The sequence below is a fragment of the Pseudundibacterium arcticum genome, assembly GCF_042646465.1.
In the GTDB taxonomy this organism is placed as follows: Bacteria; Pseudomonadota; Gammaproteobacteria; order Burkholderiales; family Burkholderiaceae_D; genus Undibacterium_A; species Undibacterium_A arcticum.
The window spans coordinates 1-57,671 of record NZ_JBHRTP010000003.1 but is presented as its reverse complement, the minus strand read 5'-3'; the positions used below and the strand labels follow the sequence as shown (position 1 = coordinate 57,671).

Genomic DNA, 57,671 nt, shown 5'->3' with positions numbered 1-57,671 from the left:
CACCTGTGGATAAAAACTGCCGACCAGCACCGCCCTGCGCACGCCCGCGTCGCGGGCCAGGGCGAAGAAGCGCGGCACGGCCTCGACATTGGCGCGCTCCCAATGGGCCGCCTCGTCGGTGCCGGGCGGGAGATGGCGAATATCGTTGCCCGCCGCGAAGACGATGGCGTCGAAACGGGCAAGGTCGGCCTTGGTGAAGTCTCCCGCGACATAGTCGCCCTGCAACAGATCGAGCTTCGACAGTGGCGTGGTCGACGCCGGTGGTTTGCGTGCCGCGATGCTGACTTGATTGCCCTGGCCCTGGAGGAAGAGGGCCGCATGCCCACCAATCAGTCCGGTACCGCCAATAACTAGTATTTTCATTGTGTCTCCTATTGATGAGCAGTTCGTGGGGCCGTCGTCGAGGGGCGGGAATGCCCGCCCAGGCCCCGTTCAGGATCAGGCCGCAGGCGTCTTGATGATGTATTGGCTGCTTGGCATCACGTCGATCTTGTCGAAGTCGATGAAGCGCTGGCAACTCTCCATCATCGCCCCAACATGGCGCTGAAATTTGTCTTCGTCGCCGACTGCGTTAAAGAACGCATGGGGATCGGTCATCGCCGCGGCCGGGAAGCATTCCTCGACGATCGCATCGTAGATCGGTGCCGCATAAGTCAGCGGACGCACCACCACGTTTTGCACATAGAGGAAGTTGTCCTGGGTATCGATCGCCACCGGCGTATGCTGGTTGTGCCAGATGTCCAGCCAGGCCTCGGGTGTGAGCCGCGGCGGCCGCTTCAGGAACGCTAGCTGCGAGAAGCCCGCAGTGCGCTCGCCCGGCAGTGCCGGGAAGCGTGTATTGCGAATGGGCTGCGACTCAGTGACCAAATAGCCTGCCACCCTGGTCGCCGCCGCCTCGATCACCGCGTCGAACGGCCGGCGAAATCTTTCAATTGCGCTGTCCACCCACAGCGACAGGAAGCCGTCGATCTGCGGTCGGGTATTCATTTGGCGCAGTCCGGCGGCTGGCTGGACGGCCTGGTCCGGCACGTTTACCTGCAATCCACGCGCACCGAGCGCGAGCAGCCTATCGGCCACCTCGGTGCGCAGCTTGCGGCCAAATTCCTCGGCGTTGGTTTGGGCATCGCGCCAGACAATGTAGACGACTTTTTCCATAGCAAGAATTCCTTTCGATTAAGTTCACTGAAACAAATGAATGCAAAGCGCAGTCCGCCACGGACGTCCTGCCTGACGTGGGAATCGATTCCAGCGCTTTTGCGGCGCTGTCGCTGGATGCTGCACCCAGTGCATCACTGCGCCGGGCGTTCATCCGGGATCACCCCGCTCCTCCGGCAAGCTGCTCATTACACAGTCGCCGGCACACCGCCCATGGCCGCGTAGATCTCCTGAATCGAAGGATTGCGGCGCAAAGTCTGCCCGCCGTTCACTTGCAGATTTTGGCCTGTGACGAAGGAAGATTCATCGCTAGCGAGCCACAAGGCGGCATTCGCGATGTCTTCGGCAATGCCAGGGCGCTGCAGTGGAATCTCTCTTTTGTACAGGTTCGCGATGGGCTCGAAATTCAGGCCGCCGTGAGACATCGGTGTATCCGCCGTACCTCCCGGCGAAATGGAGTTAGCTCGAATACCCTGCGCACCGAATTCGTGCGCGACGCAACGGATAACGTGGTCCATCCCCGCCTTCGTCCCCATGTACGCGGCATGGTTGTCCATCATGATCGTTGCCGTCACGGAAGAAATCTCGATGATCGACCCACCATGGACCATTGCCTTAACCATGGCCTGCAGGAACTGGAACGGGCCAATGAATTGTATGGCAGCCATTTGCTCAAGCTCTTCGCGCGTGGTCGCTGTGAAGGGCTTCAGTAACCCCCAACCAGTGGCGTTTACGCCGACATCGATCCGGCCAAACCGGTCCAGTGCGGTCTGAATCAGCTGCTCGATGTCGTCCTGGCGCGTGATATCGCAGACGGCCCACGCCACGCCGATCTCATTTGCGGCCTCTTCCAGTGCCTCCTGTCGGCGCCCCGCGATCATCACCTTCGCGCCTTCGGCGACGAAACGGCGCGCGATCGCTTGCCCCATATTGCCGGGAGTCACGCCCAATACGACGGCGACCTTGTCTTGAATACGTCCCATTAGTACTGTCCTCGATAAATGACCTGAACTCCGGATTGATCAACCTGCTACATACCCACCATCGACTGCCAACGCATGGCCGCGAAGAGCTGGGCGCTTGCTCGCCCGATTCCACTACCCGCCCCTGTAACCAGCGCGATCTTGCCCTCCACTAGCCCCATGCTCATCTCCCTGTTTCTCTGTCTATTGATTGTTCGATTCGGGCCTGCGTCCGCTGCCTGGCTTCTGCAATCGTCAGCCCATATCGATGTTGTGCACGGGATTGCGCCCGTCCCAGGTGCGCGCCTGTTCGATACCCTGCTGGAACATGGCTGCCAGCTCGTCCGTCACTTCGATGAATTCAAGCAAAGTACCAGGCTCGGACGAGCCCTCCATGTAGGCCACGCGAGTGGCGGCATTTTCGCCGTTGAAACAGACCTTCAGGCCGCGCTCTTGCGCTCTGGCGACGTCGCTCTCAAGGTCGCGCGTGAACCAGGCGATGTGGTGGATACCGACCAGGCGATTGCCATTGTCGTCCTGGTAGGGGGACGACGTGTCGCTCAACACCTGGATCAACTCGATCTGCATATCGCCCTGGTACCCCAGCGCCACGTGGATCCGGATCGCCGTTTCCTGGCCGCGATATCGGCCAGTGAGCGTGACGTTGCGAAAACACGTCCACGGACCTATGCCCGTGTGTTCCAGCCACTGCTGTACACCTACATCGAGATCGCGTACCAGATAGCCGATTTGTCTAATGGGACCGATGCCGCTCCCGGCATCGCTGACCACCGCGACCGGCTTCTTGTCCGAGTTCATTTATGATCCTTCCGGTCTTCGTTGCTGCCGAGGGGTAAATTGCTAGGGTATGCGCTGGGCCTTCTGCGTATGCCGGTTGCGCCAGATGCCCAGCCAGGGGCCCCTGCCGTGAGCCGCAGCGACCGCTTCTGGAGCGCGTGCTGCGCAAAGGCCGCAGTGCGCTCGCCCGGTAGCGTGCATGCGAATGGGCTGGGACTCGGTAACGAGTGACCCGGCCCGGTCGGCTTATCAGCGCTTCTCAAACATATTCGCGGTGACCCGGAACTGCTCGGGGATCGGCGAGGTGACCACTTCGAACACGCGGTCATAGCCGGTGGAGTGGATTTTCCAGTGGCCGTCGCGCTTGACGTATTCGTCCTGATAGAACGCTGTGCCTTGCAAAATCCAATTCTGTTCCAGGTTGATCACGTAGTCTTCCAGATACCACGTGCCCTTGGCCTTGTCGGGCGAGACGAGCTCGATCTCGGGGTGGTGGCCGTGATGCATGGTCAGCAGCGTGGGCTTGTCCATCAGCGCCTTGAGACCCGCGACGAATTCGGCTCGACTGTTGAAGCTGTACTTGCCGCTGTCCAGTCGGGTCGCGCAGTCTTCAGTCAAACAGGTTCCAAACAGTGCCCAATCGTGCCGATCGAGCGCGCGAAAGTAGCGATATTTGAGCTGACGAATGTGCTCAATTTCAAGAAATGCGTCCAAGGATGTCTCCATTGCGTTCTTCTCCATTTATGGTTGTGGTGTCTGCTAGATGTTAAACACGCCCGACCGCCGCACATCGTCCACCCGGACTATGCCGCCGCCGCAATCAGGCTGCCGTCCGTAGTCCGAATGGATGATGGAAGAATCCTGTCCGCCTTGTAGCCTATGGCAAAAGCGTTGGTGTCGATTGCAGTCCAGTAGTGTCCGGTCTGTTTTTAGAAAGAAACGCTGCGCGGCCAATATTGACGCGGATTTTTAGGGATTCATGGATGCTGACGATTCGAATTTTTGATTGCACATTTGCGATGCTTTCGGGTTTAGGCGACAGGTGATTTGATGAAGCTAATGCTGCAACGCTCGATTTCTGTCTTTACCGATTTGCGGGTACTCATATTAGATGACATCGCCTTGCAACAGGAGATGCTGGTCGACGCGTTAAATGCAATGGGAATTTCTTTCGTCACGCAGGCGGCCGATTGTACAAGCGCATTGCGTGTCTTGCGCAGTACCGGACACAGCTTTGATATCGTGCTCTGCAACATGAAAATGAAGGGCATGGATGAGGGTGAGTTTATTTACCATGCAGCTCAATGCAACGTGGGCGGCTTCATCCTGATGTCGGTGGCGAAGGACGAGCTGCTTTGTTCGGCAACAACAATTGCCCATGGATGCGGATCACATGTGCTAGGCGTATTAGCTAGTGCGAATGAAACTGGCGGACTCAGGCAGCTGTTGTTGTGCTATCTCGATACTGCTGCAGCAGCGCCGAGCAATGAGGACAAGCCGTGGTCGCAGCAGTGGACCCGGAGTGAACTGGTATCGGCACTCAACGGCAATCAGTTTGTGCCATTTTTTCAGCCGAAAATTGACCTCGATACCGGCGTTCCGACCTGCGTCGAAATCCTTGCTCGCTGGAATCACCCCGACCTGGGTATGTTGCCACCAAGTCAGTTTGTCGAATTGATGGAACAGGAAGGGTTGATTGACCAATTGACTGGATCCTTGCTTCTGCAGTCGCTGGCATGCGCCAGGGAATGTGCTGCCAGCGGAAGGGACATCGGGTTCGCAATTAACGTCTCTCCACTCACGTTACAGGATGCGCGCACGCCCACCCGGATTTGCTCGCTGGTGAAGGCATGCGGGCTTTCTCCTGCACGGATAACGATTGAAGTAACCGAGACTGCCTCTGCGAAAAGTTTCACGCGGGTACTTGAATCGCTAACGCGACTGCGCATGCAGGGCTTTGAAATTTCAGTCGATGATTTTGGGATGGGGTATTCCTCGTTGCAACAGTTAAGTCGGATGCCGTTCACGGAACTCAAGATTGACCGCAGTTTTATAAGCGATGTGTCAAGTAACACAAAGTCGGCTGCGATCCTGGAATCCATCATCCAACTTGCCGGAAAACTGCGCCTGCGCACGGTGGCCGAAGGGATTGAAACCAGCGATGAACTCGATTTGGTGCAATCACTGGGCTGCGGTGTCGGTCAGGGATTTTTACTAGGCCGGCCGATGGCGCAGCCGGATTTGATCGACTATCTGGAGCAGACGCCATCACTTGAGGCGGCATAGGGAAGCGTGTTCACCAGATTGTCTTTCCGAATACGGCGTTGTCGCCGTTGACCATCGCCGCGTTGTACAGGAATTGTCGGAAGATGAAATTGATCTTCAAATGCGTACGGATTCTTTCGGTCTCCGTATTCAAAAAAACCAGTTTTCATGCGCCTTGCAGCCCGATCTATCGACTCTAGAATCGCCACTCGGCGCTAACCAATTGAATTTGTTTGAGTTTTAACTGGACACTACTGATTGCAGCCACAACCACATAAAGGATAAAAATGACGATCATGCTCGAACTGGGCGCGCGCCTGCGCATATTGGAAGACCTGGAAGCGATCCGCAAGCTCAAGGCACGCTATTTCTTCTGCTGCGACCAGAAGGATCCGCAGGGTGTGCGCGACTGCTTCGCGCCGGGAAAGGTGTTGATCGACTATGGGCGCATCGGCGTGTTCCACGATCGGGATCAACTGGCCGAGGTATTCGAGCGTCTCGGCTGTCAAGAACACATCGTCGAGATGCACCATGGCGAGAATCCACAGATCACCATAGTCGACGACACAAATGCGCGCGGCACCTGGGGACTGTATTACCACCTAATCAACACGCGCGAGCGCTCCATCACGCAGCTGGGCGCCTACTACGAGGACGAATACCGCAAGCTCGACAACGAGTGGAAGATCAGCAAGACGCGCTGCGTCGTGACGTCCACGCTGGTGATGGACCTGGCCGACGGGATGGCGAAGATCCTGTTCGCGGGCCGCGCTGCGCCGGTTGCGGTAGACGATCCGATAGCACCAAGCGTAGAAAGCGCCGAGAAAATTCACTGAAGGAGTTGGCATGAGCAATAAAAAAGAACCGATCGTCGCCGTGGTCACCGGTGCCTCGCGGGGTGCCGGCAAAGGCATCGCATTGGCGCTTGGCGCGGCCGGCGCCACCGTATACATCACCGGCCGCACCGAGCGCGAAGGGAGCGCGGCTTTACCCGGAACGATCCATGCGACGGCAAGCGAAATCGATGCATTGGGCGGCAAGGGCATCGCCGTCGCCTGCGATCATCGCGATGACAGCCAGGTGCGCATGCTGTTCGAGCGGGTCCGACAAGAGTCGGGACGGCTCGACATTCTGGTCAATAACGCCACTTTCCTGCACGACGAACTGATCCTGCCGGGAGGGTTTTGGGAAAAGCCGTTGGAGCTTGTGAACATCCTCGATGTCGGCCTGCGTTCGGCCTATGTGGCTAGCTGGTTCGCCGCGCCCCTGATGGTGGCACGCCGCCAGGGGTTGATCGTGTTCACGTCCTCGTTCGGCGCAAGCTGCTACATGCACGGGCCCGGGTATGGCGCGCAGAAGGTCGGCGTGGACAAGTTCGCCAAGGACATGGCGGTCGACCTGCGTCCCCACAACGTGGCTGCCCTGTCTATCTGGATGGGTCCGCTGCGGACGGAACGGACCATGCGGGTCTGGGAGCAACATCCCGAGCAATACGCCGATTTCGCCCCGGTCGCGGAAAGCCCCGAATTCACCGGGAAGATCATTCACGCGCTGTATCGCGACCTGCGCCTGCTGGACAAGTCGGGGCTGGTGCTGGTGGGCGCCGAGGTGGCGCAAGAGTATGGCGTCATCGACGTCGACGGCAAGCGACCGCCCTCCTACCGCGACTTGCTCGGCGGGCCGGTCCAGGCGCACGCGGCCAAGGTTGAGTGAATTTTTCGTTAACAGAACAAGGATGGGACCCATGAAGACTATCAAAGATAAAGTTGCATTAATCACTGGCGCCGGGCAAGGCGTAGGGCAAGGCATCGCCTACGCGCTTGCCGCGCAAGGCGTGAAGGTTGCAGTCGTGGGCCGCACGCTCAGCAAGCTGGAAGACACCTGTGCAGAAATCCGCCGTCGCGGCGGCATCGCGGAGGCGTTCGTATGCGACGTGATGATCAAGGAACAGATTGACCGTTGCGTCGAGCAGGTAGTGGCGCGCTTCGGCAGCCTCAACATCCTCGTCAACAATGCGCAAGTGGTGCCGCTGGGCCGCCTGCTGGAGGTCAGCGACGAAGCCTTCATGCAGGGCATTGATTCGGGACCGCTCGCGACGCTGCGCATGATGCGCGCCTGCTATCCCTACCTGAAGGGCGATGGCGCAGTGGTGAACTTCGCCTCGTCTGCCGCCGTGCGCTGGGACGCATCAGGTTACGGCGCCTATGCCGCGGTAAAGGAAGCGATCCGCGCCCTGACTCGCGCAGCGGCTTGCGAATGGGGCGCGGACGGCATCCGGGTCAACGCGGTCGCGCCGCACGCGATGTCGCCGGGCATGGAAGGCTGGGTCGCGGCGCGGCCAGAGGAAGCGGCAGCGTTCTTCAAGACCATCCCGCTGGGCCGCGTGGGCGACTGCGAACAGGACATCGGCCGCGCGATCGTGTTCCTGGTCGGGGCCGACGCCGGTTACCTTACCGGCGCGACGATCCCGCTCGACGGCGGCCAAGCTTACTGGGGCTGAGACCGCGCTTAAAAGCCGCCGGCCCAGCTGGGGACCGGCACCACAACAACTGGCCTCGGCCTCCCGGCGGCAGCGCTGCCGGAGGCCAAGCCGAAACGGAGGAATCAAATTATGGATCGATTGACAAACAAGGTCGCGATAGTCACCGGAGGCGCTCGCGGCATGGGCGCGGAGACCTGCCGGCTGTTCGTGCAGGAGGGGGCGCGGGTCGTCATCGCGGACCTGCTGGAGGCGGAGGGCGAGGCCCTCGCCCGCGAGTTGGGGGACACCGCCTGCTTCCGCCGCCTGGACGTCAGCGACGAGGCCAACTGGGAGAGCCTGGTGGCGGAGGCAGTGGAGCGCTTCGGCCGGATCGACGTGCTCGTCAACAACGCCGCGGTGCTGGTGTTCGGCGCGATCGACGAGTTATCGAAGCGCGACTTCGAGCGGGCAGTCTCGGTCAACCTGGTAGGCACCTTCCTGGGCATTCGCGCGGTCGCACCGATCATGAAGAGCCAGCGCGCGGGTTCCATCGTCAACATCTCGTCCGTCGACGGTTTGCGCGGCGTCAACGCCCTTGCGGCCTACGTGTCCAGCAAATGGGGCGTGCGCGGGCTGACCAAGGTGGCCGCCCTTGAGCTCGGCCATCACGGCGTGCGCGTGAACTCGGTCCATCCAGGTGGGGTGAATACCGTCATGTCCAATCCCGCTGGAGCACCGCTGGAAGAGGTCAACAAGCAGTACGCGAATGTACCCATGCAACGCGTCGGCAACCCGGAAGAGATCGCCCGGGCGACCCTGTTCCTGGCGAGTGATGAGGCGTCCTATTGCAACGGCAGTGAGCTGGCCGTCGATGGCGGCATGGCGGCGGGTGCGTACTACCCCGGCTTGCCGGGCGCGCCCGCGTGAGCGTGAGCCGCAGCCGGATGCGGGTGGCTTGCGGCTCCTTATGGAATGGACGCATCTTCGGCTTCTGCTCTAGGCTGCCTACTCCAGTGATCGGTAACGCTGGCACAACTGCTTATGCGCGCGCCAGGCGCTGTCCTGAATCGCTTCCGGTGTGCGTTCAGCCCGTCTTGCGTGCCGCATGCCGATATGTCCACGCCGCGTCGATTGCGAAACCAGGGCGGAACCGGGATCGAACCGGAGCGAGGATTGAGATTAAAGCGCCGGATAGTCGATATAGCCGGCGGGGCCTGGCGTATAGAGGGTTTGCGGGTCGAAGTCCGCCAGGCGACGGCCCTCACGAAACCGCCGCACCAAGTCGGGGTTGGCGATGAAGGGACGGCCAAAGGAGACCGCGTCCGTCGTCCCGTCGGCGATCAGCCGTTGCGCACCGTCGTGCTCGACGCTCTCGTTCAGAATCAGTGCGCCCTGGTAATGGGTCTTGACCACCGCCAGGCTGTCGATTTCCGGGGTGGGCAGCCAGATCAGATGTAGATAGGCCAGCCTCATCGGCGTGACGGCCCGAAGTAGAGCGCTGTAGGTTTCGCCGGGATCGTCGTCGTGCAAATCGTTGAACGGGTTGCCGGGACAGATTCTCAGGCCGACGCGACCGGAGCCCGCCTCGTCGCTCATCCCCTCGATCGTTTCCACCACGAATCGAATGCGGTTTTCGACTGGCCCGCCGTAGCGGTCGGTGCGCCGATTGGTCCCTGTGGACAGGAACTGCATGGGCAAATAGCCGCTCGCGCAGTGCAGTTCCACTCCGTCGAATCCGGCTGCCAGGGCTTTGGCCGTGGCTACGCGGAACTCGCCGATAACGTTGGGCACTTCCGCGGCCGACAGTGCGCGCGGCTCGTCGAAGTCCACCATACCGACGCCGTCGGCGAAGATTCGTCCACGCGCGCGGATCACCGAGGGTGCGACGGTCTGTGCATCCGGCCCCTTATTCAGCCGGCTGCCGATGCGTCCGCAATGCATCAATTGCAGGACGATCCGTCCCCCCTCGGCGTGGACTGCGTCAGTGACGGTGCGCCATCCCCGGATCTGCCCTGCCGTATGGATGCCGGGGGTGCGGCAGTAGCCCTTGCCGTGCTTGCTCGGGTACGTGCCTTCCGCGACGATGAGTCCCGCCGTAGCACGCTGGCGGTAGTACTCGACGTGCAGCGCAGTCGGCTCGTCGCCGGGGCCGGCACGGCTGCGCGTCATCGGCGCCATGACAATGCGGTTGGCTAGTGCAAGGTCGCCCAGCCGCACGGGGTCGAACAATATCGTCATGCTTAGTCCTCGTTAAAGTTCATGCAAATGTGAATGGGTTTGCGAGTGATCCCCATCGGGAGTACTCGTTCGCTCCTCAGCCGGGTAGCGCCGTGCCAGCATGGTATTCCCAAGAAACTTCCCCGACAAAGAGGCTATCGCTTCGGCACCAGGGGCCGCGTCGATACAGTCCCTGCGAAATAAGCGTCTTCAATTCAACAGTGGTAGCGCCGCAGCGCAGCTTCCGGGCCAAGCCGCCCGCGACCGAGTCGCAGGCGGCGATACGATACAGCCACACTGTGCAAGGGGTCGAGCGTGCCCGCAGCGAGACCGGAGCTGCGCTCAAAGCCCCGTGCGGCGCGCCGCGTCGGCGGTGAACTCCTCCGGGGAGAGGCCACCATCGTTCAACCGCGTCTTTTCTCGCCGTTCGTTATTCAGGCGATCGGCCATATAGGCGCCCGAAGTCAGGTCATGATAGACCGATACCCGGGCCTGGAATGCCTGCATCTCATAGGCATAAATGTAGTTGACCATCGCCATGCGCCAGAGCTGGCCGCGCGCATCGTAGTTATCGGACATCACCGCGTGCCACGTATCCTCATCCAGGTACATCACGCGCTTGGCATACTGATGGCGATAGCCGTCCTTCAGCGTACCCTCGAGCACCCAGACGCGATGCAGTTCATAGCGCATGTAGTCCGGATTCACATGACCGGTCTTCAGGATGTCGGCATACATGATGCTGGGGTCGTCGAACCGGTAACCATTGTAGGGAATATAGAGTTCCTTCTTTCCGACGATTTTCCAGTCGTAACGCTCCGGTGAGCCGTTGAACAAACGGTCGTCGTCCACTGTCCTGAATCCACCGGCCCCCTGGGGCATATCGAACCCGAATGCGGGCAGTTGACGCACGCGTCGGGTACCGGGGTTGTACTGCCACGCCTGCCGCGGGTTCTGCTTGTGGTTGTAAGACTCCTGACCGACGATGATCTCGCCCTTGTTGCGCTCAGGCAGCATCGTCAAGGAATAGAAGTACGCCTGTACGCCCTCGGTCTTTTTCCGATGCTTCGGATCGTTATAATCTGACAGATTCTTCGTCGATACCCGTCCCCATGCGATATTGCCGTCGGGGTACACGACCGCCTGGTCATTGGTAGAGACCTCCGTCCACGCCCGAGTCGGGAGCAGGGTGTTCCACAACAGTTCCAGGCCGTTCTTCGGGATCGGGAACGGCACCGCACCGCTCGTCGCATTCACGCCGAATCCCTGGTCGGCCAGTTCGGCGCTCAGCGCGTTCTGCCTGGCGACTTCGCATGCGTAGTCGGCATAGCGGAAGTCGCGGTGCGACGGGTAGAGCGGGATGCGGAAGGTGTCCGGATACTTCTTGAGCAGCGCCTTCTCTCCGTCGGAGAGTCGGTTCGCGTACTGCTCCATGTTCTTGGCCGTGATCACGAACAGCGGCTTCTCGTTCGCGTAAGGATCGGGATGATGCACGCCCGTTCCCTTAAAGTTGATGCCGGGCGGCACGCCCAGCCACTTGCCGCTGAAGGCGGGAATCGTGGCGTCCTGGTTTCCGGCTTTCTCCGCGCCCACGCAAGTGAATTCCTTGCCGAGCTTTGTGGCTTCCTCCGCCGATACCTTGGCCCAGGCCCCCTGCGAGGCGACACTGAGGACCGCGACCGAAACCATGGCGAGTTGAATGGACTTCCGAATCATGATCATTCCTTTCCGTTTGAATGTCTGAAACTGTATTTCGCGTTGAACGCGAGGTGATTGTGCTCGGCGACCAGAGATACCGCGCAAGGTCAATTACCGCCTGCCAATAGGCCAGCGAGGCGTTTCTGGGGCGCCGGGGCCACGCCGCGCACGGTGTGCACCCCCTCGACTTCGCGCCAGAACTCCGCGGCGCGATCCTTCGGGTGATAGAACTGGCGGTACCAGGTCCGAACCTTGTGGATAGGGCCATCGTTGGGCAATTGCAAGAACTGGAAGGCAGGGCGCTTGTTGGCCCAAATCTCGAAGTCCTGAACCAGCGCCAGCCGGCTCGTCTCCTGGCAGGCGCGCGCGATGGCGACATCCGCTTCGCTCGCAACCTCGTGGGCCGACTTGACGATGAGGCCTTGCCAAGCCTTGATCACGCCGTCTTCGATCGGGGTATGCATGATCAGCTGGAGCGCGTCGTAGGCGCCCCGAATTCGGGAGAAGAGGAGGCCGGGTCCCATGTACCAGGTGTCGGTCTCCAGCATCTTGTCCGATCCGACCATCGTCCTGTGTCCCCCGCCCTGGTACTGGATACAGACGTGCCGTTCGAACACGTTTTCAAAGTACTCGACCGTTGATCCATGAATTGGGCCGAGGTGCCGAACGTCCGCCATGTTGTCGACGACTTCGATCGGATGCACGTTCAAGGTCCCGAGATCGTCGAGCTTCCAGCGCACCCAGGCCGGGTCGCCCCATTCTTCGATCGTCGGGAAGTCGTAATCCGGCTCGCCGCCTTCGGGGTCATGCCAGACGAAGATGCAGCCGTAGCGCTCGATCACAGGCCACGACTTCACCCGCGCATTTTTCGGGATCGGCCCATTGAAGTAAGGGATGTGGTTGCAGCGTCCGTCGGACCCGAAGCGCCAGTTATGATAGGGGCAACGGATCGAATCCCCGTCGATGTGAAGCCCATCCTGCACGACATAGGACGTGCCGCCCTGCGCCAGGTGAGTACCCATATGCGGGCAGTAAGCGTCGAGCAGAACGACGCGTCCGCTCTGGCCGCGGTAAAGCGCGAAATCGTTTCCAAAAAAGCGGACCGCCAAGGGACTGTCTTTCAGTTCGCTGGCATCCGCGATCATGAACCAGCCGCGCGGAAACGTGAACTCGCCAAATGCATAATCCTGAGTCGTAGCCATGCTCGTTGCCCTTTTCAAATGCTTATTACAGTTGTCCACTCGTTGCCCAAACCGGTTACCGCACGCGGATTTTCGGAATCGGTGCGCCACGCCGCATGGTCTCGAGGAATTTGTCCAAGGGCGCGGGCTGCGCGACCTGTGGCAAGCCCTCGGCAGGCCGATCCCAAAACTCCTTCCACGTGGGCCAAAGCGCATGCCAGGCGCCGTCGTAGGACTCACGTCCCGGCCATCGCATCTTGCGGTCGCCGATCGGCGGCTTGTTCAAGTCGGTTGCATACCAGTAGCATGGAAGGCGGCGCCGAAAGTGCCAGCGACCATCGATGCGCTCATAGTCGTCCCAGTAGAGCATCTGCATGACGACCCACTCGGGGCCGGTCTCGTGCTCGTTTTTCGAATACACCACACCGCAGGCATGGTCGGCATCACGAAACTCGATGATGTGGCCTCCAATATGATGGGCCGTCCCTGTGAACTGATTGCGAAGGGTCTCGTCCATCCACGTCTTGAAATGCGCGCGGCCCACCTTGTCCCGACTGACCTGGATGTCTGGCGCGAAGAGGTTCGCCAGCGCGTCCAGGTCTCGCATGTCCAGCGCCAGCGCGTACTTGGCTGGCAGCATTCGGATTTCCGAGTGGGACTCCAGTCGGTCGATGCGCGCCACGAGATCATTACGCTCCATGCCATTCTCCTAGTCGGTAAAGTCGGCTGCACCCGGGACGAGTTCGCAGGTCTTGCCTCCGTCCACCACCAAGCCTGCGCCTGTGATGTAGGAAGCTTCGTCCGAGGCGAGAAACAGGATCGCGCTCGCGAGCTCGCGCGGTTCGCCGATGCGCTTGAGCGGCACGCCCCGCGCGGTGGCCGCCATTGCCGCTTCGGTGCCGTGGGCCTCCTGCGCCCATGGCGTCATCACCACGCCCGGGATCACCACATTGACCCTGATGTTGCTGCCGGCGCCCTCCAGGGCGGCGGTACGCGTGAAATTGATCAGGCCCGCCTTGGCGGCCGTGTAGGCCGCCATGCCCGGAGTGCCCAGTAGCCCGCAGACGGACGCCACGTTGACGATCGCCCCCCCGCCCTGATGCTTCATGTGCGGCAACACCGCCCGCGTGCCAAAGAAGGCGCTGTCGAGCGAAGCCCGGAAACAGGCATGCCACTCCGATGTCGGCTGTGTTTCGATCATGCCCCACGTCGCCGCCGCGGCATTATTGACGAGGATGTCGAGTCGGCCCTGCTTGTCCACGGTGGCTTCCACCGCTTGCGCGAAGGCCGCCTCGTCGCTCACGTCGGCGCGCACCCAGTCCGCGCGCCCGCCGTTGTTCCGGATCGCGTTGACTTTGGCTTCCAGAACATCGGCCCGCCGCCCGCAGATGACCACGGTGGCACCTTCCTGCGCAAACCGCTCGGCGGCTGCGGCACCAATGCCGGTACCGCCCCCCGTGATCAGCGCCACCTTGTTTTGCAAACGTCCACTCATTTTTGTCTCCTCATTGTCGTCTCCTTTATTACAGCATGTACATCCCACCATTGGGCGCGAGGCTCTGACCGGTGAAGAACGATGCGTCATCGCTCACCAGGAACAGCGCCGTCTTCGCGATCTCGTCCGGCTCGCCCATGCGACCGAGCGGGACGGCTTGAACCAGCGCCTGTGCCCATTCGTCGGATATCGTCTTCATCATCGGCGTGTCCGTCGGCCCGGGACAAATCGCGTTCACCCGGATACCGCGCGGAGCGACCTCGCGGGCCAGGCATTTCGTGAATCCAAGCTGCGCCGCCTTCGAGGCACAGTAATGAACCCCGCCTTCACCGGTGAATGCGGCAGTGCTCGAGATGTTGACTATCGACCCTTTGACGCCCGACTTGATCATCAGGCGAACCGCCTCGCGTGCGCAGCAAAAGGTCCCGAAGAGGTTGATTTCGACGACGCGCCGCCAGCCCGAGTCGTTCATGTCGATAATGTGGTCGGGGTACACGCTGACCGCTTCGCCGCTGGCCTGCTGCTCGTAGCGCTGGTTGAGCCGCGCCATCAGCTTGTCGAATCCATCGCCGGGCGCCGCCCCGACCCCGGCGTTGTTCACCAGGATGTCAATGCGCTGGTAGCGCGCCTCGATCTCCGCGAAGAGCGTCCTTACCGCGGCGCCGTCGGCGACGTCACAGTTGCGCGCGAGGCAGTCTCCCCTTGTGTTCACGGAGGCGATCGTTTCCTCGGCAGCGGCGAGATTGATATCAGCGGCGACCACGGCGGCCCCTTGCGCGGCGAAGAGCTGGGCGATGGCCCGTCCCATTCCCTGCCCGGCTCCGGTGATCAGCGCGACTTTGTTGGCAAGCTTCATGAATTAACTCCTGGTTGGATCGGGAGATCGCCCCGGCGCGGTGTGCCGGAGAGATCCGCCTGTGTCGTATGTCTACTAACCCGCAGACAGTGTGCCGCCCGGACGCGCACCGCGCATCGCCCGTTTGGGCTAACCCCCACGGGCTCGCAATGCATTCTTCACGACCTTCCCCGATGCATTGACGGGAAGTGCCTGCACGAACTCGACGCTGCGCGGCACCTTGTAGTTGGCCATGTGCTCGCGTGACCAGCGGATCAGTTCCTGCTCGTCGAGTTCCACGCCTTCTTTCAGGACGACCCAGGCCTTGCCGACCTCACCGAGCCGTTCCTCCGGCATGCCCACGACTGCAACCTGGGCGACGGCCGGATGCTCGCAAAGGAGGCGCTCGATTTCGGCTGGGTAACAGTTGAAGCCGCCGACTATGAACATGTCCTTCAGCCGGTCGGTGATCCGCAGATAACCGCGCCGGTCCAGTTCGCCGATGTCGCCGGTGTGCAGCCAGCCGTCGCCATCGATCGCTTCGCGCGTGGCCGCTGGGTCGTCGAAGTAGCCGCGCATCACGTTGAATCCCCGAATCCACACCTCACCCGGTGTACCGGGCGGCACCGCCAAGCCGCTCGCATCGGCGCAGCGCACCTCGATCCCGGGCAATGCCCACCCGGCGGTCCGGGCGATCGTCTCCGCATCGTCGTCGGGCGAGCAGACGGTCGCCACGCCGCAGCATTCGGTCAGGCCGTAGGCGGTCGTCACCACACGAAAGCCGAGCTCATCGCGCATCCGTTTCACCAGTGCTGGCGCAATCGCCGCCGCGCCGGTCACGGCAACCCTCAGGCTGGACAGATCGATCGTCGAACGCCGGGGGTGGGCCAGCATGCTCAGGTAAAGCGTCGGGGGCCCCGGAAGAAAGGTGATTCGGTCCCGTGCAATGCGGTTCATGACCGCTTCGACATCGAAGATCTGCTCGGGATGGATGGTTGCACCGCACATCAAGCCAGCCAGCCAGCCCGCCTTGTAGCCGAATGCATGGAAAAACGGATTGACGATCAGGTAGCGATCTCCCGTCCGCAGCCCCACGACTTCGGACCATGCCGCAAAGAGCCGAAGGTTCTGACCGTGCGTTGTCATCACACCCTTGGGCCGGCCTGTTGTGCCCGAGGTGAACATCAGGTCCGACAGATGCTGTGGCATCACCGCAAGTGCGCGCTGCTTCGCTTCCTCCGGAGGCGTCCGGGCGGCTTCAGCGACGAACGCCTCCCACGAGCATTCGTCGGGATGCGCGCCGCGCAAGACGACCACGCGCTCGACGCAGCTCGGCAGTCGGGCGGCTAACATGTCGGGGTAATGGACTCCGAGAAAATCGCCGATGCAGAACAGGACGCGGCTACCACTGCGGGCGAGAATGTCTGCCACCTCCGCACCCTTCATGCGGGTGTTGATCGGCACCAGGGTCGCGCCCACACTGTGCGCCGCGAGCGCTGCCACGATCCACTCCCAGCAGTTGGGTGCCCAGATGGCCACGCGATTCGCCGGTTCCACCCCCATGCTCATCAGGGCCCGGGCGGCCTCCAGGCGCAGCGCATCGAGCGCCAAATAGGTAAGCCTCGTCGGTCCGTCTTCGATAGCGACACGATCGGCGTAGCGCTGGGCGACCGCGGAGATCAATCGGGGAATCGTTGGAATCGAAGGCAACATGACAAGTCTCCACGCAACTTTAGTTGATGCGGCAATCCGCTCTGAGGGCGCGATGCCACCGTTTCTGTTGCAACCAATTCTGCTCTGCACTAAGCAACCGGGCATCGCCCGTTCGGGCTAGCCCCGACCGGATCGCAATCGGTTCTTCATGATTTCCCTCCGACGCATAGCCGCTGCAGTCCAAACGGACGATGCACACTTCTGGCCGGCCGCGTACTTTTTCACGCAGAACGTTGGACGCAGGCCGAGGGTTGCCACATCGCAAGAGGCACGCTGCGACCCGATCGTGTAACTCCAGCATCGCGCCGCTTGGCAGCTGACCTGTGCAAGAGGTAACATGCCGCAAGCCCTGTGGCACTCGCCGCGGCGAACAATCTCCCGGACCATGCGTGCGTCCGACATTTCCATTTCCATGCACATTGGGGGGCTCGTGAGCACTGAGCGGCGAACATTTCCAAACGATGGAGCCCCCGCGATCGGGGGCTGCGGCACTATGACGCTTATCGATGAGTTCAGCCGCTTGATCGGGCTGATCTATGAAGGGCCGCTCGAGCCGGTTCCTTGGCAGCAGAGTCTCAACGCCATGCGCGAGCGGCTACATGCAAACTACGTCATCCTGGTTCTTCGGCCATCCACCCCGGATGACTCGGGATTCATGGTGACCGCCGGAAACGTCACCACGCAAGCGGTCGTTTCCTATAGCACGAATTTCTATGCCCTCGACCCGTTCGTCGGACTCCCTCCGGATCAAATCGTCACGGTCCACGAAATCCTCGGCGAGGCGCGCTGGCTGGAATCGGCTTACTACAAGGAATATAACGCGCCCTACGACGTGTTTCACGTCATGGGGGCCGATATTCACACGCCCGATGGTGCGGAATGCCGATTGCGCGTCTGCCGTCCCCGAAGCGCCAAAGAGTTCTCGGAAGATGACAAGGCGTTGTGCCGACGGCTGTTGCCCCATCTGAAGCAGGCCGTGATCCTGCACGCGCACCTGGACCGCAGCGAGTGCGAACGCCAGCTCTACGCCGGCACGGTCGAGCGTCTGATGGTCGGCACGATCGTCCTCGACGAAAATGGCAAGATACTGCAAACCAATCAGGCTGCGGACGAACTGCTGCGGGAACGCGATGGGCTGCGGATCGCCAACAAAGCGCTGGAAGCGGTGCACACGCGTGACAACCGGGAGCTGCAGCGACTCATCAAGGGGGCGCTCTCCGGACACACGAAACCGGACCTGTCGGTGATCGAAGCCATTTCAGTCAGGCGCCCGTCCGGCAAGAGCAACCTTGGGATCGTCGTGCGCAGCGTTCCCATGGGCGAGTGGTCGGAGGGCAAGAGCAGGCCCGCTGCTGCCGTATTCATGCGCGATCCCGAGCAGAAGGCGCCGGCCTCCCAGGAGGTCATACGTCGGCTGTTCGACATCACGCCGGCTGAAGCCGCGCTCGCCATACAGCTCGCGAACGGACTCTCGCTCGATGAGGCCGCCGAGGCGCTCAACATCACGCGAAACACGGTCAAGGCGCATCTGCGTTCGATTTTTTCCAAGACCGGCGTGACCCGGCAGACCGAATTGGTGCGCATCCTGCTCAACAGCGTTGTGACCCTCGGGTATAAATAGGGGCTCCAATTGAATAGCCGCATCCGTCGGAAAGCGGCATCAGAGTGCCATAGCGGAAATGCGGGAGACCCACTTAACGAAAGGCGCGTCCATCCCATTAGAGCCCAACAGCACACCACGGTCTGCCGACATTTAATCGACACCCGCAATCGAATCAGCTGTCGCCGATACCCAGCGTGGCCACGCTGTTGAGTATGATACGCACCAGTTCAGTCTGGCGTGTTACATCCGTCTTCGAGAAAATCGCCCGCAAATGTGCGCGTGCAGTGTTGCGGCGTATCCCTAACTCTTCGGCAGCCTCTTCCAACGACAAGCCGTTTGCCAGCTGCATCGCCAGATTCGTCTCGGCCGGTGTAAAGCTGAATAGTTGCCTGACGATGTCATGCGGCGCTTGCGCCTTGTGTTCGGGGTCCCGAATGTAGATCACGGCCGCCGGCCGCGACGTCCCTTCCGACCATTCGCTCAACGGCACACTGTGCACCACCACACCGAGGTTGCGCAGTCCAGAGTTACGCGTGACCGAAATCGCATCCACCACCGCAGCTACTTTTTGATTGCCATGTCGCACCAAGGCGTTCTTGATCAGGCGCTGTAATTCGCGGTTATCCGCCGCGTGGGTCGCATGCGGCATGTTATTGGCAATCCGCATCCCGTCGCTGGCACGCAGAATCGTGTCCGCCATCGCATTGGTCTGCAACACGCGGCCATTTTCATCGAGAATGACGGTGCCGACCATCAGGCGATCCATCGCACCCGCATACAGCCGTCGCTCCGATTCAATCAGGTCCAGTTGCCCGTGCAGGTGCACCGCGCGCTTGAAATGTGGTAACAACAGCGTACAAAATGCCTTGTCGCGCTCGGAAAAATCGGGGGCATTCAGCGAGCGACAGACGCGCAGGCGACACTCGACTCCGTCATCGGTGCGAATGTCGGCACCCATCAGATGATGGACGTCAACCGGCGCCAGAAACTCTTGGTAAAACGGGGATGCCACCCAGCGCGATTCGCTCATGATTTCGCTGGTCGTCACCACTTTCTCAGACGGCAAACCGATGAACGGGTCCATCGCATAATAATGGCTGTGATAGGAAATCAATCCTTCCGACGTCACGTCGCCGACAGTAACCATCAGGCCTTGGTCACCCGGTCTGGGAGAACGCAGAATCAGGGTCACATAATTGGCGCCCAGTTCGGACCGCATACGGCCGAGGATTTTTTGCCAAGGAATAGTCTCGAGCAAGCCATCATAGATCGCCCCCACCAACTCACTAAATGTTTCTAATGGAAAATTCGTTACAGCATTTTTCATTCAGACAATTCCGTGCCAACCAATGATCAGTGAAAATGACGATGCAGCCGTCATTTTCACTGTCTACAGTTATGTCAGGCAACTGCTTTCAGGTTGAATACACGGCGTGCGCTCATGGATTCCGGCACCTCGGCCTCATCCACATAAAACTGCTGATACCAGTCACGCAATTGATAGACAGGACCATCTGCTTCACACAGCAGCGGATTGTCGATGCGCGTTTTATTGTGCCAGATTTCCACGTCTTCATAAAAGGCTTCTTGCGCCAATTTGACGTATTGCATTGCGGCTTCTTTGTTTTGCTCTTCGGAAAGGCCAGCGAATTTTCGTACCAATACACCAAAGCGCAGCTCAAAACTATTCAGGTCGATCGGAACATGGCAATTCAGCAAGATGGAATCGACCGGATATCCATTCATCTCCCCCTGCATCACGGTGATCTGGTAAGACGGACCGTAATAGGTGGAGGTATTGGTCAATACGCCATCGGCTGACAAACGCGGGCTTTTGCTTTCCATGACTTGCGTCGCAATATGGCCTTCAAACGCATTGCTGAAATCGGTAACCTTTGCGCCATGCACAGTAGCAAAATGGGCCATGTCGGAAACATTGTCGATCAGTTCACGACAGTTAGTCTGAATCACCATCTTATCGATAGCCCATGCCGTCCACTCATCCGAAAAGCAGGCATCGATGCGGGGGATCGCCACTTCAGGCGGCGGCGGATTACCTGCCGGATCATTCCAAACAAACAACAGATGATTTTGTTCAGCGGTCGGCCAACTAGTGATGCGTGCTTTGGGTGGGACCCGCTTGCAATAAGGAATTTCCTGACACACACCATCTGCACCCCATCGCCAGTCATGAAACGGGCAGGCAAGCGTGTCGCCCTTGACCGTGCCCCGGCTCAGATCGGCTCCCATGTGTGGGCAATACGAATCCAGGATACTGATATCGCCGCTTTCGCCCTGAAAGGCCACCAGGCGTTTGCCAAAGATATTCAGCGTGTGCGGCTTGCCATCCTTGTAGTCTTGCGCCAAGCCCAGACAGTGCCAGCCACGTGCGTAGCGCGGCTCTAGCGGTCGCGCCTCAATTTTGTAACCTCTTGCCATTTTTTTGTCTCCTTTAGCCATCGATGTCGCAATGGTTACAAATTAAGGGCGCGACCCACTATTTTCATCGTCCTTTCGGACGATGCCGCCCAACTCAGCTGGATAGATAGTGGCGGCAAGCCTTTAATTGGAGCAGTCCCATGTCACATTCACTCCCCTGCGCGGTTGTCACTGGCGCAGCCAGCGGAATTGGTCGCGCGATCGCCTATGCGCTGGCCAGCCGTGGTATCAACCTGGTATTGGCCGACATCGATACCGCTGGCTTGAAGCAGACCGGTTTGCACATTATCGAATTGGCACCCTCGATACGCACGCTGGAACTGACGACCAATCTAGCCGATCCGGCCCACATTAGCGCGCTGTGCGAGCGCTCGTTCGATACTTTCAGTCGCGTCGACTGGCTCTACAACTGCGCTGGCATGCTGGTCAGCGGGCCAAGCTGGGAGCTCGATGACGCTAGTTGGGCGCGCGTGCTCGATGTCAATTTATGGAGTGCGATCCGCACCGCGCGCGCCTTTGTGCCGCGCATGATCCAGCAGGGATCCGGCCACATTGTAAATATCGCCTCCTTGGCTGGCCTGCTGGTTGGCCCATGGCTGGCGCCGTACACCGTTTCCAAACACGGCATGGTCGCGTTGAGCGAAACCATGCATCAGGAGTTCACGGCACTTGGTTTGCCGCTGAAGATGTCGATCGTCTGCCCTGGACCAGTCAACACCGGCATTTTCCGCAATCTGCCAGCGGAAGATGCAAACCAGCAAGTCGCTGGTGCCAACCATTATTTGCGCGACATGAACACCGTCGGCATGACGCCAGATGAGCTGGCCCGGATCGTCCTGGCCGGTGTGGACGCCGACAAACTGTGGATTTATCCGCACGCCGACATTCTTAAAGGGGCGCTGCAGCAGCGGATGGAAATCCTGCTGGCAGTCGAGTAACCCCGTCTCTCATTTATTCAGGAGCAGCATTCATGGCAATTGACCCGCAAGCCCAAGGCATCCTCGCGATGTTTGCCGGTTTTCCGGAACCGGATTATTCCACCCTGGATGTAACTGCTTACCGTGCGATCGATGCGCAACGCAGCGTGCCCTCACTCAACGAGGCAGTGAGCCATATCGCCGACCATGTGATCACCGCTCCGGCCGGACCAATGACACTGCGCTTGTATCACCCTGCCCCGGGCAGCGTGTTGCCCGCGATCGTCTTTTTTCACGGCGGCGGCTGGGTGTCTTGCGGGCTCGACACGCACGACAACCTGTGTCGTCGGCTGGCCAACCTGAGCGGATGCGCGGTGATTTCGGTCGACTATCGACTCGCGCCTGAAGCAGCGTTCCCCGGCCCAGTCGACGATGGGTGCGCGGCGCTGCGCTGGATTCACGGAAAGGCAAGCACATTCGGCATCAACCCTGGGCGTCTGGCCGTTGCAGGCGACAGTGCCGGCGGCAATCTGGCGGCGGCATGCGCCCAGTTATCGCTCGACCCGACATTGGAACTGCCTAAGCTGTCGCACCAGTTGCTGTTCTATCCGGTCATCGATGCAGCATGCGACACACCCTCCTTCGATACTTATGCGACCGGCTATCTGCTCACCAACAATCTCATGAAATGGTTTTGGCAACAGTACTTGCGCGTTCCCGCTGACGCTGAGGACCCGCGCGCTTGCCCGCTGCGCGCCACCAGTTTTTCCGGCTTGGCGAGCGCCACTATCATCACCGCCGAATACGACCCGCTGCGTGATGAAGGTGAAGCCTATGCGGCACGCTTGCGTCAGGATGGCGTACCGGTTCAGCTTAAATGCTGGGACGGTGTCTTCCATGGCTTTGCCAGCATGGTCGGGATCATGCAAGCGGCGGACGATGCCTTGGCGCTGGGTGCCAAGGCAGTTGGTCTGGCCCTTACGGAGTAATACGATGTCAACCCAATCCATACGTACACTGATTGAAGCCATCCGTACTGGTGGCATGGTAGTCCTGGTCGAAGACAACGAGGCCGATAGCGAAGGCGTTGTCGTGATGGCGGCCGATGCCGCCACCGAATCCGCGATCAACTTCATGGCGCGCGAGGCACGTGGCCTGATTTGCCTGGGGCTGCCAGAAACGCGATGCAAGGAACTGGAGGTGCCGGCGATGGTGCCGACAGCGGCGCGCCAACGTACCCGCTTTGCGGTCTCGATCGAGGCGAAGCACGGCGTCACTACCGGCATTTCCGCAGCAGATCGGGCCCTCACCATGCAGCTGGCCGCAGCATCAAAAACCACTGCCCACGATCTGGTTCAACCGGGCCATGTGTTTCCAATCATGGCAGCGCCCGATGGCGTAATGCGCCACGCCGGTTTTGCCGAAGCAGCCTGCGACCTGGCGCATCTGGCCGGCCACAGCGCAGCCGGGGCCGTCGTCAGCATCCTGGACGAGGACGGCGAAAGCGCGCGCGGCGCGGCCGTAGCGGCATTCGCGAAACAGCATGGCCTGCCGTTTTCCAGCCTCACCGAGCTGATCCATCATCGCATCCTGACTGAGGGCCTGATCGCGCGCACCCGGGAACGGACGCTACAAACCAGCTATGGCGAGTTTCGCCTGATCGCCTACCACGACACCATCATGAACGCGGTACACCTGGCACTGGTGCGTGGCGAGGTCAACAGTACGGTCGACAGCGAGCCGCCGCTGGTGCGCGTACAGGGTGTGGAAGCGCTGCGCGATGTGCTCGATGCCGATTTCACGTTTGGGCCGCGCTACTGGAATGCGAAGCGCGCACTGGCACACATTGCCCAGGCCGATCGCGGCGTGCTGGTGTTGCTGGCGCGCGAGGAAGGCGCCAATGAAGTATTGCAAGACATAGAGCGCTACACCTCGACCGACACCCCGCGCGCGCCGCTATTTGCGCAGCGCACGCTGGGAGTCGGCGCGCAGATCTTGCGGGATTTGGGGGTGCGGCGCATGCGCCTGATGAGCCATACGGTGCCTTACCGGGCGGTAGCAGGTTTTGATCTCGAAGTCGCCGAGTTCGTGCCGTTCGAGCAGCAATGAACGCGCAATGCGGGCCGGCCGCGGCATCAAGCCCCGGCCCGCATGCTACATATCAACGACGTGAGCGCAGCACCTGATCCAGCATGTGCTCCACCGTCAGCAACCGGGTCGACTGGTATGCGCTCAAATCCGGGCAAACGTTGATGGCGCGCACCACCCAATCGTCATGGTGCTCGCCGACATCGAGCACATTGATGCAGCCCGGTTGCTGCTCGAGACGTCCCAGATGCGCTTTCCCGCCAGTCAATGCGTGCGAGATCAGCGCACCGTTCACCAGTCCATGTAGCACCAGCAAAGCGGTATCCCAATCCGGGTCGGCACGTAAAGTATTCAATGCCGGCACGATCCGGTTTTGCAACTCGGCTACCGACTCGCCGCCCAAAAAACGCTCTTCTAGTGCAACGCTGGTATGCGTCATCGCCAACAGCCCAACCGACAGCCGATCCGTCGAGATTGCATCAGGGTGTCCGCTGCGCATTTCACGCAGCGCTTCCCATGCGTCCGGCTGTACCGGTTGCCCATAGGCAGCGGTCACCCGTTCGGCGGTCTCGATGGTCCGCGGCAAAGAACTGGAAATGACGCGATCGAAACGCGCGACGCCCAGCGAAGAAAAATAACGGCCAGCCGCATCCGCTTGAGCCCGCCCTTTCTCGCTCAGGGCAACCAAATCCAGATCGGCCACAGGCTGGCCATCGGTACCAAAATAAGCGACATCGCCATGCCGCATTAGATAAATGCGCCGGCGCTTGGTCGCGCCGTGTTGATTGCTAGTTAATGTGCTCTGCACTGGAGTTCATCCTGAGTATTGATCCGGCACGATTAACTCTTGACTATTTTTTTTGACACTGCTTGCGGAATCGCCAAAATCAATCGAGATATATTCGTATCGGATCATTAATATGTTGGGATAGGTTTCACATCAGTAACGTGAACCTGGTGTAAAAATATCTACCGTCGCAACGGTAGCCCTCATTTTACGCCTGGCGCTCTCCCAACTCTCTTATCAGGCTGTGTTGTCCAATTCAGGCACTGGCACGGACATCATCCAGCGCGATATGATCGGCCGCCAGCATGCCGAATGTCATTGCCGGCCCAATCGTGGACCCTGCGCCTGGGTAACTCGTGCCCATCACGGCTGCGCTGCAATTGCCGATAGCATACAAACCTTCTATCGCAACACCGGCTTGTGTCAGCACCCGAGCATGCTCGTCGGTCGTCAGGCCGCCCTTGGTGCCGATGTCACCGGGAACCAGGCGCAGCGCATAGAACGGCGCTTTTTCCAGCGGCGCCAGACAGGGGTTGGGTTTAACCGTGGTATCGCCGTAATAGGTGTCAAAGCAGTTGCCACCCTTGCCGAATTGACTGTCCACACCTTTGATTGCATCCGCATTCGTGCGGGCCACCGTCTCTTGCAGGCCAACCGGGTCGACCCCGATCTGCGCTGCCAGCGCGTCCAGCGTGTCGGCACGATGGACGATCTGGCGTACCTCTTGCGGCAAACGGCTATCCGGCACGAACGAGCCGGGAAACAGTGGGCCACAAGGATAATTCCGGCGGAAGCGCGCATCGAACACCAGCCAGGCCGGGATCGTGCCGCCCTCTTCTGCCTGCTTGCGGTACATGATTTGCACAAAGTCAGTATAGGCGATATTTTCGTTCAGAAAACGTTTGCCTTTGGCATCCACCACCACGCTGCCCGGCAGCGCACGCTCGACAAACAGTGGATGCGCTTGCGGCTGGCCCGGCACTTGCAGGGCCGGCACACCCCACATGTATTGCATCAAGTCCAGCCCGGCACCGACCGCCTCGCCAGCGCGAATTGCATCACCGGTATTCGCGTGCGGCGGCGTCACGCTCCACTCGGCGCGCGACGGTTGTGGCAGATACTTGTCCCGCATTGCCTGATTCCACTCGAAACCGCCGGCGGCCAGAATCACGCCACGGCGTGCGCTAATCTGCACGACTGCACCATCTCGCTCCACCTGCACGCCGACGGCGCGGCCATCTTTGATGACCAGATCGCGTAATGGCGTATTCAACCACAATGGAATCCCGCGTTCTTGCAACGATACGCGCAGGCTACCGACCAATGCGGCACCCAGCGTCAAGCGGCGGTCGCGGCGAGAGCGCAAACGCCACGGCAGATCGCTCCAGTAACGCACCATGACCGTCAGCGCCAGCCCGACCCAGCCGCGATGCTTGCCTAGCATCTTGCGCGCCTCGGTCTGCGTCATCGACATCCGGCCGCCGACCAGCGTGGCAGCTAGTGGCGGCCGCTGCTTGATGAATTCGGCACCGACCCGGGCCGCATCAAACGGCTTCGGATCGAGGGAACGGAACCCTGGTTTGGCGCCAGGACGGTCCTGGAAGTAATCGGCATATTCCGGCAACGGCACAAAGCGCACCTGTGTCTTGTCGTGCAGATAGCGCACCATGCGCGGGCCGTGTTTCAGATAAGCGCGCACGCGCGCTTCCGACATGTGTTCACCGACGCAAGCGCGCACATAGGTGAGTGCCTCATCAAAGCTATCCTTGGCACCGGCCGCTTCGCCCACGTGGTTACAGGGAATCCAGATACCGCCACCCGAGATCGCCGTGGTACCGCCATACACGTCACACTTTTCGACGACCAATACCGACAAGCCGTTATCGGCGGCGCGGCAGGCCGCCAACATCGCGCCACCACCGGAGCCGACCACCACCACATCATATTCAGTGGTTTCTGGCGAGCCGCTGGAATTATTTGCTTTGTGACTGGAGCTCATCATTGTCAACTTTCGATGGTTTGGTAAGCGCCACTGACCTTAATGGCTGGCTTGCGGACAGGTGTATGCAGCAGGCCGACCGCCAGCGCCGGCAACAGGAAGATCGAACCCAGCACGTTGACCAGGAACATGAACGCCAGCAACACGCCCATGTCAGCCTGGAACTTGAGCGCCGAGAAGACCCAGGTGCCGACCCCGATCGACATCGTCAGCGCAGTGAACAGCGCAGCGGTACCGCGCTGGCGCATCGCCTCGTAGAACGCCACCCGGAAATCCTGGCCGCACTCCTGCATCTGGTGCTGGATGCGCTCGTACAGATAGATCCCGTAATCGACACCGACGCCAACACCGAGCGCGATCACCGGCAGCGTCGATACTTTAAGGCCGATACCCAACAAGGTCATCAACGCGTTGCACAAAATCGACACCAGCACCAGCGGCACGACGATGCACAGCACCGCCTGCCAGGAACGGAAAGTCAGGAAACACAGCAGCGCGATAGCACCGAAAATTGCCAGCAGCATACCAACTTCCGCCTGTTCCACCGCTTCGTTGGTGGCCGCCATCACGCCGACGTTGCCGCCCGCCAGACGGAAGCTGACGTTCGCGGTTTTTTCGCTGCCGATGAAGCGCTTGATCTCGCTCACGATATGCGCAATGGTGGTGCCCTCGTGGTTATTGGTGTAGACCAGCACCTGAATCGCCCTGCAGTTCTCGGTATTCATCCCATAGTCGGGATTGAAGCTGCCCGCACCTTGCGCCAGTCCTGGGCCGGTGCGCGGCAACGCTTGCCAACGCGGGTTGCCCTCGTTGAAAGCGGCAATCGTCACTTTGGCGAGCTTCGGCACGCTGACGACAGAGCGCACGCCGGCTACGCCGCGCATGAAAATCTCAAAACGTTCGATCGAACTCATCACCGGATACTGCAGGCAGGCATCGCCCTCAACCTTGGCTTCCACTACCACGGTCAGCACATCGATGCCGATGTTGTACTCGCTGGTGACTGCGGCATTGTCGCGGTTATAGCGTGCCGTTTCGCGCAATTCGGGTACCCCATCGCCGATGTCGCCGGTTTTCAAATGGTGTGCCTTATAGGAGCCCGCCACCAGCAAGACTGCACTGATAGCCAACACCACCCATGCGGTGCGCGGCTCAGCGGCAGATGACAGCGCCCACCACAAGCGGCTGCGTTGCGGTGCCTGCCCCTTGACCGTGCGTACCAGCTGGTTGCTGCTGGTATAGGACAGCAGGATCGGCAGGAACATCTTGTTGGTGAGGATCATCAGCAACACGCCGAGACATGCCGTCACCCCCAGTTCACGCACGATATCGATCTTGATATACATGATCACCAAAAAGCCAAGCGCATTGGTGAGCAATGCAACGGTGCCCGGCACAAACAATTTGCGGAATGCATCGCGTGCGGCTTCAACCGAAGTGGCACCGCCCAGCGCGGCTTGCCGCCAGGCGTTAATCATCTGCACCGCATGTGATACGCCGATGGAGAAAATCAGAAACGGCACCAAAATCGACATCGGGTCGATCCCGTAACCAATCAAGGGCAAGATACCCAGCAACCACATCACGGGCAATAGCGCCACCGTCAGCGCCAACAGCGTCATGCGGCCTGAGCGGGTATAGAAGAACAGCAAAGCGGCGGTAATCACAAAGGCAATGCCAAAGAAAGCCATCACGCCGTTGATGCCATCGACCACATCACCGACCACCTTGGCAAAGCCGATGATATTGACTTCGATTTTGTCATTACCCAACTTGGCACGAAGCTGCTCGAGCTTGCGCGCCACCTCGGCGTAATCGAGCTTGCGTCCGGTACTGGGGTCAATCTCGCGCAACTCGGCCCGCACCATCGCGCCCTTCAGGTCGTTCGCAACCAATTGCCCGATTTGCCCTGAACGGGCCACATTGCGGCGCACCGCATCTAGCTCATCGAGCTGCGCCGAAAAGCGTGCCGGCACGACAACGTCACCGTAGAAGCCAGCCTCCGTCACTTCGGTGTAGCGCACATTCGGCGTAAACAAGGAAAAGACGCGCCCACGCTCAACCCCAGGCAGAAAAAAAACTTCATCGGTTGCTGAGCGCAAGGCATCGAGGAATTGCTTGTTGTAGACATCTCCCTCACCCTTCCAGCGCAGGTTGACCATGATCCGGTTGGCACCAGAAAAAGCGCGCGTGTACTCGGTAAAAGTCTGCATATAGGGGTGCTGCAAGGGCACCATCTTGGCAAAACCCGGGTCAAGCCGCACCCGCGTAGCGGAAGCAGCCAACAATACCGTCAGCGCAAGGAAAACCCACAACAGCAGACGGCGGCGGCGGAGCAGAAAATCGGCACAAACTTCAATGAACGAAGTCAGGCGTTGGTTGGAGAACAGGCTCATGATTGGCTTCTCATCGCAAATAATTCAGATTCGTACAAGGAATGGCGTCGCGGGGGCTTACAGCGCTTTAGGTTCAATCCCAGCTTCGCCGCTGACCAGTGCCCGGGCTGGCGCAATTTGGATGATGCTGGTCAAGCTCGCCATCCCGCCGATACTATGAATGCGAAAGTGCTTGCCATGATCGTCTGACAGCAATACCGCGCCGCCTTGACCGACCAGCGCGATGCGACCACTATCAAACTTGATACCTCCGAAAAAAGAAGTCTGCAAGCCGGTGTCGATACGTTCCCAGGTCGCGCCAAAATCCTCAGTGCGGAAAACGTTGCCGCGCATCCCATACACCAGCCAGATATCAGCCGACAGTGCCAGCGCCCCGAACAAAGACCCTTTGTAAGGCAGCGCCAGCGTTTCCCATTGCGCGCCGCCATTGCTCGAACGCAGTAGCGTGCCGTTCTCGCCGGTCAACATCAGGCGCCCTTTAGGGCCGGCGGTCAACGCGTTAAGATGCGCTTCGCCCACCGCCGGTAAAGGTGATGGCTCCCAATGCGCGCCGGCATCGTGTGACACCAGAAATTTGCCGAAGCTGCCCACCGCGTACAAGGTGGCGGCAGATGCCCCGCCTGTGCCGCCCGCGCTGGCCACCCCCAGCAATGGCTCGGAACGCTGTTCATCGAAACGCACCTGGTGCCAATTGGCACCGCCATCGTCGGTCTTGACGATCCAGCCGTCATGACCGACGGCCACGCCATGTTGGGCATCGATAAACAGGAGCTGGTTCAGGGTCGAACCGGTTTGCGGCTGGACCACAGCGTCGCGCCAGTGCGCACCATCATCGTCACTGAGCAAAATATGGCCTGCCTCGCCCACTGCCACCAGACGCTTGCCGACCTGGACCAGACCGTTGATCTGCAAACGATCCGCACGAATTGCCGTCGCAGCGAACGGCGGCAGCGGACGCGGCGAAAAGGCATAAACCGCAGCAGCAGCCGCTGCCACCACCATTGCCAGGCTCGCCAGTCGAATTGCTTTAGACATCTTGTCTCCTTTGCGGCTATGTAATCCGCATTTAATATTTATGGTTACAACGCAACCGTTACAATACCTCGGTTACAACACCTCGGTTACAACACTTCGAACAATGCCGCAGCACCCATTCCGCCGCCGATGCACATCGTCACGACGACATAGTTGATTCCGCGACGCTTACCTTCGAGCAATGCATGACCCACCATGCGCGCCCCCGACATCCCGAACGGATGACCAATCGCAATCGCACCACCATTCACGTTCAGCCGATCCTGCGCAATCCCCAACTGGTCGCGGCAGTAAATCACCTGGCAGGCAAACGCTTCATTCAATTCCCACAGGCCGATATCGGCAACGGTCAGACCATGCTTTTTCAATAGTTTAGGAATCGCAAATACCGGTCCGATCCCCATTTCATCCGCGCCGCAGCCGGCCACCGCCATGCCACGATAGGCACCCAGCTGGGGCAGCCCACGTCGTTCGGCCTCAGCACGACTGGTCAATACACAGGCCGATGCGCCATCGGACAGCTGCGAGGCATTGCCGGCCGTGATGAATTGACCCTCTTTCACCCACTGGCCGTTTTGCCATACCGGTTTCAGGTTGGCCAGGCTCTCGGCACTGATATCGGCACGATTGCACTCATCGCGTGTCAATGTTACTTGTTCCGTGCCGGTCTGGTTGCCCTCCTTGTCGAACAACGCCTTATTGACCGTCAGAGGCACAATCTCGTCATCAAACAAGCCGTCGCGTTGCGCGCGGGCAATGCGCTGCTGGCTCAGCAATGCGTAGTCGTCTTGCGCGGCACGCGAGATGCCATAGCGCTGCGAGACAATCTCCGCGGTTTCGATCATCGGAATATAGGCCGTCGGATCTGCTGCCAGCACCGCCTGCGATTGGCTGCGGTAGGCGTTTTTGAATTTGTTTTGCGTCAGCGAAATGGATTCGACGCCACCGGCGATCGCGATCTCGATTTCGCCGCACATGATGGATTTCGCCGCGCTGGCAATCGCCATCAGGCCGGACGAGCACATCCGGTCCATCGCCATGCCTGGCACGGTCGCCGGCAATCCGGCGGCGAGCGCGCTCAGGCGGCCGATGTTGTAGCCTTGGGTGCCCTGTTGCGCGGCGGCGCCCATCAATACGTCTTCCACTTCTTCCGGTGCGATGCCCGGCACCCGCGCCAGCGCGGCGCGTATCACATGCCCGCCCAGTTGCGGCGCTTCGGTATCATTGAACGCGCCACGAAATGCCTTGCCAATCGGGGTACGGGCGGTGGAAACAATCACGGCTTCTTGCATGGTTAGTATCTTTCAGTAAGCGCCAACAAACGATGAATCAAGCAAAAAAATAACGGCTGATGGTGTCGGCGACACAGCCAGGTTTGGTGCTGCCTTCAATTTCCACCGTCACACGCACGGTGGCTTGTACGCCATTGCCATCCATCGGCTCGGCGCGCAACAGTTCGCACACCCCGCGGATACGCGCGCCGACCGGAACCGGGGCCGGGAAACGGATGCGGTCACAGCCGTAATTGACACCCATCTTCAGGTTCTCGACGCCGACCACTTGCGGCAAGAACAGGTTGACCAGCGACAGCGACAGGTAGCCATGGGCGATGCAGGCCCCGAATGGACCGGACTTCGCGCGCTCTGGATCGACGTGGATCCATTGATGGTCGCCGGTGGCATCGGCAAACAGGTCGATGCGATCCTGCTCGACCGTGATCCATTCGCTGGCGCCGAGCGGCTGTCCGGCCATCGCGAAGAAGTCAGCCGGCTTGCGGAATGTCATGGTCATAAGTAGATGCTCTGGTCAGGCGTGCTGGCTGCTGACGGACACGATTTCGCCGGCCATATAGGACGCATAATCACTGGCCAGGAACATCATCACGTTGGCCACTTCCCATACTTCCGCCGCACGGCCGAAGGCTTCCTTCGATGCCAGTTGCTCTAGCAGTTCCTGCGGCGCACTCTTGCGCAAGAAGTCATGCAACGCGATGCTCGGCGCCACCGCATTGATGCGGATGCCGAATTCCGCCGCTTCCAGTGCGCTGCAGCGGGTCAGCGCCATCACGCCGGCTTTCGCGGCCGCGTAGTGGGCTTGTTCCTTCTGCGCGCGCCAGCCGAGCACCGAGGCGTTGTTGACGATCACACCGCGACGCCGCGGCTGCATCCGTTTCAGCATCGCGCGCGTCATGCGGAACGTGCCGGTCAGCGTGATGTCCAGCACGCGATTCCATTCTTCATCGCTCATGTCGACCACGCGGCGCGAACCGCCGAGGCCGGCGTTGTTGATCAGCACGTCGACGCCGCCCAGCTTGTTTTCCGCGGCATCGATCAATGCCTGCACTTCGGCTTCGTTGGTCACATTGCACGGCTGGCCATAGATCGCTTCCAGACCGGTCTCGCTGCGCAGGCGTTCGACCGCGGCAACCAGACGGCCCTCGTGGATGTCGGAAATCATCAACGCCCGGCAACCTTCTTCGGCGCTACGCCGTGCCGCCGCAAAACCAATGCCGCCCCCCGCCGCGGCAGTGATCAAAACCGTCTTCCCTTCCAGCAGGCGATGTCCCTTTACATAGGCAGGCACTGCGGCAGACGTCACTACTTGGGATTCATTCATGTTTATCCTCTTGCTTCCTTGGGCATGCCGAGACCGCGCTCGGCAATGATGTTCAGTTGAATTTCGTTGGTACCGGCGTAAATCGTGTCGGAGCGGGTGAACATGAACAAGCCTTGCAGCCGTGAACGGCGACCATCGTCGGCTACCACCAGGTTGCCTTCGGCACCCAGCACGTCCATTGCCAGCTCGCCCAGCGCGCGGTGCCAGTTCGACCAGTAATATTTGTAGATCAGCGTTTCGCGCCGCAACTGGCCATCGCTGTCGCCGGAAAGCATGCGTAGCGCGTTGTAGCGCATCGTGCGTAAGCCAGCCCAGGCTTGCGCGATCCGGCGGCGCAGTGCCGGCTGTTGCAGGCTGCCGTTGTCGCCGGCGGCAGCGATCACCATCTCGAGCTCGTGCCGAAAATGCATTTGCTGGCCCAGCGTCGACAAACCGCGCTCGAAACCGAGCAAGGCCATCGCAATCTTCCAGCCCTCTCCCGGCGCGCCGACCACATCCCTCGCCGCTGCACGCGCACCGTCGAAGAACACTTCGTTGAACTCGGCCGAACCGCTGATCTGGCGAATCGGGCGAATGTCCACGCCGGGCTGGTCCAGCGGCATCAGCAAAAAGATCAAGCCACGGTTGCCGCGCGAACCCGCTTCGCAGCGCGCCAGCACAAAGATCCATTCGGATTCATGCGCCAGTGAAGTCCACACTTTCTGGCCGGTGACGATCCAGTCGCCGGTCTCCGGGTCTTGCACCGCGCGCGTTTGCACGTTGGCCAGGTCGGAGCCGGCGTTCGGCTCCGAGTAACCCTGGCACCAGAACACGCTGCCGTTCTGGATGCCGGGCAGCAAACGCTGCTTCTGGTCTTCGGTACCGTACGCGATCAGGGTCGGGCCAATCAGACCTTCGCCGATATGGCCCATCCGGCCCGGGCCGCCCGCGCGCGCGTATTCTTCGTGGTAAATGACTTGCTGCGCAAGTGACAGGCCGCGCCCGCCGTGCTGTTGCGGCCAGCCGACGCAGGTCCAGCGTCCTTCGGCCAGCGTTTGCTCCCAGGCTTTGCGCTGATGCGGGAAAGCATCTTCGTCGCCCGGCCCGCCACGATGGCGCAAGGGCAGGAAATCGCCGCTTAAATTGGCTTGCATCCATTGTGCAAATTCGGCACGGAAACCCTCATCGGCGTGATCCTGTTCTGCCGAAGAAGCCGAACCCCTGGATTCGACCGCATCCTCGCCGTGATCGCCGGTGTTACATAAGTGTTCGGCAATCCGCTGATAACAGGCTTCATCGTCGCCAAACCAGGTGCGTGCGGCTTGCGCCCGCTTGAAATACAGATGCGGGTCATATTCCCAGGTAAAGCCGACACCGCCATGCAGCTGGATCGCTTCCTGGGCGCAGAAGAACAGCGCATCGTTGGCGGCGCTCTTGGCGCAGGCGACTTCCAGCGCCAGCTGGTCCAGTCCAACATCTGTGGTCGCTGCGCGCGCCGCGCCATACACCGTTGAACGCGCCGACTCCAGCTTGATCATCATTTCGGCACAGCGATGCTTGACCGCCTGGAACGAGGCGATGATCCGCCCGAATTGCGTCCGTTCATTGATATACGCCAGCGTCAGGTCCAAGCACTGCTGGGCGCTGCCGACCTGTTCTGCCGCCATGGCCAGTGCTGCCAACGTACCGGCCCACTGCAGACCAGCGTGTAATGTTTCTGAAGCATCGATACGGGCATCTGCTTCCAGCCGTACATTGCTCAGCGTCAAGCGAGCGATACCGCGCGTGGTATCGAGCGTGGTCAATGACTGAATGCCTACGCCTTGCGTGCGCGCATCCAGCGCAAACATGCCGAACACGTCGTCGGCATCGGATAAGCATGCCGGTACCAGCAGCAGTTCGGCCTCGGCGCCCCCCAGCACCTGCGGCACGATGCCGTTCAGCACATAGAAATCATCGACCCGCTGCGCCATCACGGTACAAGCGGAGGGTTCCCAGCCGGCCGGTGTCGGAAAGGCCAGCGCTGCAGTCAACGCACCGCTGGCGAGGGCTGGCAGATAGCGCTGCTGCGCTGACGCATGGGCGGCATATTGCAGCGCGTCTGCCGCCAGACAGGCGCTGGCCAGATACGGCACCGCCGGCAAGCGGCGACCAAGCTGTTCCATCAGCAACGCGCGCTCGACCTGGGTCAGCCCCATGCCATCCAGATCTTCCGGGATGGTCAGGCTGCACCAGCCCATGTCTTCGCGGATCGCGCGCCATAACTCGGTGTCATAGCCGGCATCGCTCTCCAGCGCGCGCCGCAGCGCGGCGGAATCGCTTTGCTCGGCCAAAAACGATTCGGCCGCATCACGGATCATTTCCTGATCGGAGTCGAGTCTAAAATCCATCGCCGGCCGCCATCAACTGCCGAAAACTTTTTGCGCGGGCTGCGCTTGGTCGATCAGAGCGCTCACCGCTGCCCCCACCTCCGCCGGTTGCCAGCGCGCGCCCTTGTCCTGCTGCACGCCGCTGCGCCAGCCATCAGCCAGGCCGATCATGCCGCCGGCCACTTCAAACATGCGGCCCGTGACATGGCCTGAAGCGGCGCTGCCCAGCCATACCAGCAGCGGCGCCACATTCGCCGGAGCAAAGTAGTCGAAGGCGTCCCCTTCGGGTTTTTTCATCACGTCGGCAAACACGTCTTCGGTCATGCCGGTGCGCGCCACCGGCGCCAGGCCGTTGGCCGTGATGCCGTAGCGCCCCAGTTCGGCCGCCTGCACCAGCGTCAATGCCGCAATCCCGGCCTTGGCGGCGGAATAATTGGATTGTCCGACCGAGCCCTGCAAGCCGGCACCGGAACTGGTGTTGATGATGCGGCCACCGACCTTGTTGCCAGCCTTGGCGGCATCGCGCCAGCGCCGCGCCAGTACGTTGGCCAGACAGAAATGGCCTTTCAGATGGACCCGCATCACGTCGTCCCAATCCGCCTCGCTCAGGCTGACGAACATGCGGTCGCGGCAAATGCCGGCATTATTGACAAGCACGTGCACTTCGCCGAAAGCAGCACAAGCCGCCTCGACGATGCGCTCGGCACTGGCCATGTCGGTGATGTCACCGTCGTTCGCCAGCGCCTGCCCGCCTTGTGCGCGAATCTCTGCACAGACCGCTTCGGCCGCTGCATGGCGAATGTCGTTGACCACCACGTTGGCGCCCTCGGCCGCAAACGCGAGCGCATAAGCGCGCCCCAGGCCGCCGCCCGCGCCGGTGACGATAACGTTACGATTTTCGCAAATGCCCATAGTGCCCATACGTATTCCTTAAAGACGTTCAATAATCGTGACGTTGGCGAGCCCGCCGCCTTCGCACATGGTTTGCAAGCCATAGCGTCCACCAGTACGTTCCAGCTCATGCAGCAGCGTGGTCATCAGGCGCGCACCGGTGGCGCCGAGCGGATGGCCCAGCGCAATCGCACCGCCGTTGACGTTGGTGCGGGCATGGGCATAGCCGGTTTCCTTCAGCCATGCCTGCGCGACCGACGCGAAAGCTTCATTGATTTCGACCAGGTCGATGTCTTCCCACTGCAGGCCGCACTGCTTGAGCGCGCGTTGGGTGGCGGCAATCGGCGCGGTCAGCATCCAGATCGGATCGTCGCCCATCACGGAGAGGTGGTGGATGCGTGCCCGCGGTGTCAGGTTGTAGCGTTTCAAGGCCGCTTCGGAAACCACCAGCAGCGCGGCCGAGGAATCGCAGGTCTGGCTCGACACAGCGGCAGTCAGCCAACTGCCCGGTTCCAGCGGTTCCAGCGTTGCCATTTTTTCCAGCGAAGTTTCGCGGGGTGTCTCGTCGTGCGCCAGGCCTTGAAACGGCACGATCTCGTGCGCGAAACGGCCTTCGGCCGTCGCTCTCAATGCGCGCGCATGACTTTCCAGCGCGTATTGCTCCATCGCTTCGCGCGAACAATTCCAGTGCTCCGCAATTTTTTGCGCTGCATAGAATTGCGATACTGGTTGCGTGCCAAAGCGCTCGCGCCAGCCGGTGCTGCCGGAGAACGGGTCGCTAAAGCCCAGCGGTTGCGCTGCGATCATCGCCGAGGAGATCGGAATCTGGCTCATGGTCTGGACACCGCCGGCGATCACCACGTCTTGCGTGCCGCTCATCACCGCTTGCGCGGCGAAGTGCACCGCTTGTTGCGACGAGCCGCATTGCCGATCGATCGTCACGCCGGGCACGGTCAGCGGTAAACCGGCAGCCAGCCACGAAGAACGGGCGATATTGCCGGCCAGCGGGCCTATCGTGTCGACGCAACCGAAGATCACATCGTCGTAATCCTCGGCCGGAATCGCATTACGCTCGACCAGCGCCTTCAGCACGAAGCCACCCAGATCGGCGGGGTGAACCTGCGCCAGACTGCCGCGGCGCTTGCCGGTTGGTGTGCGCAGTGCATCTACAATATAAGCTTCCGATTTTTGCACCGAATTTTTCACAAGCGTCATTCCTCAAAAGTACAGCCGGGACCGAGCGCAGCGCCCGACTCCAGCACGAAGGCACGCGTGCGCGCCAAATGAAAACTCCGATCGCCCCAGGCTGCATCCAGCGCCCACGCCATCTTCATGAAAATCTGCAAATCCAGTTCCCAGGTATAGCCCATCGCGCCGTGCACCTGGATCCCGTGCCGCGCCGCCAACTGGGCGGCCTCGGCTGCCGCGATCTTGGCGTGCGACACATGGGCTGCACGGAACGGTGCACCATGCGCCATCGCGTGCGCCGCGCGATACACCACCGGGCGCGCGAATTCGAGCTTGATGGCGACGTCGGCCAGATGATGTTTCACCGCTTGGTAAGAGCCGACCGGTTTGCCGAACTGCTTGCGCTGTGCGGTATAGTCGATCGACAGATCCAGCATGCGCTGCGTCAAGCCCAGCAACTGGGCCGCGGAGGCCAATGCGCCGCGATTGAACGCTTCTGCGCACAAGACGTCGGCATCGGATGAAATGCAGCTGCGTTCATCGCGCTCCCAATTCACGGTGAACAAGCGACGCGAGGGATCGACGCTCGGTTGCGCGGTAAGTCGGGCGAGTTGTGGTGGCACCGCGTACAGCTTGCCGCCACGCGACAACAGCATCAGGCTGGCCTGATCGGCATCGGCCACCAGTGGGCTATGTGGATGCGCCAGTGCGATACGGGCGCTGCCATCGGCGATTTTGGCCAGCCACTGGTTACGGAAGTCGCTTTCCGGCAAGGCCGCAATCAGCCCGGCACCGGTCCAGGCGGACTCCAGCAGCGGCTCTGGCAATGCGTGGTAGCCGCACTCCTGCGCAATCAAGACCCAGTCAATATCATTCAAACCCATGCCGCCGTGCGCTTCCGGCACCGATAACCCGGTCAATCCCTGTGCCGCGAGCAGGTTCCACAACTCGCGCGAACGGCCCGACGGACGCGTCCATAGCTCGCGAATCAGCTCCGGCGAGACTTCGTTCATCAGAAATTTGCGCACGCTGTCGACCAGCATGGTTTGATCTTCTTTGAAAGTAAAATCCATAGTCTTCTTTCTTCAGCCAACTCTTAAGAGCGTGGCATGCCGAGCATGCGTTCGGCCACGATGTTGCGCTGGATTTCATTGGTGCCGGCATAGATCGGGCCAGACTGCGCGAACATGAATCCTTCCAGCCAGCGGCCATGTTCCAGCGCCAGCGGTGCTTCGCCGGTCAACTCGGCGAATGGTCCGGCCAGGCGTTGCGCGGTTTCATGCATGCGGATATCCAGTTCCGACCAAAACACTTTATTGGTGCTCGATTCGGCCCCGATATGGCCACCCTTTTGCAGCCTGCTGGCAGTCGCGTAGGTCGATAGCGCATACGCTTCGGCATCCATCCAGGCGCGTGCAACGGCTTCGCCCAGCACCGGATCGGCGGCACCTTCTGCCTGGCGCTTGCGATACAGGCTGGCCAGCGCGCGTGCGGTCTCCTGGAAGCGCGCCGGCGAACGCAGCATCAGGCCGCGTTCAAAGCCGGCAGTAGCCATCGCCACCTGCCAACCGGCCCCTTCATCGCCGAGCCGGTTTTCCAGCGGCACGCGGACGTTGTCGAAGAAGATTTCGGCAAAGCCGGTCTGGCCATTCAACTGCTTGATTGGGCGCACGGTAATGCCCGGCGTCTTCAGCGGCATCAGCAGAAACGACAGGCCCTGGTGGCGTTTCGATTCGGGGTCGGTACGGAACAAGCCGAAGATCCAGTCGGCCCAGACCGCGCGGGTCGACCAGATTTTCTGACCATTCACGACATAGCTGTCACCGTCTTGTATCGCAGTGCAACGGATGGCCGCCATATCGGAACCGGCACCCGGCTCCGACCAGGCTTGGGCCCAGACCTCGTCGCCCGCCGCCATGCGCGGCAAGAAACGGGATTTTTGCTCGGCAGTGCCAAAATCCATCAGGGTCGGGCCGAGCAGGAAAATGCCATTCTGGTTGACCCGCAACGGTGCGCCGGCGCGCCAGTATTCTTCTTCAAAAATCAGCCATTCGATCAAGTCGCAGCCGCGCCCGCCCAAGGCTTCCGGCCAGGTGACCATGCTCCAGCGCCCCGAATGCAGGGTGCGCTCCCAGCCCCGATGTTCTGCGAACCCTTCCGCAGTATCGAAGCTCTGTAGCGGCTTGGTGGGGACGTGTTGCTGCAGCCAGCTGCGAATCTCGGCGCGAAACGCCTTTTGGCGGTCGGTATAAGCAAGGTTCATGGATTTATGCTCCGCTAGAGACGGCGTCACCGAAGTTGGCCGCACGTTTTTCGACGAACGCCTGACGCGTTTCGTTCGAGTCCTGACTCATGTAAGCCTGCAAGGTGAAGCCCTGCTCCCAGCGATACTTATCTTCCAGATTGCCGTCTTCCACACCGTTCAGCGACTCCTTGGCCAGGCGCACCATCTCGGGGCTCTTGGCGGCGATCGCCCGCGCCGTTTCCAGCGCGGCTTCGCGCAATTCTGCCAACGGCACGACGCGCTCGATCCCGCCCAGGCGATAGGCTTCGGCCGCATCGATCATCAAGCCGGTGAAATACATCCAGCGCACTTTTTGCAGCGGGAACAGACGTTGCAAATGCGCGCCGCCGCCCATCGCACCGCGGTCGATTTCCGGCACGCCGAAACGCGCGCAGTCGGAAGCGAGCACAATATCGGCGGCGCCAGACAAGCCGATCCCGCCACCCAGCACGTAGCCATGGACCGCCACGATCACCGGTTTCGGGTTGCGGTGCACCGCACGGAATGCCGCGTAGTTGCCGGCATTGACATCGACGATACGGTCCGGGTAGGCCGCCAGCTCCTTGATGTCAACCCCGGCGCAAAAGCCGCGCCCTTCGCCGCGCAGGACGATCACGCGGACACGGTGGTCGCGGCCCAGCGCATCCAGTTCCGCCGCCAGTGCGTGCCAGCCGGCGCAATCGAGCGCATTGACCGGCGGCTTGTCGATCACCAATTCGGCAATGCCATCGGCAATCTCGGTATGGAATGGGTGCTTCATAAAATAATCCTTCATATTTGATCTGGTCCGATATTTACTGAGGTGCATGAGCGGTTAAGGCGGCCAGGCGTTGCTCAGCTTCTGCGACGATGCGCGCAATCACGTCGCCGCAGGGTTCGATCCGTCCGATGGCGGAAGCGGCCTGGCCACTGGGCAGCACGCCTTCATCGGGCGCACCGTCGACCATCGCACGCTGAATCAATACCGGGGCATTGGCCGCCATCAGGGTTTGGGCGACACTCATGTCACCGCCGCGCAATGCCGCCAGGCCGGTGCCGAGCATCTGGCCCCAGCTCATCCCGGTATGCTTGCGCCAGCGCTGTGCGGTACCCAGCGCCAGCAACAAGCGACGCAAGCCACCGGCCTGTTCCAGCTGCGACAAATAACGATTGTCGATCATGCGTTGCGGCATACCATCGATCGCATACGACACGCGAATCGCCACTGGATCGCGCACCGCTACATAGCGCGCCAGCGTCGCCGGCGGCACCGGCGATTCCGCCGTCATCAAGAAGCGAGTGCCCATCGCGATTCCGGCAGCGCCATACGCCAGCGCGGCAGCCAGACCACGGCCATCGTAAAAACCGCCGGCGGCGACCACCGGCACCTTGACCGCGTCCAGGACTTGCGGCAGCAGCAAGGTGGTCGGTACCGAACCGGTATGACCGCCACCCTCGCCACCCTGCACCGTGACCACATCGGCGCCCAGTTCGACCGCCTTGATCGCGTGCTTGACAGCACCGACCGTCGGCATGCAAACCACACCGGCATCTTTCAGGCGACGAATCGCGCTGGCATCCGGGCCCCGGCCATAGCTGACCGCGCGCAAACGATATTTGATCGCCAGGTTGATCGCGTCCTGCGCATTCGGCTGGAACATATGAAAATTCAAGCCGAACGGTGCATCGGTCAGTTCCTTGACCTTGCGGATTTCGGCTTCCAGTTGGTCCGGTTCGATCGTGGCGCCGGCCAGAAAGCCGAAGCCGCCGGCATTGCCGGTGGCCGCCACCAGGCGCGCATCGGAGACCCAACCCATCGCGGTCTGCACGATCGGATAACGGCAGCCGAGCATCTCGCACAGCGCGGTATGCAAGCTTGAACTCATGCGTCTCTTTCCTTGTTATGCGCCGTCGATTCACGCTGCGACGATGCCATGGCCTTGGCGTCGTAACCGCCGAGCTTGTCGCCGGAAACCAGTTCGTTATGCACGTGCGCGAAGTGGTGCCAGGCAAACGCCGCATCCATCGCGCTACGCTTGCCCTGCAACTCCTCGACATGGTTGATCGCTTGCTTGGTCAGCGCCAGACCCATGCGCGGCATTTTGGCGATACGTTGCGCGAGATCGTTGGTCGCTTCCTGCAACTCGTTGCGCGGTACCACGCGGTTGACCATGCCCATCTGGTACGCCCGTTCCGCTCCCATCCGCTCGCCCAGGAACAGAAATTCCTTGGCGATCCGCGGATTTAGTTCATACGCATGTGCGAAGTATTCGACGCCGGGGATGCCCATGCGCACCACCGGGTCGGCAAAGTAGGCATCGTCGGAAGCGATGATCAAGTCACAGACCCAGGCCAGCATCAGGCCACCGGCGATACAGGCGCCCTGCACCATCGCAATCGTCGGTTTCGGCAAATCGCGCCAGCGGCGGCACATGCCCAGATACACTTCCTGTTCACGCGCATACAGAAATTCACCGCCCGGCTTGTTCACGTGGTCGTACCACATCGACGCACGCGGGAACGACTGGTTGATGTCACGCCCCGGGGTGCCGATGTCGTGACCGGCGGAAAAATGTTTACCGGCACCGCGCAACACGATGACCTTGACCGCATCGTCGTCCACCGCGCGACGAAAAGCCGCGTCGAGCGCATAGGTCATCTTCGAGTTCTGCGCATTGTGAAACTCCGGACGGTGCATCGTCACGGTAGCGATGCCGTCGTTCACTTCATACAGAACGACATCCTCCGCACAGGTGCCTGAAGTTGCGGTCGATGCGATGCTCATGTCGATGCTCATGTGCTGGCCTTGGCAGTTGCTGCAGCCACCGGCACTGCCACCTTCACAGCCGGCGGATTGTTGCGTAGCGCAGTGGCACGCAGGTTATGTGGATCGAGCTGACGGATGATCGCCAGTTGCGCCGGGTCCGGCAGCGGCGTCACGCCGATATCCGGTGCGCGCAACAATGCAAAGCCGGTGGCAGCCTGCACTTCTTCGAACGTCACGCCGGGGTGCAACGAGCGGACGCGGATCGCATGATCCGGGCCCTGGAAATCAAGCACGCACAGATCGGTCACGATATGGCGCAAATCGATGAAATCGCCGCGCATGCCAGGAGTACGACGCGCCGGGTTATAACCGACGGCCGCGACCATATCGACCTCGGCCGCCACAAACACGCGGGTATTGTGGGCAGCAACCAGATACGAATTGAGGTGATTGATGCTGTTCCCAGGAAAGCCGCGTGCACCCAGCAATTGCGTCTTTGGCTTGTCGTAATCCGCACCCAGGCAGGAGATATTGGCCTGACCGAAGCGGTCAATTTGTGTCGGCATCGTCAACGCGTGGCGATAACCGCTCCAGACGCAATCGAACACGCGCGAGAACGGCATCCAGCCCGCGGCACGCACCACATAATCAGCCGGGCGCGGCCCGAGCGGGATCGGCTCTTCGATCAGATACGCTTCGCCATCGGTCAGCAACACCTCCGGGCTGTGCGTCAATTTGGCCAGGCCCGCCGCCAGACGCGGAAGGGTGCCGATACCAGAAGCCAGCAACTCGCCATTGTCGCGCCAGACTTCGGCGCACGTGACGATCAGCAATTCAGCCAGGGTAATGTCGTGCTGTTCTTGAGACACAGATGCTTGAGACATGTCGCAATTCCTTAAATGACTGCCAACGGCAAATCGCCGATGTGGGCGGCGCCGCCAATACGCTCCAGATATTCGGATTCGCTTCCAGCGAGAAATTCGTCGGCATAAGCTTCCCAGCCGTTTTCCTGCTCGGCGCTGGCACAGTATTTTTTCAGGTGTTTCAGGTCCCAGCCATAGTGCGGCGAGCACGAGGTTGGGTGCGCCCCGCCAGGCGCATGCACCACGCCTGCCACCAGGTAACGCTCGAACGGGCTGATTTGCGCATTAGCTGGTTGACCGGTGACACCCAGGTCGAGGCGCTCATGCAATTCTTCGCAGCTGACGAAACTGCGTTTGGCGGCACGGGCGAACAACTCGTCAAAGTAAGGGTCCGGGCCGAGGATGCGGGTATTGCCAAGGCGATCGCATTGGTCGACGTGCAGCAAGGCCACATCCAGTTCCAGCGCAGGCATCGCCAGCAGCGTTTCGCCATCGGCATAAGGCGACTGCACGGTCTTGAAATGCGGGTTGCGGGTATGTACATCGCTGGCCAGACCGACCCGGGTCGGCAAGAACGGCAGGCGCATCGCAGCGGCACGCAGCCCCCATTGCAGCATGCCCTCATCGAGCTCGTTGATGGCCAGCGTGCCGGCTTCACGGGCGCGGCGGAAGAATGGCTCCAGCGGAATCGCGTCGAGCGAAACGAAACCGAAGATCAGTTTCTTGACTTTGCCGGCCGCACACAGCATGCCCACTTCCGGCCCGCCGTAGGCCACCACGGTCAAGTCTTTCAGCGGCGAACGCAGAATTTCGCGCACCAGCGCCATCGGCTTGCGCCGCGGCCCCCAGCCGCCGATGCCGATGGTCATGCCATCGCGCAGTTGCGCCACCACTTCTGACGCGCTTAGTTGTTTATTGAGTGCCATGGTATTTATCGCTTTACTGGTAACCGATGCTGAAATCGTGACCCCACAAACTGACCGCTGTCGCCTCGTAGACGCTGTGCTGCTCCCAATCGACCACCAAGCCGCCGTGACCGTATTCGACGTCGAAACCACCCGGGGTTTTCATATAGAACGAGGTCATCTGGTCGTTGCAATGACGCCCCAGGGTGGCCGACATCTTGACGTTGTGCTGACGCACGCGATCCAGCCCACGCCCTACCTCATCCATCGACGGCACTTCGACCATCGCATGCACGCAACCACTCGGCATAGCCATCTCGAACATCGCGAGGCTGTGATGACGGTTGTTATTGCAGTGGAGGAAATAAATGCGCTTTTCCGGCTCATTCGGATCGGGCGTGAAGCGCACGCGGAAAATGTCGGACAGGCTAAAACCGAGCACCTCGGACAAGAAGGCGTAGGTTGTATCGAAATTCGGGGTTGGCAGCACGACGTGGCCGAGACCGAGGCCGTTGGTGACGAAATGCGGAACACCGACCGGGGACACGAAACGACGGAAATCGGATTTCGCGCCCCAGAAAATCTCGTGCCGATTGCCGGACGGGTCGTGGAACCACACCATTTCCTGTACGCGGCGGAAATCACGTTCCGCCGAGCTCGCCCGCTCGAATTGGGTACCGTTCTTTTGCAGTGCCTCGAGCGCGTTGGCAAAGGCACCGGCGTCGGCCACTTCCCAGCCGGAAGCAAAATAACGATCCTGTGCACCGCGTACCACCGCAAAACGATATGCACGCTCGTCCATTTTCAGGTATAGCCCGCCATCCGGCGCATCTTCCACCATCATGCCAAGCACTTGTTCGCCATAACTGCGCCACTTGGCCGGATCGGTGGCCTCGACCACGATATAACCCAAACCACGAATATCGATCATCCCCGCTCCTCGCTTGCATTAAAAGTGCTATGGAGATGATTCTCGGAGAATGAGCTCAGGCCAGCATCGTCTAATAAGACTAGTGACATGCGTTGTCAGTTTTTTGCACCAATAAACATGACGAATTCGATGCAAAACCGGAGGAAGAGAAGGAACAACGGGAGCAACGCGAGAAGCAAGTGCAGCAAGCCTGGGCCTTGCTGCACTTGGTGAAGCTGACGATTTTTACCCTGTTTATTCGCCGAATCAGGCGTTCGGGGCTGCTGTGCGCGATCAGCCCGATGTGCGCAAGTGGTATTTGAGCACTTTGCCGGCAGCACTGACCGGCAAGGCAGTCAAGAACTCGACTGCACTTGGCACTTTGTAGTTCGCCATGTTGGCGCGCGCCCAGCGAATCAGTTCCGCCTCGGTGAGCGCCGCACCCGCACGCAGCACCACACAGGCTTTACCGACCTCACCCAGGCGAGCATTGGGTATGCCGATCACCGCCAACTGGGCAATGGCCGGATGGGCAGACAGCAACCGTTCAATTTCTGCCGGATAACAGTTGAAACCACCGCTGATATACATATCCTTCAGGCGGTCGGTGATGCGCAGGTAGCCGCGCTCATCGAGCACGCCGACGTCGCCGGTATGCAGCCAGCCCTGGGCATCGAATGCCTCTGCGGTAGCGTCAGCGTCGTTAAAATAACCACGCATCACGTTGTAGCCGCGAATCAGTACCTCCCCGGCGACGCCGGCAGCTTGTGGCTTGCCGTCGGCGTCGATACAGACCACGTCGATGTCCGGCATCGCACGGCCGCAGGTATTGGCGATGGTTTCCGCGTCGTCATCCGCTTCACACAAGGTGGCGAAACCACAGGACTCGGTCAAGCCATAACCGGTCAGGATGGTCTTGAAGCCAAGCTCCTTGCGCATCCGTTCGATCAAAATCGGCGGGATGGTGGCCGCACCCGTCACTGCTGCGCGCAGGCTGGACAGATCGTAGTCGGCCAGTTGCGGGTGGGCCAGCATGCTGTGATACAGCGTCGGCGGTCCAGGCAATACATTGATGCGCTCGTCGGCGATGCGTTTCAGCACTACTTCCGCATCGAACACCTGATGCGGCAAAATCGTTGCGCCATGCGTCAATGCGGCGAGCCAGCCCGCCTTGTAACCAAAAGCATGGAAAAACGGGGCCACGATCAAATAACGTTCGCCCGGCTCTAAACCGGCCGCACGCGCCCAGCTGGCAACGGCGCGCACGTTTTGTCCGTGCGCAGTCATCACGCCTTTCGGCCGGCCAGTCGTACCCGAGGTAAACATCAGGTCGGACAAATCGTCCGGCCCGACCGCGTCGGCACGGGCCCGCGCATCCTGCAGCGGAACCCGCTCGCCCTGTTGCAAGAATGCATCCCAGCCATGGTCGCCAAGTCGCGCATTGCGCAGCACGACCAGATGAGCCAGGCTATCGGGACGGAATTCTGCCAGCAAGCTGGGGTAATAATCACCGAGGAACTCGCCGATGCAGAACAAGGCGCGGGCCCCGCTGGCAGCCAGAATATCGCCGGCTTCGTTGCCGCGCATGCGGGTATTGATCGGCACCAGCACGGCACCGGCGCTATGGATCGCGAGAGCGGAGACGATCCACTCCCAGACATTCGGAGCCCAGACCGCGACCCGGTCACCGGGCTGGATGCCGATTGCCATCAAGGCGCGCGTGGCGCGCCAGCGCAAAGCGTCGAGTTCAGTATAGGTAAGTTGAGTCGCATCGTCGCGCAGCGCGCAGGCTTCAGGCCAGCGTGCGGCAGCGGCCGACAATAGACGGGGGGTGGTCGTTTCGACCGGAAAGAAACTGGATGACATCATGTTAGTCCGGAAAGCGCACGCGCACCTTGGCGCTCGCGGGTACGCCTTGGCAGGCAAGAGTCCAACCGTCGGCAAGGTCGTCGCTATCGAGTATGGCGTTGGTACGCAAGCTCACTTCACCTTCCTCAAGGCGGCACATGCAGGCACCGCATGACCCGCTGCGACAGGAGCTGGGTGCTGCAATGCCTGCGCGCAACATGCTTTCGAGCAAACTTTCTCCGGCAGCGCCATCGACCTGATGCGGCACCCCGTCCAGCACCACCTCCAGCGCCGTGGCCGGGCCGTACGATGCTGCAGGCGCAGCGAGCGTGATCTGGGTCGGATCGGATTCCAGCGACACAAAGCGCTCGATATGCATGCGCTCGCGCGGCACCTCCAGCGCCATCAGCGCGGCACGGGCACCATCCATGAATGGGCCTGGACCGCAAATGAAATACTGGGACGCTTCCCATGGCGCGGCTAAAGCCTTCAATTGCGCAACACTCGGGATGCCTTGCACCGAATCGAGCCAATGCAGCACGGTCAAGCGCTGCGGATGCGCCGAGGCCAGCGCCATCAAAGCATTGCGAAAGATCACCGAGCGTTCGTCGCGATTGGCATAAATCACGGTGGCCCGTCCGCTGCCGCGCGCCAACAATGATTTAACGATGGAAAGAATAGGCGTGACACCACTGCCGCCGGCGAACAACATAAAATCATCCGACAGATTGCGCGGCACGAACACGCCGGCCGGCGGCAACACCTCGAGCGTATCCCCCGCTTTCAGCTGATCGCAGATCCAGTTCGAAGCGCGCCCGTCCTGCACCCGTTTGATCGTCACGCGCGGAGCCGGATCGAGGTCCGGCGCACTGGACAACGAGTAGCAGCGCGCCAAGGTCCCATCCGGGTGCGGTATCCGCAGCGTCAGAAACTGGCCGGGACGGTAGCGAAAGGTTTCGATCAGGGCATCGGGAACGGCAAACACCAGCGACTTGGCGTCGCTGGATTCCTCGATTACTTCCTGGATCGTCAATGCATGATAGCGATCACGAAGGGAATCCTGCGACATCACTTCAACTCCCTAGTATTTGGTTGAAAAATTGCTTAGGCATCGATCGACAGGTACCCATTGTCGATGCGCAATTCAGAACCATTGATGAAGCGCGACTCGTCGGAAGCCAGGAACAACACCAGGTTTGCGACATCCTGCGGGTGGCACATGCGCGCCATCGGATCGCCCTGGCCTTGTGCCGCAGTCACCGCCGGATCGGCGTTCGCCATCAGATTCATCACCATCGGCGTCAGGATGCCGTCCGGGTGAATCGAATTGCAGCGGATCTTGTAGCCACGCTGTTTGCAATGGGCTGCCACGCTGCGGGTCATTGCGGCGACTGCCCCCTTGGATGCGCTGTAAGCGCAGAACTGTGCCATGCCGTGCAGCGCTGCCAGTGACGACATATTAATGATGCTGCCGCCGTGATCTTTCATCGCCGCCACCGCATATTTGCTGCCGAGGAAGTAGCCGTCGGCATTGATGCGCTGAATTTTTTGCCACAGTTCCAGCGTGGTGTCTTCAATCGACCCCAGTGCCAGAATGGCCGCATTGTTGACCAGCACATCCAGGCGGCCGAATCTTTCCTGGGTCGCGGCCATGGTTTTTTTCCAGTCGTCTTCGTTGGAAATATCCAGACGCAGCCCAAGCGCGGCATCGCCGATTTCGGCCGCGACAGCACGCACGCCCTCCTCATTGACATCGGTCAGCACCACACGTGCACCCTCGCGCGCCAGCAACAGCGCGTCTTCCTTGCCCACACCACTAGCAGCCCCCGTGATCAGCACTACCTTACCGTCGACTCGACCCATTTTTTTGTCTCCTTATGTTGATGATTGATGTGCCGCAGTAGCACGTCCGGCACGACGTCCGGACCAGATGCAATCCGCCAGGGACAACCCGCTGACGTAATGATTTGAAGCGATACCGAGAGCCGCCCGTCCCGCCGCATACAGACCGCCGATGGCCGCACCATCGGCGCGCAGCACGGCACCGGTGGACTCATCCACGCGCAAGCCACCCAGCGTAATGACCGGGCATGGGAATACCTTGCTATCCATTGAGATATCAATCGCGTAGAACGGCCCGGCGTTAAATTCCGACAGCATCGCCGCCGACTTGCCCAACACGTCCGGCACCTCACCGCGTGCTGCCGCGTTGTAATCCTGAAGGGTTGATGCGAGTTGTTCCGTTGGCATCCCCAGCTTGCCAGCCAACACGGCGGCATTCGCTCCCTTGACAGCGCCAGCGAGCATCAACATCAGCGCCGGACCGCTCTGGAACAACCACATTCCCCCTTTCAGGCATTCGCGCAGTGCTTCAGCACGCAGGCGCGCATCGAGAATCAGCCAGGCCTTGCCCCTGGCCTGCTCACACATGACATGCCCGAGCCGCGCGCCGTACACTTCTTCATTGCAGATCCGTTGGCCATCAGCGTTGACGACCATGCCGCGCGCCCAGGCAAAGGGCGGATTAATGAAACGCCAGGCCGAGATATGGTCCATGTTGGCGCAGGCACCGCCCACCGATTGCCCGAGCTCGATGCCGCTGCCGTCGCAGCCGGTGGCACCCAGACGCCACGCCGGCAGATAGTGCGGCGCATGCTGGGCCAGCATCGCGCGGTTGAAAATAAAACCACCGGTGGCAAGCACCACCCCTTGCCGAGCCCGCACACGCACGACGTTCCCATGGCGGGCTTCCAGACCGGCCACCCTGCGGCGCAGTGCATCGGCCATGGCTGGCCATATATTGTGAATCGCCTCTGCAATGCGAATCAGTCGGCGATGCAGTTGTGCTGGCCAGCCTCGCATCCGGCGGATTTCTGCACCGAGCACTTTTCCCTCGGCATCGACTATCAGCCGCTGCGCAGCCGCTTGCACACGGACTCGCACACCAGCCCTGATGACCGCTTGCCGCAACACGGAAAACAAGGCGGCGCCTGACATGCCTTTGGCCTTGACGCGATGACCGCGCGGCGCAGGAGGTGCGATACGTGCGCAATCCGGCACCGCTTCATTGCCCGAGTAATACAGATAATAGCCATCGGCGGGATAGGAGGTTTTACGTGGCGGCATGCTGGCATCAAACGCTACACCAAGACTCGCCAGCCACTCGATCATGTCCGCACTGCTGTCGCAAAATGCACGCAGATTGCCCTCGCTGACGACATCACCCGTCTCCTGGCGCAGATAGTCGAACATCGCTTGCGGCGTATCCTCCACTCCCGCCGTGCGCTGCTGCGGAGTGCCACCGCCGGCATACACCACGCCGCCACTTTTTGCGCTGGCGCCACCGCCGTCGAAGCGCTCGCACAGCAGCACATCAGCACCCCGACTGGCCGCCTCCAGCGCAGCACAGGCACCGGCCGCGCCAAAACCCAGCACCAGCAGATCACATTGCTCGACCCACTCACGCGCATCCGCATGCGGCAAGCTCAAGGGTCCCGGTCCGGCAGCGCCAATCTTATGGGTACCAGCGCCAAATGGGGGATGTAAGATTGTCATCGTCAATGCGTGCCGGCGACGTCAGGCGTGAGCCGCTACTTGCGGCAGCGGCGCTGAAGTAGAGTAAGCGCCATCCACGTACACCAGCGGCGAGACCGTTTCACCTACCTGAATTTCCTCGATGCGCCCGATGAACACGGTATGCGTGCCATATTCGAAAGAGCCGTCCTGGCGGCAGATCACGCTGGCTTGCGCATTCGTCAGGTACGGCGTGCCGTCTGCCCCATTTGCACTCCAGCTACCGGTGGAAAAACGTTCTTCACCCTTGCGTTTGCCGGAGCATACCAGCGCGATCTCGTGCTGTTCTGCGGCCAGAATATTGACGCAGAAATCAACACCGCGCGACAAAGGCTGATAGATGGAAGAAGAACGATTGATGCAAATCAGCAGCGATGGTGGTTCCGCAGAAAGCGAATCGACCGCACTGGCAGCCATCGCATAGCGTTGGCCATTGTGACGACAAGTGATGACGCTCACCGATTTGGCGAGCCGACGCATAGCCTGCAACATCGCGCTACGCAGAATTTCCTGATTGTCAGAGGCGGTCATGTTGGATGTCTCCATGGAGGTTATTCATTCAATCACCGCTGCATTCCATGCCGGCGGGCTACCCAAAAAAGCACGATGCGATGGCGGCTGACTGTCATCGATATCGCTAATGCCATATTCCTGCGCCAATTCAGCGGCAATCAATACCTGTCCACTGTTGTCCATGCGCTGCGGGTTGCGCAGCAAGCCGGCAATCACGCGTCCGGCAAACTCCGGCGACTCGGCGTGCGCCAGCAAAGACGCGTATTTTTCAGGCTCAGTTGCACACAGCGCCATCGTGCGTTCGGTCTTGACCAGGCCGAGCCACAGTGAGACGGCGGCAATACCAAAGGGCCGCAAGTCATGCGCCATGTCGTGCGCCATTTTGTCGTTGGCCGCCTTGACTGCACCGTAAGCCGGGCCATGCATATAGCAGCGGGCTCCGAACGACGAGATATTGACGAGTAATCCGGCACCTTTCGCCACCAGCAACGGCGCAGCATAATAGGCAGCGACATAATTCGAGCGCAAACCGACATCGATCATGCAAGACAGCGCCAGTGGCTTGTGCCAGAACGGGCCAGGTTCAGTCAGCCGATCCGGAATGGCACTAGCGTTATTGACCAATAGATCCAGACCGCCATGCTCGCGCTCAATCCGCTCGAACAAAGCACGCACTTGCACATCATCGCGGTGGTCGCATGGAACCGCGATGCCCTGCCCGCCACGTTGCTCAATGTCCTTGACGGTGTCGTGCAAGGTGCCGGGCAAGATCGCTTGCTGGGACTGCTGGGTGCGCCCAGTGACGTAGACGGTCGCGCCCTCCGATGCCAGCGCCAGTGCCACGCCTCGTCCCACCCCACGACTGGCGCCGGTGACTACGCAAATCTTGCCACGCAGCATATTGGTTCTCCTTGTTGGATTCGGCTCAAAAAAGCAGATGCGCCTGGACCTTAAATGAAAAAATCAGTGTTGTTTTGCCCCAGAAGAACACCGCCATAGTTACGGGCAATTGGATCAATATTGTTCGCCACGTGTGAACGTGCCGCATGCAAATCCAGGAAGATGCGTGTCAGCGGATTGCTGAGATAAATGCCGCGACCGCCGCAATAACGCAGCAAACAACTGACATGGGCCGCGCAACGCTCGGTCACTGTCGCAGAGTGGTAGCGGTATTGCACCCGCGTTTCAATCGGCACTGCCCCGCCATCACGCGCGGCCTCGATCAAACTGGAGAAATTGCGCAGCAATACCAGTTTCATTTCATCTAAGGCTGCCTCCGCTTCGGCGCAAGCCATTTGCGCGCCGATGTCTTCCGTCGTTTTCGCGCCGGTGTTGACGCTCACGCGGCTCGCCGCATACTGGCGGAATAACTGAATTGCCCCTTGCAGAGCGCCCAGCGACGCGGTGGACACCGCACGCACGAAAATCTGCGCAAACGGCAAGCGGTACAGCGGCGCGGTATTGACTGCATTTCCCGGGCTGTCGCACATGAAGCCATCTTTAGATTTATGCGTCCGATATGCAGGAACGAACGCATCGTCCACGACGATATCGTGGCTGCCAGTGCCCTTCAGGCCCAGCACATCCCAGTTGCTGATGATTTTGTAGTCGGAACGCGGCAATAAAAAGGTGCGGAATTCAGGCATGGTTTCGCCTTCTTTCGGTGGTACCAAGCCGCCCAACAACACCCATTCGCAATGTTCGCTGCCGCTGGAAAAACCCCAGCGCCCGGAGAACTTAAACCCACCTTCGACCGGCACCACCTTACCCACCGGCATATAGGTGGACGAGGTCAGCACCGAACTTTCTTTGCCCCAAACCTCTTCCTGGGCACGCGCATCAAACAAGGCCAGTTGCCAGTTATGTACCGCCACCACGCCATACACCCAGGCGCTCGACATGCAACCCTCGGCAATCGCCATCTGGATCTCATAGAACACTTCCGGATCCATCTCGTAACCACCATAACGCTTCGGCTGCAGCACGCGAAAAAAACCAGCCTCCTTGAAGTCGGCAATGGTTTCGTCCGGAATCTTGGATTCTCGTTCGGCTTTCTTTGCACGCTCTGCGAGTACCGGTGCCATTGCGCGGGCGCGCGCAATCAACTCTGCAGCGCCAACCTGAATCTCAGACAATTTCTGTTGCATGTTATGCCCTTGTAGTTATGTGCTATCGAATCACCCGGAGTGGTCTCCATCCGCCATTCGATTTATCAGCATGTTTATGCATTACGCAAGCAGCAACATCGTCCATAAAGACTATGATTGGACTGGAGCCCCGCGCGCGAAACATTGAGGATAGGGATATGCCGGATGCCTGCCCCGCGCTCCTTGCATAAAAGGTAAGCTGTACACGCTTCAAACCTATGCTCGAATGAGGCGGTTCACTGGCTTGTGCCGCGGCGCTCGGCAAGCATGCTGGCTCAATTCATGGTGTGCTCTGGTCGAACGCAGGAATTGCGCCGCGCACAAGAACATGTCGCGCTTGCGCACCAGCGCTTATGGGCGGGATCGATAATCGAGCATATACTCCCAAAGAAGAATGCCAATTCCGAAATCATTGTTAGCGTAGTTTTCATATACTGCCAGTAACCGCCCCCAAACAATCGAGACTGCTATGCCTTGTTAGGAGTGCCATGAACCCCATGTATCCGATCGCGCAAATTCGTCAGATTGAACAAGCCGCGCAGGCTACGCTGGCGCCCGGTACATTGATGCAACGCGCTGGTACGGCCGCCGCCCACGCTGCGCTGGAGTTGATCAAATTCCCACACCAGCAAACCAGCATCCTGGTGCTGGCCGGTCCCGGCGACAATGGCGGCGATGCGCTCGAGAGCGCGGCGCATTTGGCGCAGCTCGGGTTGTCGGTGTCGGTTCTGTTGCATGCCGACCCTGACAAACAATCTGTTGCCGCCAAACAAGCGCTATTGCGCGCACAGGCCAGTTCGGCCAAATTTATCGATAGTTCGCAAACAAACGATGTCGACGCCGTAATCACATCGACGCCCTGGACGCTGGTCATCGATGGCTTGTTCGGCATCGGTCTGACGCGGCCGCTTCCCGACCAGTTGCATCAGATCGTCAACACCATCAATCGGCTGCACTGCGTGGTGCTGGCACTCGACGTCCCAAGCGGACTCGATGCCGATACCGGCAACATCGTCGATGACCAAGCAGGCGGACGCGGCGTCGCGGTGCGTGCCAGTCACACCATCACCTTTATCGCCGACAAGCCCGGACTGCATACTTGCGATGGCCGCGACCTGGCAGGTCAGGTACAAGTGGCACGGCTCGGGATCGATCACAGTTTGTTCCCCGCGTCCGCGATCCGGCTCAATCATCCGGATCTATTCGCCGCCAGCCTACAGCAGCGCAAACACAATTCGCACAAGGGCAGCTTCGGTGATGTGGCCGTCATTGGCGGCGCGCTTGGCATGGCGGGCGCGGTGATCCTGGCCGCTCGCACGGCCGCCCAATGTGGCGCCGGCCGGGTCTTTGCCGCCTTCCTGCAGGATGCTCCCGCTTACGACAGCGCGCAGCCGGAACTGATGTGCCGGCGCGCACATGAGCTGGATTTTTCGGCGATGGCGGTCGTGATCGGGCCTGGGCTCGGCACCTCTGCGGCGGCACGCGATGTCTTGCTGCACGCCTTGCAGGCCGCTACACCGCTGGTACTGGATGCCGACGCATTGAACCTGATTGGCGCCGAATCCAGCTTGCAAAAAATTGTCACCCAGCGTCAGGCCGTCAGTCTGATGACGCCGCACCCGCTGGAAGCGGCGCGCCTGCTCGGCAAATCCGGTGCCGCGATACAGCTCGATCGGGTCGATGCCGCGCGTCGCCTGGCCGCGCAATACGGGTCCGTGGTGATATTGAAAGGATCTGGTACCGTCATCGCCGGCGTCGATGGCGAGATCGCGATCAACCCCAACGGCAACGCTGGACTGGCGACCGCCGGCAGCGGCGATGTGCTGGCCGGATTGTGCGGCGCGCTGTTGGCGCAAGGATGGCCGGTTTGGGAGGCTGCGCTGGCTGCAGTGTGGTTACACGGCGCCGCCGCCGATACACTGGTGGCGCAAGGTATCGGCGCGATCGGCTTGACGGCGGGCGAGTTGATTCCGGTCCTGCGCAGTGGGCTGAATCGGCTTACCGCTGAGCAGGCACTGCTACGCCGCTGAGCGCATCGACAAGCTGGGAGTCTGTCGGACTTGCAAAAGAGTCAATTGCGAGCTATAGCCGGTGACACCATACACTCAGAGACTGTAACAACCGAGTCTCCGGGGGCGCCGAGCCGCAAGTCCGACAGTCTGCTAGACCAGGCGCCCCGCAACGATGGTGATGGTCCTGCCGCAACGCGCGGCAATTGATGGATCGTGCGTCACCAGCACCAGGGTCGAGCCGCGTTCGCGATTGAGCGCAAACATCAGCTGAATCACCGATTCGCCGGTGGCCGCATCCAGACTGCCGGTCGGCTCGTCCGCAAACAGTAGCGGTGGTTCGGTCACGAACGCGCGCGCCAAGGCCACCCGCTGCTGTTCGCCGCCGGACAGGTATTTTGGATAATGCTTCAACCGGCTCGCCAGTCCGACCCGCGCCAGCATCGCTTCGGCCTTTGCTTTGGCCTCGCCATCGCCGCGCAATTCCAGTGGCAACATCACGTTTTCCAGCGCATTCAAGTGCGACAATAACTGAAACGACTGAAATACGAACGCGACTCCCGCCTTGCGCAGCCCCGCCCGCCCATCCTCATCCAGCGCAAAAATGTCGGTGCCGGCGAGCCGAACGGTGCCCTGTGATGGCGTATCGAGTCCGGCCAGCAGCCCGAGCAAAGTCGATTTACCGGAACCGGAGGCGCCGACAATCGCAAGCGTCTCACCCGCTTGCACTGTAAAATCGATGCTTTGCAAAATGGTCAGTTCACCGCTCGCATCGGCCACTTTTTTGGTCAGGCCGATCACAGCAATCGCAGGACTTGCGGCTAGCGCAGGCGCAATTGGCTCAATCGGCGCAACTGGCATAACAGAAACAACGGAAGATTCGCGCATGCAGGATTTTGGGAAAGGATGGGGTTGGATGGCGCGTGGATGGCTGGTCCACTTGCGTCGCAATTTACTGTTGATCGCATTTGCCTTACTGGCAACGAACGCCTATTCTGCATCAAAAACGGTGCTAGTGCTCGGTGACAGCCTGTCGGCCGAGTACGGTCTGGCCCGCGGGGCCGGTTGGGTAGCCCTGCTGGAACGCCGTCTGAAGGTGCAAAACATCGATGCCGTCGTCGTCAATGCCAGCATCAGCGGAGAAACCACCAGCGGCGGCAAGGCCCGTCTGCCAGCCCTGCTCGACAAATTTCACCCCGCCCTGGTGGTGATCGAACTGGGCGGCAATGATGGCTTGCGGGGCCTGCCGTTGTCGGCATCTGAAGCCAATTTGCGCGCGATGATCAGCGCTGCGCAACACGCCAAGGCAAAAATACTATTGGTCGGCATGCAAATTCCGCCCAATTACGGCCGCGACTACACGCAAAAGTTCGCCGCGCTCTATGGCAAGTTGGCCCGGGACGCAAAGGCGCCACTGGTGCCGTTTCTGCTGAAAGATGTTGCCGACCAGCCCCAGTTATTTCAGGCCGACCGCATTCATCCGACTGCTGCCGCCCATCCGATCATGCTCGACAATGTGTGGCCGCAATTGCAGCCGCTGCTGAAATAACCGCTTCTCGATAACCGCGCATGAAATATCCCGCCTTGCTCCCCTTTGCTGATGTCCTGCCGCTGCTGGACCAATTCGACGCGATCATCGATGTCCGCAGCCCCAAGGAATTTGCCGAAGACCATATTCCGGGTGCAATCAATTGTCCGGTGCTCGATGACGCCGAACGCGTCCGGGTCGGCACGCTCTACAAGCAGGTCAATGCGTTCGAGGCGAAGAAAGTCGGCGCAGCACTGGTCGCGAAAAACATCGCACGCCATATCGAGACCCTGATGCTCGACAAGCCGCGTGACTGGAAACCGCTGGTTTATTGCTGGCGCGGCGGCAATCGCAGTGGATCGATGACCCATATTCTGGCCAAAATCGGTTGGCCGGCGATTCAGCTCGATGGCGGCTACAAGGAATTCCGTCGACATGTCAATGCCAGTCTCGCGCATTTGCCGGATCAATTCAGTTTCAAGGTCGTCTGTGGCACTACCGGTAGCGGCAAGAGCCGCTTGCTGCAGGTATTGGCGGCGGAGGGCGCGCAAGTGCTTGACCTCGAACAGCTGGCCGCGCATCGCGGATCGGTGCTAGGTAATTTGCCGACCGAGGACCAGCCATCGCAAAAGAGTTTTGAGACCAGCCTGTGGCAGAAGCTGCGGGGTTTCGATCCGGCGCGTGTGGTCTATGTCGAATCGGAAAGCAAGAAGGTCGGGAAACTGAGGGTGCCGGATGCGCTGATGGAAAAAATCCGCGCCGCGTCCTGCATTTCGTTGACCTTATCACGTCCCAACCGGGTACGATTGCTGATGCAGGATTACGCGCATTTCATCAAGCATCCCGATGTGTTGAATAGCCAGCTCGACTTCCTGGTAACGATGCACGGCCGTGAAAAGATCGAGTATTGGCACGACCTGGCGCTGTCTGGTCGGATCGAGGGACTGGTCGACGAACTGTTGCAGAGCCATTACGACCCAGCCTACTTGCGCTCGATCGCACGCAATTTCACGCAATTCTCCCAGGCCCGATTACTCGAACTGGAAGACATTTCGAATCAGGACTTTCACCAAGCCGCGCAGCGGCTATTGCATGAACCCGGCTAATGTGGGCGATGTTCAAGATACCCCTGTAATCACCCTACAATTTTCAGCCAATACAAAAGGGAAATTGGCGATACCCCATCATAAAATCCAAATCGCCATCGAGTAAGGGACGGGGTTGCCCCCGTCGCCTTCTCACACCACCGTACGTGCGG

At 60.4% G+C, this 57,671-nt stretch carries 52 protein-coding genes and 1 pseudogene (1 of these 53 running past the window's edge); 12 read left to right on the top strand and 41 right to left on the bottom strand.

Going from position 1 to position 57,671, the window contains the following annotated elements:
* The 5 genes from ACFOFO_RS01125 to ACFOFO_RS01105 all read right to left on the bottom strand — a co-directional run.
* Positions 1-363 carry the start of an NAD-dependent epimerase/dehydratase family protein gene (locus tag ACFOFO_RS01125; protein WP_390325112.1) on the bottom strand. The gene continues 540 nt to the left of window position 1, outside the view, so 363 of the gene's 903 nt are visible here — the first part of the coding sequence; its start codon is at positions 361-363; its stop codon lies off the left edge, out of view.
* Positions 364-438: 75 nt separating this feature from the next.
* Positions 439-1,155: an EthD domain-containing protein gene (locus tag ACFOFO_RS01120; RefSeq protein ID WP_390330597.1), complete on the bottom strand. Its 717-nt coding sequence runs from the start codon at positions 1,153-1,155 to the stop codon at positions 439-441.
* A 188-nt stretch (positions 1,156-1,343) separates the two neighbouring features.
* On the bottom strand, positions 1,344-2,138 hold the full coding sequence (locus tag ACFOFO_RS01115; protein ID WP_390325114.1) for an SDR family NAD(P)-dependent oxidoreductase: 795 nt from the start codon (positions 2,136-2,138) through the stop codon (positions 1,344-1,346).
* A 234-nt stretch (positions 2,139-2,372) separates the two neighbouring features.
* The gene (locus tag ACFOFO_RS01110; RefSeq protein WP_390325115.1) at positions 2,373-2,936 is read right to left on the bottom strand and encodes a VOC family protein; all 564 of its coding nucleotides are present in this window, start codon (positions 2,934-2,936) and stop codon (positions 2,373-2,375) included.
* A 228-nt stretch (positions 2,937-3,164) separates the two neighbouring features.
* A complete protein-coding gene (locus tag ACFOFO_RS01105; protein ID WP_390325116.1) occupies positions 3,165-3,641 on the bottom strand; it encodes a nuclear transport factor 2 family protein in 477 nt (158 codons plus the stop codon).
* A gap of 324 nt (positions 3,642-3,965) precedes the next feature.
* On the opposite strand from ACFOFO_RS01105, the gene ACFOFO_RS01100 reads away from it, so the two are divergent.
* From ACFOFO_RS01100 to ACFOFO_RS01080, 5 genes are all read left to right on the top strand, one after another.
* Positions 3,966-5,201 (top strand): EAL domain-containing protein, encoded by a 1,236-nt coding sequence (locus tag ACFOFO_RS01100; RefSeq protein WP_390330595.1) that lies wholly within the window; start codon positions 3,966-3,968, stop codon positions 5,199-5,201.
* Positions 5,202-5,467: 266 nt separating this feature from the next.
* Positions 5,468-6,016, top strand: coding sequence for a nuclear transport factor 2 family protein (locus ACFOFO_RS01095; protein ID WP_390325122.1), 549 nt, complete (start codon positions 5,468-5,470; stop codon positions 6,014-6,016).
* Positions 6,017-6,026: 10 nt separating this feature from the next.
* Entirely contained in the window at positions 6,027-6,893 is an 867-nt protein-coding gene (locus ACFOFO_RS01090) for an SDR family NAD(P)-dependent oxidoreductase (protein ID WP_390325123.1), read from the top strand.
* Between the two features lie 31 nt (positions 6,894-6,924).
* Positions 6,925-7,680 (top strand): SDR family NAD(P)-dependent oxidoreductase, encoded by a 756-nt coding sequence (locus ACFOFO_RS01085; protein WP_390325125.1) that lies wholly within the window; start codon positions 6,925-6,927, stop codon positions 7,678-7,680.
* Between the two features lie 111 nt (positions 7,681-7,791).
* Positions 7,792-8,568, top strand: a complete 777-nt coding sequence (locus ACFOFO_RS01080; RefSeq protein ID WP_390325127.1) for an SDR family NAD(P)-dependent oxidoreductase — start codon at positions 7,792-7,794, stop codon at positions 8,566-8,568.
* Between the two features lie 252 nt (positions 8,569-8,820).
* Here the strand turns inward: ACFOFO_RS01080 and ACFOFO_RS01075 are convergent, their stop codons facing one another.
* The 7 genes from ACFOFO_RS01075 to ACFOFO_RS01045 form a co-directional block, all read right to left on the bottom strand.
* A complete protein-coding gene (locus ACFOFO_RS01075) occupies positions 8,821-9,879 on the bottom strand; it encodes an alkene reductase (protein ID WP_390325128.1) in 1,059 nt (352 codons plus the stop codon).
* A gap of 321 nt (positions 9,880-10,200) precedes the next feature.
* Entirely contained in the window at positions 10,201-11,574 is a 1,374-nt protein-coding gene (locus ACFOFO_RS01070; RefSeq protein WP_390330593.1) for a DUF1329 domain-containing protein, read from the bottom strand.
* 89 nt (positions 11,575-11,663) lie between these two features.
* Positions 11,664-12,758 (bottom strand): Rieske 2Fe-2S domain-containing protein, encoded by a 1,095-nt coding sequence (locus ACFOFO_RS01065; protein ID WP_390330591.1) that lies wholly within the window; start codon positions 12,756-12,758, stop codon positions 11,664-11,666.
* 55 nt (positions 12,759-12,813) lie between these two features.
* Positions 12,814-13,437 carry a nuclear transport factor 2 family protein gene (locus ACFOFO_RS01060; RefSeq protein ID WP_390325130.1) on the bottom strand — a complete coding sequence of 208 codons (624 nt, stop codon included), beginning with the start codon at positions 13,435-13,437 and terminating at the stop codon, positions 12,814-12,816.
* Between the two features lie 9 nt (positions 13,438-13,446).
* Positions 13,447-14,232 carry an SDR family NAD(P)-dependent oxidoreductase gene (locus ACFOFO_RS01055; protein WP_390325132.1) on the bottom strand — a complete coding sequence of 262 codons (786 nt, stop codon included), beginning with the start codon at positions 14,230-14,232 and terminating at the stop codon, positions 13,447-13,449.
* A 28-nt stretch (positions 14,233-14,260) separates the two neighbouring features.
* Positions 14,261-15,088 (bottom strand): SDR family NAD(P)-dependent oxidoreductase, encoded by an 828-nt coding sequence (locus tag ACFOFO_RS01050; RefSeq protein ID WP_390325133.1) that lies wholly within the window; start codon positions 15,086-15,088, stop codon positions 14,261-14,263.
* 129 nt (positions 15,089-15,217) lie between these two features.
* Complete coding sequence (locus tag ACFOFO_RS01045) at positions 15,218-16,780, bottom strand: FadD3 family acyl-CoA ligase (RefSeq protein ID WP_390325135.1); 1,563 nt, start codon at positions 16,778-16,780, stop codon at positions 15,218-15,220.
* 493 nt (positions 16,781-17,273) lie between these two features.
* On the opposite strand from ACFOFO_RS01045, the gene ACFOFO_RS01040 reads away from it, so the two are divergent.
* Positions 17,274-18,401 (top strand): helix-turn-helix transcriptional regulator, encoded by a 1,128-nt coding sequence (locus tag ACFOFO_RS01040; protein WP_390325137.1) that lies wholly within the window; start codon positions 17,274-17,276, stop codon positions 18,399-18,401.
* A 154-nt stretch (positions 18,402-18,555) separates the two neighbouring features.
* Here the strand turns inward: ACFOFO_RS01040 and ACFOFO_RS01035 are convergent, their stop codons facing one another.
* Positions 18,556-19,710 carry a helix-turn-helix transcriptional regulator gene (locus tag ACFOFO_RS01035; protein WP_390330589.1) on the bottom strand — a complete coding sequence of 385 codons (1,155 nt, stop codon included), beginning with the start codon at positions 19,708-19,710 and terminating at the stop codon, positions 18,556-18,558.
* 74 nt (positions 19,711-19,784) lie between these two features.
* On the bottom strand, positions 19,785-20,822 hold the full coding sequence (locus tag ACFOFO_RS01030) for a Rieske 2Fe-2S domain-containing protein (RefSeq protein WP_390330587.1): 1,038 nt from the start codon (positions 20,820-20,822) through the stop codon (positions 19,785-19,787).
* Positions 20,823-20,962: 140 nt separating this feature from the next.
* Here ACFOFO_RS01030 and ACFOFO_RS01025 point away from each other — a divergent pair, with 140 nt between their 5' ends.
* The 3 genes from ACFOFO_RS01025 to ACFOFO_RS01015 are packed head-to-tail and all read left to right on the top strand — an operon-like array spanning position 20,963 to position 23,848.
* Positions 20,963-21,760, top strand: coding sequence for an SDR family NAD(P)-dependent oxidoreductase (locus ACFOFO_RS01025; RefSeq protein WP_390325143.1), 798 nt, complete (start codon positions 20,963-20,965; stop codon positions 21,758-21,760).
* Between the two features lie 32 nt (positions 21,761-21,792).
* On the top strand, positions 21,793-22,728 hold the full coding sequence (locus tag ACFOFO_RS01020) for an alpha/beta hydrolase (protein WP_390330584.1): 936 nt from the start codon (positions 21,793-21,795) through the stop codon (positions 22,726-22,728).
* 4 nt (positions 22,729-22,732) lie between these two features.
* The gene (locus ACFOFO_RS01015) at positions 22,733-23,848 is read left to right on the top strand and encodes a 3,4-dihydroxy-2-butanone-4-phosphate synthase (protein ID WP_390330582.1); all 1,116 of its coding nucleotides are present in this window, start codon (positions 22,733-22,735) and stop codon (positions 23,846-23,848) included.
* A gap of 52 nt (positions 23,849-23,900) precedes the next feature.
* On the opposite strand, the gene ACFOFO_RS01010 is transcribed toward ACFOFO_RS01015, so the two are convergent.
* The 26 genes and pseudogenes from ACFOFO_RS01010 to ACFOFO_RS00885 form a co-directional block, all read right to left on the bottom strand.
* Positions 23,901-24,575, bottom strand: coding sequence for a histidine phosphatase family protein (locus tag ACFOFO_RS01010; RefSeq protein ID WP_390330640.1), 675 nt, complete (start codon positions 24,573-24,575; stop codon positions 23,901-23,903).
* A 295-nt stretch (positions 24,576-24,870) separates the two neighbouring features.
* Positions 24,871-26,616 carry an FAD-dependent oxidoreductase gene (locus tag ACFOFO_RS01005; protein ID WP_390330580.1) on the bottom strand — a complete coding sequence of 582 codons (1,746 nt, stop codon included), beginning with the start codon at positions 26,614-26,616 and terminating at the stop codon, positions 24,871-24,873.
* A 2-nt stretch (positions 26,617-26,618) separates the two neighbouring features.
* The gene (locus ACFOFO_RS01000) at positions 26,619-29,009 is read right to left on the bottom strand and encodes an efflux RND transporter permease subunit (protein ID WP_390330578.1); all 2,391 of its coding nucleotides are present in this window, start codon (positions 29,007-29,009) and stop codon (positions 26,619-26,621) included.
* A 57-nt stretch (positions 29,010-29,066) separates the two neighbouring features.
* Entirely contained in the window at positions 29,067-30,044 is a 978-nt protein-coding gene (locus ACFOFO_RS00995) for a WD40/YVTN/BNR-like repeat-containing protein (protein ID WP_390325148.1), read from the bottom strand.
* An 86-nt stretch (positions 30,045-30,130) separates the two neighbouring features.
* On the bottom strand, positions 30,131-31,336 hold the full coding sequence (locus tag ACFOFO_RS00990) for an acetyl-CoA C-acyltransferase (RefSeq protein WP_390330576.1): 1,206 nt from the start codon (positions 31,334-31,336) through the stop codon (positions 30,131-30,133).
* Between the two features lie 37 nt (positions 31,337-31,373).
* Entirely contained in the window at positions 31,374-31,835 is a 462-nt protein-coding gene (locus ACFOFO_RS00985; RefSeq protein WP_390325149.1) for a MaoC family dehydratase, read from the bottom strand.
* A gap of 15 nt (positions 31,836-31,850) precedes the next feature.
* Positions 31,851-32,660, bottom strand: coding sequence for an SDR family oxidoreductase (locus ACFOFO_RS00980; protein ID WP_390325151.1), 810 nt, complete (start codon positions 32,658-32,660; stop codon positions 31,851-31,853).
* A gap of 2 nt (positions 32,661-32,662) precedes the next feature.
* Positions 32,663-33,793 (bottom strand): acyl-CoA dehydrogenase family protein, encoded by a 1,131-nt coding sequence (locus ACFOFO_RS00975; protein WP_390328120.1) that lies wholly within the window; start codon positions 33,791-33,793, stop codon positions 32,663-32,665.
* 120 nt (positions 33,794-33,913) lie between these two features.
* Positions 33,914-34,999: pseudogene (locus ACFOFO_RS00970) on the bottom strand (acyl-CoA dehydrogenase family protein); the annotation flags it as partial.
* A 42-nt stretch (positions 35,000-35,041) separates the two neighbouring features.
* Positions 35,042-35,920, bottom strand: coding sequence for an SDR family oxidoreductase (locus tag ACFOFO_RS00965; RefSeq protein WP_390328122.1), 879 nt, complete (start codon positions 35,918-35,920; stop codon positions 35,042-35,044).
* A gap of 18 nt (positions 35,921-35,938) precedes the next feature.
* Positions 35,939-37,105 (bottom strand): acetyl-CoA C-acetyltransferase, encoded by a 1,167-nt coding sequence (locus ACFOFO_RS00960; RefSeq protein WP_390325153.1) that lies wholly within the window; start codon positions 37,103-37,105, stop codon positions 35,939-35,941.
* A 5-nt stretch (positions 37,106-37,110) separates the two neighbouring features.
* Entirely contained in the window at positions 37,111-38,160 is a 1,050-nt protein-coding gene (locus ACFOFO_RS00955; RefSeq protein WP_390325154.1) for an acyl-CoA dehydrogenase family protein, read from the bottom strand.
* 23 nt (positions 38,161-38,183) lie between these two features.
* Positions 38,184-39,350 (bottom strand): acyl-CoA dehydrogenase family protein, encoded by a 1,167-nt coding sequence (locus ACFOFO_RS00950; RefSeq protein WP_390325156.1) that lies wholly within the window; start codon positions 39,348-39,350, stop codon positions 38,184-38,186.
* Between the two features lie 4 nt (positions 39,351-39,354).
* On the bottom strand, positions 39,355-40,131 hold the full coding sequence (locus ACFOFO_RS00945) for an enoyl-CoA hydratase family protein (RefSeq protein WP_390325158.1): 777 nt from the start codon (positions 40,129-40,131) through the stop codon (positions 39,355-39,357).
* Between the two features lie 34 nt (positions 40,132-40,165).
* Positions 40,166-41,236 carry an NAD(P)H-dependent flavin oxidoreductase gene (locus ACFOFO_RS00940; protein WP_390325159.1) on the bottom strand — a complete coding sequence of 357 codons (1,071 nt, stop codon included), beginning with the start codon at positions 41,234-41,236 and terminating at the stop codon, positions 40,166-40,168.
* Positions 41,233-42,147: an enoyl-CoA hydratase gene (locus ACFOFO_RS00935; RefSeq protein ID WP_390325160.1), complete on the bottom strand. Its 915-nt coding sequence runs from the start codon at positions 42,145-42,147 to the stop codon at positions 41,233-41,235. Before ACFOFO_RS00935 ends, ACFOFO_RS00940 begins: the two co-directional genes overlap by 4 nt.
* Positions 42,144-43,001 (bottom strand): CoA-transferase subunit beta, encoded by an 858-nt coding sequence (locus ACFOFO_RS00930; protein ID WP_390325161.1) that lies wholly within the window; start codon positions 42,999-43,001, stop codon positions 42,144-42,146. Before ACFOFO_RS00930 ends, ACFOFO_RS00935 begins: the two co-directional genes overlap by 4 nt.
* An 11-nt stretch (positions 43,002-43,012) precedes the next feature.
* Positions 43,013-43,906 (bottom strand): CoA transferase subunit A, encoded by an 894-nt coding sequence (locus ACFOFO_RS00925; RefSeq protein WP_390325162.1) that lies wholly within the window; start codon positions 43,904-43,906, stop codon positions 43,013-43,015.
* A 13-nt stretch (positions 43,907-43,919) separates the two neighbouring features.
* Entirely contained in the window at positions 43,920-44,816 is an 897-nt protein-coding gene (locus ACFOFO_RS00920; protein ID WP_390325163.1) for a VOC family protein, read from the bottom strand.
* Positions 44,817-45,089: 273 nt separating this feature from the next.
* Complete coding sequence (locus ACFOFO_RS00915) at positions 45,090-46,664, bottom strand: FadD3 family acyl-CoA ligase (protein ID WP_390330574.1); 1,575 nt, start codon at positions 46,662-46,664, stop codon at positions 45,090-45,092.
* Between the two features lies 1 nt (position 46,665).
* Complete coding sequence (locus tag ACFOFO_RS00910; RefSeq protein ID WP_390325167.1) at positions 46,666-47,712, bottom strand: 2Fe-2S iron-sulfur cluster-binding protein; 1,047 nt, start codon at positions 47,710-47,712, stop codon at positions 46,666-46,668.
* 35 nt (positions 47,713-47,747) lie between these two features.
* On the bottom strand, positions 47,748-48,506 hold the full coding sequence (locus ACFOFO_RS00905; RefSeq protein ID WP_390325169.1) for a glucose 1-dehydrogenase: 759 nt from the start codon (positions 48,504-48,506) through the stop codon (positions 47,748-47,750).
* A 12-nt stretch (positions 48,507-48,518) separates the two neighbouring features.
* Positions 48,519-50,132, bottom strand: coding sequence for an FAD-binding protein (locus tag ACFOFO_RS00900; RefSeq protein WP_390325171.1), 1,614 nt, complete (start codon positions 50,130-50,132; stop codon positions 48,519-48,521).
* Between the two features lie 87 nt (positions 50,133-50,219).
* Positions 50,220-50,747, bottom strand: coding sequence for a flavin reductase family protein (locus ACFOFO_RS00895; RefSeq protein WP_390325172.1), 528 nt, complete (start codon positions 50,745-50,747; stop codon positions 50,220-50,222).
* 24 nt (positions 50,748-50,771) lie between these two features.
* A complete protein-coding gene (locus ACFOFO_RS00890; RefSeq protein ID WP_390325174.1) occupies positions 50,772-51,629 on the bottom strand; it encodes an SDR family NAD(P)-dependent oxidoreductase in 858 nt (285 codons plus the stop codon).
* 50 nt (positions 51,630-51,679) lie between these two features.
* A complete protein-coding gene (locus ACFOFO_RS00885; RefSeq protein WP_390330572.1) occupies positions 51,680-52,876 on the bottom strand; it encodes a flavin-dependent monooxygenase in 1,197 nt (398 codons plus the stop codon).
* 488 nt (positions 52,877-53,364) lie between these two features.
* Here ACFOFO_RS00885 and ACFOFO_RS00880 point away from each other — a divergent pair, with 488 nt between their 5' ends.
* Positions 53,365-54,906, top strand: coding sequence for an NAD(P)H-hydrate dehydratase (locus ACFOFO_RS00880; protein WP_390325176.1), 1,542 nt, complete (start codon positions 53,365-53,367; stop codon positions 54,904-54,906).
* Positions 54,907-55,038: 132 nt separating this feature from the next.
* Here the strand turns inward: ACFOFO_RS00880 and ACFOFO_RS00875 are convergent, their stop codons facing one another.
* Positions 55,039-55,746 carry an ABC transporter ATP-binding protein gene (locus tag ACFOFO_RS00875; protein ID WP_390325178.1) on the bottom strand — a complete coding sequence of 236 codons (708 nt, stop codon included), beginning with the start codon at positions 55,744-55,746 and terminating at the stop codon, positions 55,039-55,041.
* A 55-nt stretch (positions 55,747-55,801) separates the two neighbouring features.
* Between ACFOFO_RS00875 and ACFOFO_RS00870 the strand changes: the two genes are divergently transcribed.
* Both ACFOFO_RS00870 and mnmH read left to right on the top strand, forming a co-directional pair.
* Positions 55,802-56,434, top strand: coding sequence for an arylesterase (locus tag ACFOFO_RS00870; RefSeq protein ID WP_390328125.1), 633 nt, complete (start codon positions 55,802-55,804; stop codon positions 56,432-56,434).
* A 20-nt stretch (positions 56,435-56,454) separates the two neighbouring features.
* A complete protein-coding gene (gene mnmH / locus ACFOFO_RS00865; protein ID WP_390325179.1) occupies positions 56,455-57,519 on the top strand; it encodes a tRNA 2-selenouridine(34) synthase MnmH in 1,065 nt (354 codons plus the stop codon).
* The last annotated feature ends 152 nt before the right edge of the window (positions 57,520-57,671 follow it).

Bases quoted from the DNA above. Each gene is read 5' to 3' on its own strand.
- ACFOFO_RS01120 (WP_390330597.1), bottom strand. From the start codon at position 1,155: ATGGAAAAAGTCGTCTACATTGTCTGGCGCGATGCCCAAACCAACGCC.
- ACFOFO_RS01115 (WP_390325114.1), bottom strand. From the start codon at position 2,138: ATGGGACGTATTCAAGACAAGGTCGCCGTCGTATTGGGCGTGACTCCC.
- ACFOFO_RS01110 (WP_390325115.1), bottom strand. From the start codon at position 2,936: ATGAACTCGGACAAGAAGCCGGTCGCGGTGGTCAGCGATGCCGGGAGC.
- ACFOFO_RS01105 (WP_390325116.1), bottom strand. From the start codon at position 3,641: ATGGAGACATCCTTGGACGCATTTCTTGAAATTGAGCACATTCGTCAG.
- ACFOFO_RS01100 (WP_390330595.1), top strand. From the start codon at position 3,966: ATGAAGCTAATGCTGCAACGCTCGATTTCTGTCTTTACCGATTTGCGG.
- ACFOFO_RS01095 (WP_390325122.1), top strand. From the start codon at position 5,468: ATGACGATCATGCTCGAACTGGGCGCGCGCCTGCGCATATTGGAAGAC.
- ACFOFO_RS01090 (WP_390325123.1), top strand. From the start codon at position 6,027: ATGAGCAATAAAAAAGAACCGATCGTCGCCGTGGTCACCGGTGCCTCG.
- ACFOFO_RS01085 (WP_390325125.1), top strand. From the start codon at position 6,925: ATGAAGACTATCAAAGATAAAGTTGCATTAATCACTGGCGCCGGGCAA.
- ACFOFO_RS01080 (WP_390325127.1), top strand. From the start codon at position 7,792: ATGGATCGATTGACAAACAAGGTCGCGATAGTCACCGGAGGCGCTCGC.
- ACFOFO_RS01075 (WP_390325128.1), bottom strand. From the start codon at position 9,879: ATGACGATATTGTTCGACCCCGTGCGGCTGGGCGACCTTGCACTAGCC.
- ACFOFO_RS01070 (WP_390330593.1), bottom strand. From the start codon at position 11,574: ATGATTCGGAAGTCCATTCAACTCGCCATGGTTTCGGTCGCGGTCCTC.
- ACFOFO_RS01065 (WP_390330591.1), bottom strand. From the start codon at position 12,758: ATGGCTACGACTCAGGATTATGCATTTGGCGAGTTCACGTTTCCGCGC.
- ACFOFO_RS01060 (WP_390325130.1), bottom strand. From the start codon at position 13,437: ATGGAGCGTAATGATCTCGTGGCGCGCATCGACCGACTGGAGTCCCAC.
- ACFOFO_RS01055 (WP_390325132.1), bottom strand. From the start codon at position 14,232: ATGAGTGGACGTTTGCAAAACAAGGTGGCGCTGATCACGGGGGGCGGT.
- ACFOFO_RS01050 (WP_390325133.1), bottom strand. From the start codon at position 15,088: ATGAAGCTTGCCAACAAAGTCGCGCTGATCACCGGAGCCGGGCAGGGA.
- ACFOFO_RS01045 (WP_390325135.1), bottom strand. From the start codon at position 16,780: ATGTTGCCTTCGATTCCAACGATTCCCCGATTGATCTCCGCGGTCGCC.
- ACFOFO_RS01040 (WP_390325137.1), top strand. From the start codon at position 17,274: ATGACGCTTATCGATGAGTTCAGCCGCTTGATCGGGCTGATCTATGAA.
- ACFOFO_RS01035 (WP_390330589.1), bottom strand. From the start codon at position 19,710: ATGAAAAATGCTGTAACGAATTTTCCATTAGAAACATTTAGTGAGTTG.
- ACFOFO_RS01030 (WP_390330587.1), bottom strand. From the start codon at position 20,822: ATGGCAAGAGGTTACAAAATTGAGGCGCGACCGCTAGAGCCGCGCTAC.
- ACFOFO_RS01025 (WP_390325143.1), top strand. From the start codon at position 20,963: ATGTCACATTCACTCCCCTGCGCGGTTGTCACTGGCGCAGCCAGCGGA.
- ACFOFO_RS01020 (WP_390330584.1), top strand. From the start codon at position 21,793: ATGGCAATTGACCCGCAAGCCCAAGGCATCCTCGCGATGTTTGCCGGT.
- ACFOFO_RS01015 (WP_390330582.1), top strand. From the start codon at position 22,733: ATGTCAACCCAATCCATACGTACACTGATTGAAGCCATCCGTACTGGT.
- ACFOFO_RS01010 (WP_390330640.1), bottom strand. From the start codon at position 24,575: ATGCGGCATGGCGATGTCGCTTATTTTGGTACCGATGGCCAGCCTGTG.
- ACFOFO_RS01005 (WP_390330580.1), bottom strand. From the start codon at position 26,616: ATGATGAGCTCCAGTCACAAAGCAAATAATTCCAGCGGCTCGCCAGAA.
- ACFOFO_RS01000 (WP_390330578.1), bottom strand. From the start codon at position 29,009: ATGAGCCTGTTCTCCAACCAACGCCTGACTTCGTTCATTGAAGTTTGT.
- ACFOFO_RS00995 (WP_390325148.1), bottom strand. From the start codon at position 30,044: ATGTCTAAAGCAATTCGACTGGCGAGCCTGGCAATGGTGGTGGCAGCG.
- ACFOFO_RS00990 (WP_390330576.1), bottom strand. From the start codon at position 31,336: ATGCAAGAAGCCGTGATTGTTTCCACCGCCCGTACCCCGATTGGCAAG.
- ACFOFO_RS00985 (WP_390325149.1), bottom strand. From the start codon at position 31,835: ATGACCATGACATTCCGCAAGCCGGCTGACTTCTTCGCGATGGCCGGA.
- ACFOFO_RS00980 (WP_390325151.1), bottom strand. From the start codon at position 32,660: ATGAATGAATCCCAAGTAGTGACGTCTGCCGCAGTGCCTGCCTATGTA.
- ACFOFO_RS00975 (WP_390328120.1), bottom strand. From the start codon at position 33,793: ATGCAAGCCAATTTAAGCGGCGATTTCCTGCCCTTGCGCCATCGTGGC.
- ACFOFO_RS00965 (WP_390328122.1), bottom strand. From the start codon at position 35,920: ATGGGCATTTGCGAAAATCGTAACGTTATCGTCACCGGCGCGGGCGGC.
- ACFOFO_RS00955 (WP_390325154.1), bottom strand. From the start codon at position 38,160: ATGGATTTTACTTTCAAAGAAGATCAAACCATGCTGGTCGACAGCGTG.
- ACFOFO_RS00950 (WP_390325156.1), bottom strand. From the start codon at position 39,350: ATGAACCTTGCTTATACCGACCGCCAAAAGGCGTTTCGCGCCGAGATT.
- ACFOFO_RS00945 (WP_390325158.1), bottom strand. From the start codon at position 40,131: ATGAAGCACCCATTCCATACCGAGATTGCCGATGGCATTGCCGAATTG.
- ACFOFO_RS00940 (WP_390325159.1), bottom strand. From the start codon at position 41,236: ATGAGTTCAAGCTTGCATACCGCGCTGTGCGAGATGCTCGGCTGCCGT.
- ACFOFO_RS00935 (WP_390325160.1), bottom strand. From the start codon at position 42,147: ATGAGCATCGACATGAGCATCGCATCGACCGCAACTTCAGGCACCTGT.
- ACFOFO_RS00930 (WP_390325161.1), bottom strand. From the start codon at position 43,001: ATGTCTCAAGCATCTGTGTCTCAAGAACAGCACGACATTACCCTGGCT.
- ACFOFO_RS00925 (WP_390325162.1), bottom strand. From the start codon at position 43,906: ATGGCACTCAATAAACAACTAAGCGCGTCAGAAGTGGTGGCGCAACTG.
- ACFOFO_RS00920 (WP_390325163.1), bottom strand. From the start codon at position 44,816: ATGATCGATATTCGTGGTTTGGGTTATATCGTGGTCGAGGCCACCGAT.
- ACFOFO_RS00915 (WP_390330574.1), bottom strand. From the start codon at position 46,664: ATGATGTCATCCAGTTTCTTTCCGGTCGAAACGACCACCCCCCGTCTA.
- ACFOFO_RS00910 (WP_390325167.1), bottom strand. From the start codon at position 47,712: ATGTCGCAGGATTCCCTTCGTGATCGCTATCATGCATTGACGATCCAG.
- ACFOFO_RS00905 (WP_390325169.1), bottom strand. From the start codon at position 48,506: ATGGGTCGAGTCGACGGTAAGGTAGTGCTGATCACGGGGGCTGCTAGT.
- ACFOFO_RS00895 (WP_390325172.1), bottom strand. From the start codon at position 50,747: ATGACCGCCTCTGACAATCAGGAAATTCTGCGTAGCGCGATGTTGCAG.
- ACFOFO_RS00890 (WP_390325174.1), bottom strand. From the start codon at position 51,629: ATGCTGCGTGGCAAGATTTGCGTAGTCACCGGCGCCAGTCGTGGGGTG.
- ACFOFO_RS00885 (WP_390330572.1), bottom strand. From the start codon at position 52,876: ATGCAACAGAAATTGTCTGAGATTCAGGTTGGCGCTGCAGAGTTGATT.
- ACFOFO_RS00880 (WP_390325176.1), top strand. From the start codon at position 53,365: ATGAACCCCATGTATCCGATCGCGCAAATTCGTCAGATTGAACAAGCC.
- ACFOFO_RS00875 (WP_390325178.1), bottom strand. From the start codon at position 55,746: ATGCCAGTTGCGCCGATTGAGCCAATTGCGCCTGCGCTAGCCGCAAGT.
- ACFOFO_RS00870 (WP_390328125.1), top strand. From the start codon at position 55,802: ATGGCGCGTGGATGGCTGGTCCACTTGCGTCGCAATTTACTGTTGATC.
- mnmH (WP_390325179.1), top strand. From the start codon at position 56,455: ATGAAATATCCCGCCTTGCTCCCCTTTGCTGATGTCCTGCCGCTGCTG.